The organism is Arthrobacter sp. MAHUQ-56 (genome assembly GCF_019710585.1).
Lineage (GTDB): Bacteria > Actinomycetota > Actinomycetes > Actinomycetales > Micrococcaceae > Arthrobacter.
In genome coordinates this window covers 282,882-338,754 of record NZ_JAIFZQ010000008.1, presented here as the reverse complement: position 1 = coordinate 338,754, position 55,873 = coordinate 282,882, and the positions used below count along the sequence as shown (strand labels likewise).

General features: G+C 65.7%; 56 protein-coding genes and 1 pseudogene (2 of these 57 only partly in view). 24 read left to right on the top strand and 33 right to left on the bottom strand.

From position 1 onward, the window contains the following. On the top strand, nt 1-606 hold the 3' end of the coding sequence (locus tag K4G53_RS05740; protein WP_221384526.1) for an EAL domain-containing protein. 774 nt of this gene lie to the left of the window's left edge; the window shows 606 of its 1,380 coding nt (coding positions 775-1,380); its start codon lies off the left edge, out of view; its stop codon occupies nt 604-606. A gap of 64 nt (nt 607-670) precedes the next feature. Here the strand turns inward: K4G53_RS05740 and K4G53_RS05735 are convergent, their stop codons facing one another. The 6 genes from K4G53_RS05735 to K4G53_RS05710 form a co-directional block, all read right to left on the bottom strand. Then, on the bottom strand, nt 671-1,105 hold the full coding sequence (locus tag K4G53_RS05735) for an STAS/SEC14 domain-containing protein (protein WP_221384525.1): 435 nt from the start codon (nt 1,103-1,105) through the stop codon (nt 671-673). Between the two features lie 142 nt (nt 1,106-1,247). Then, complete coding sequence (locus tag K4G53_RS05730; RefSeq protein ID WP_221384524.1) at nt 1,248-1,469, bottom strand: hypothetical protein; 222 nt, start codon at nt 1,467-1,469, stop codon at nt 1,248-1,250. Between the two features lie 786 nt (nt 1,470-2,255). Beyond that, nucleotides 2,256-2,402, bottom strand: coding sequence for a hypothetical protein (locus K4G53_RS05725; RefSeq protein WP_221384523.1), 147 nt, complete (start codon nt 2,400-2,402; stop codon nt 2,256-2,258). Nucleotides 2,403-2,615: 213 nt separating this feature from the next. After that, complete coding sequence (locus K4G53_RS05720; RefSeq protein WP_221384522.1) at nt 2,616-5,099, bottom strand: EAL domain-containing protein; 2,484 nt, start codon at nt 5,097-5,099, stop codon at nt 2,616-2,618. 365 nt (nt 5,100-5,464) lie between these two features. Next, nucleotides 5,465-6,076 (bottom strand): hypothetical protein, encoded by a 612-nt coding sequence (locus tag K4G53_RS05715; RefSeq protein ID WP_221384521.1) that lies wholly within the window; start codon nt 6,074-6,076, stop codon nt 5,465-5,467. 170 nt (nt 6,077-6,246) lie between these two features. Next, nucleotides 6,247-7,011: a TM2 domain-containing protein gene (locus K4G53_RS05710; RefSeq protein WP_221384520.1), complete on the bottom strand. Its 765-nt coding sequence runs from the start codon at nt 7,009-7,011 to the stop codon at nt 6,247-6,249. Between the two features lie 420 nt (nt 7,012-7,431). Between K4G53_RS05710 and K4G53_RS05705 the strand changes: the two genes are divergently transcribed. Further along, the gene (locus tag K4G53_RS05705; protein ID WP_221384519.1) at nt 7,432-7,671 is read left to right on the top strand and encodes a hypothetical protein; all 240 of its coding nucleotides are present in this window, start codon (nt 7,432-7,434) and stop codon (nt 7,669-7,671) included. A 171-nt stretch (nt 7,672-7,842) separates the two neighbouring features. After that, nucleotides 7,843-8,106, top strand: a complete 264-nt coding sequence (locus K4G53_RS05700; RefSeq protein ID WP_221384518.1) for a hypothetical protein — start codon at nt 7,843-7,845, stop codon at nt 8,104-8,106. A 27-nt stretch (nt 8,107-8,133) separates the two neighbouring features. Here the strand turns inward: K4G53_RS05700 and K4G53_RS05695 are convergent, their stop codons facing one another. Together K4G53_RS05695 and K4G53_RS21515 are read right to left on the bottom strand one after the other, a co-directional pair. Beyond that, a complete protein-coding gene (locus K4G53_RS05695) occupies nt 8,134-9,303 on the bottom strand; it encodes a GGDEF domain-containing protein (protein WP_221384517.1) in 1,170 nt (389 codons plus the stop codon). Between the two features lie 357 nt (nt 9,304-9,660). Continuing rightward, nucleotides 9,661-9,717 (bottom strand): annotated as a pseudogene (locus tag K4G53_RS21515) (hypothetical protein); the annotation flags it as partial. Nucleotides 9,718-10,085: 368 nt separating this feature from the next. Here K4G53_RS21515 and K4G53_RS05690 point away from each other — a divergent pair. From K4G53_RS05690 to K4G53_RS05675, 4 genes are all read left to right on the top strand, one after another. Further along, a complete protein-coding gene (locus K4G53_RS05690) occupies nt 10,086-10,517 on the top strand; it encodes a DoxX family protein (protein WP_221384516.1) in 432 nt (143 codons plus the stop codon). Between the two features lie 92 nt (nt 10,518-10,609). Next, nucleotides 10,610-11,254, top strand: coding sequence for an NADPH-dependent F420 reductase (locus tag K4G53_RS05685; protein WP_221384515.1), 645 nt, complete (start codon nt 10,610-10,612; stop codon nt 11,252-11,254). 136 nt (nt 11,255-11,390) lie between these two features. Next, nucleotides 11,391-11,915, top strand: a complete 525-nt coding sequence (locus K4G53_RS05680; RefSeq protein WP_221384514.1) for a VOC family protein — start codon at nt 11,391-11,393, stop codon at nt 11,913-11,915. Next, the gene (locus K4G53_RS05675; RefSeq protein WP_221384513.1) at nt 11,912-12,535 is read left to right on the top strand and encodes an alpha/beta hydrolase; all 624 of its coding nucleotides are present in this window, start codon (nt 11,912-11,914) and stop codon (nt 12,533-12,535) included. The genes K4G53_RS05680 and K4G53_RS05675 overlap by 4 nt, the downstream gene beginning before the upstream one ends. A 232-nt stretch (nt 12,536-12,767) precedes the next feature. On the opposite strand, the gene K4G53_RS05670 is transcribed toward K4G53_RS05675, so the two are convergent. From K4G53_RS05670 to K4G53_RS05660, 3 genes are all read right to left on the bottom strand, one after another. Then, nucleotides 12,768-13,604 carry a pyruvate, water dikinase regulatory protein gene (locus K4G53_RS05670; RefSeq protein WP_260323273.1) on the bottom strand — a complete coding sequence of 279 codons (837 nt, stop codon included), beginning with the start codon at nt 13,602-13,604 and terminating at the stop codon, nt 12,768-12,770. 15 nt (nt 13,605-13,619) lie between these two features. Continuing rightward, a complete protein-coding gene (gene ppsA, locus K4G53_RS05665) occupies nt 13,620-16,022 on the bottom strand; it encodes a phosphoenolpyruvate synthase (RefSeq protein ID WP_221384512.1) in 2,403 nt (800 codons plus the stop codon). Nucleotides 16,023-16,233: 211 nt separating this feature from the next. Next, the gene (locus K4G53_RS05660; RefSeq protein WP_221384511.1) at nt 16,234-16,641 is read right to left on the bottom strand and encodes a hypothetical protein; all 408 of its coding nucleotides are present in this window, start codon (nt 16,639-16,641) and stop codon (nt 16,234-16,236) included. A 249-nt stretch (nt 16,642-16,890) separates the two neighbouring features. Between K4G53_RS05660 and K4G53_RS05655 the strand changes: the two genes are divergently transcribed. The 4 genes from K4G53_RS05655 to K4G53_RS05640 all read left to right on the top strand — a co-directional run bounded on the left by K4G53_RS05655 (nt 16,891) and on the right by K4G53_RS05640 (nt 20,758). Continuing rightward, nucleotides 16,891-17,271: a helix-turn-helix transcriptional regulator gene (locus K4G53_RS05655; RefSeq protein WP_221384769.1), complete on the top strand. Its 381-nt coding sequence runs from the start codon at nt 16,891-16,893 to the stop codon at nt 17,269-17,271. Then, entirely contained in the window at nt 17,268-17,687 is a 420-nt protein-coding gene (locus tag K4G53_RS05650; RefSeq protein WP_221384510.1) for a VOC family protein, read from the top strand. The genes K4G53_RS05655 and K4G53_RS05650 overlap by 4 nt, the downstream gene beginning before the upstream one ends. Nucleotides 17,688-17,779: 92 nt before the next feature. Then, nucleotides 17,780-20,164, top strand: a complete 2,385-nt coding sequence (locus K4G53_RS05645) for an excinuclease ABC subunit UvrA (protein WP_221384509.1) — start codon at nt 17,780-17,782, stop codon at nt 20,162-20,164. Between the two features lie 21 nt (nt 20,165-20,185). Further along, the gene (locus K4G53_RS05640) at nt 20,186-20,758 is read left to right on the top strand and encodes an MOSC domain-containing protein (RefSeq protein ID WP_221384508.1); all 573 of its coding nucleotides are present in this window, start codon (nt 20,186-20,188) and stop codon (nt 20,756-20,758) included. 11 nt (nt 20,759-20,769) lie between these two features. On the opposite strand, the gene K4G53_RS05635 is transcribed toward K4G53_RS05640, so the two are convergent. From K4G53_RS05635 to K4G53_RS05595, 9 genes are all read right to left on the bottom strand, one after another. After that, nucleotides 20,770-21,192: a universal stress protein gene (locus tag K4G53_RS05635; protein WP_221384507.1), complete on the bottom strand. Its 423-nt coding sequence runs from the start codon at nt 21,190-21,192 to the stop codon at nt 20,770-20,772. 11 nt (nt 21,193-21,203) lie between these two features. Further along, nucleotides 21,204-22,184: a cyclase family protein gene (locus K4G53_RS05630; RefSeq protein ID WP_221384506.1), complete on the bottom strand. Its 981-nt coding sequence runs from the start codon at nt 22,182-22,184 to the stop codon at nt 21,204-21,206. After that, the gene (locus K4G53_RS05625) at nt 22,181-22,438 is read right to left on the bottom strand and encodes a hypothetical protein (protein ID WP_221384505.1); all 258 of its coding nucleotides are present in this window, start codon (nt 22,436-22,438) and stop codon (nt 22,181-22,183) included. Before K4G53_RS05625 ends, K4G53_RS05630 begins: the two co-directional genes overlap by 4 nt. 10 nt (nt 22,439-22,448) lie before the next feature. Next, the gene (locus K4G53_RS05620) at nt 22,449-23,786 is read right to left on the bottom strand and encodes a TRAP transporter large permease subunit (RefSeq protein ID WP_221384504.1); all 1,338 of its coding nucleotides are present in this window, start codon (nt 23,784-23,786) and stop codon (nt 22,449-22,451) included. A gap of 83 nt (nt 23,787-23,869) precedes the next feature. After that, nucleotides 23,870-24,652 (bottom strand): NAD(P)-dependent oxidoreductase, encoded by a 783-nt coding sequence (locus tag K4G53_RS05615; RefSeq protein ID WP_221384503.1) that lies wholly within the window; start codon nt 24,650-24,652, stop codon nt 23,870-23,872. Between the two features lie 35 nt (nt 24,653-24,687). Beyond that, nucleotides 24,688-25,317, bottom strand: a complete 630-nt coding sequence (locus K4G53_RS05610) for an RraA family protein (protein WP_221384502.1) — start codon at nt 25,315-25,317, stop codon at nt 24,688-24,690. 32 nt (nt 25,318-25,349) lie between these two features. Next, entirely contained in the window at nt 25,350-26,363 is a 1,014-nt protein-coding gene (locus K4G53_RS05605; protein WP_221384501.1) for a tripartite tricarboxylate transporter substrate binding protein, read from the bottom strand. Nucleotides 26,364-26,401: 38 nt separating this feature from the next. Next, entirely contained in the window at nt 26,402-27,904 is a 1,503-nt protein-coding gene (locus K4G53_RS05600) for a tripartite tricarboxylate transporter permease (protein ID WP_221384500.1), read from the bottom strand. 2 nt (nt 27,905-27,906) lie between these two features. Then, nucleotides 27,907-28,410, bottom strand: a complete 504-nt coding sequence (locus K4G53_RS05595; RefSeq protein WP_221384499.1) for a tripartite tricarboxylate transporter TctB family protein — start codon at nt 28,408-28,410, stop codon at nt 27,907-27,909. 120 nt (nt 28,411-28,530) lie between these two features. Between K4G53_RS05595 and K4G53_RS05590 the strand changes: the two genes are divergently transcribed. Continuing rightward, complete coding sequence (locus tag K4G53_RS05590) at nt 28,531-29,331, top strand: IclR family transcriptional regulator (RefSeq protein ID WP_221384498.1); 801 nt, start codon at nt 28,531-28,533, stop codon at nt 29,329-29,331. A gap of 36 nt (nt 29,332-29,367) precedes the next feature. Here the strand turns inward: K4G53_RS05590 and K4G53_RS05585 are convergent, their stop codons facing one another. From K4G53_RS05585 to K4G53_RS05575, 3 genes are all read right to left on the bottom strand, one after another. Then, the gene (locus tag K4G53_RS05585; protein ID WP_221384497.1) at nt 29,368-30,540 is read right to left on the bottom strand and encodes an MFS transporter; all 1,173 of its coding nucleotides are present in this window, start codon (nt 30,538-30,540) and stop codon (nt 29,368-29,370) included. Next, complete coding sequence (locus K4G53_RS05580) at nt 30,537-31,217, bottom strand: GntR family transcriptional regulator (RefSeq protein WP_221384496.1); 681 nt, start codon at nt 31,215-31,217, stop codon at nt 30,537-30,539. Before K4G53_RS05580 ends, K4G53_RS05585 begins: the two co-directional genes overlap by 4 nt. A 127-nt stretch (nt 31,218-31,344) precedes the next feature. Next, on the bottom strand, nt 31,345-32,724 hold the full coding sequence (locus K4G53_RS05575; protein WP_221384495.1) for an MFS transporter: 1,380 nt from the start codon (nt 32,722-32,724) through the stop codon (nt 31,345-31,347). A gap of 357 nt (nt 32,725-33,081) precedes the next feature. Here K4G53_RS05575 and K4G53_RS05570 point away from each other — a divergent pair, with 357 nt between their 5' ends. Beyond that, nucleotides 33,082-34,134 carry a TerC family protein gene (locus K4G53_RS05570; RefSeq protein WP_221384494.1) on the top strand — a complete coding sequence of 351 codons (1,053 nt, stop codon included), beginning with the start codon at nt 33,082-33,084 and terminating at the stop codon, nt 34,132-34,134. Between the two features lie 82 nt (nt 34,135-34,216). Further along, the gene (locus K4G53_RS05565; RefSeq protein WP_221384493.1) at nt 34,217-34,474 is read left to right on the top strand and encodes a DUF3072 domain-containing protein; all 258 of its coding nucleotides are present in this window, start codon (nt 34,217-34,219) and stop codon (nt 34,472-34,474) included. A gap of 14 nt (nt 34,475-34,488) precedes the next feature. Here K4G53_RS05565 and K4G53_RS05560 read toward each other — a convergent pair whose 3' ends face one another. After that, nucleotides 34,489-34,692: a hypothetical protein gene (locus tag K4G53_RS05560; RefSeq protein WP_221384492.1), complete on the bottom strand. Its 204-nt coding sequence runs from the start codon at nt 34,690-34,692 to the stop codon at nt 34,489-34,491. Between the two features lie 304 nt (nt 34,693-34,996). On the opposite strand from K4G53_RS05560, the gene K4G53_RS05555 reads away from it, so the two are divergent. Both K4G53_RS05555 and K4G53_RS05550 read left to right on the top strand, forming a co-directional pair. Beyond that, the gene (locus tag K4G53_RS05555) at nt 34,997-36,340 is read left to right on the top strand and encodes a glycosyltransferase family 87 protein (protein ID WP_308287828.1); all 1,344 of its coding nucleotides are present in this window, start codon (nt 34,997-34,999) and stop codon (nt 36,338-36,340) included. 28 nt (nt 36,341-36,368) lie between these two features. Then, the gene (locus K4G53_RS05550) at nt 36,369-37,625 is read left to right on the top strand and encodes a glycosyltransferase 87 family protein (RefSeq protein WP_221384491.1); all 1,257 of its coding nucleotides are present in this window, start codon (nt 36,369-36,371) and stop codon (nt 37,623-37,625) included. Here the strand turns inward: K4G53_RS05550 and mptB are convergent. Then, nucleotides 37,622-39,259, bottom strand: coding sequence for a polyprenol phosphomannose-dependent alpha 1,6 mannosyltransferase MptB (gene mptB, locus K4G53_RS05545; RefSeq protein WP_221384490.1), 1,638 nt, complete (start codon nt 39,257-39,259; stop codon nt 37,622-37,624). The genes K4G53_RS05550 and mptB overlap by 4 nt on opposite strands. 281 nt (nt 39,260-39,540) lie before the next feature. Here mptB and K4G53_RS05540 point away from each other — a divergent pair, with 281 nt between their 5' ends. Then, nucleotides 39,541-41,040 carry a SulP family inorganic anion transporter gene (locus K4G53_RS05540; protein ID WP_221384489.1) on the top strand — a complete coding sequence of 500 codons (1,500 nt, stop codon included), beginning with the start codon at nt 39,541-39,543 and terminating at the stop codon, nt 41,038-41,040. 60 nt (nt 41,041-41,100) lie between these two features. On the opposite strand, the gene K4G53_RS05535 is transcribed toward K4G53_RS05540, so the two are convergent. The 5 genes from K4G53_RS05535 to K4G53_RS05515 form a co-directional block, all read right to left on the bottom strand. Then, entirely contained in the window at nt 41,101-42,222 is a 1,122-nt protein-coding gene (locus tag K4G53_RS05535; protein ID WP_221384488.1) for an FAD-binding oxidoreductase, read from the bottom strand. Nucleotides 42,223-42,301: 79 nt separating this feature from the next. Then, nucleotides 42,302-43,345 carry a Gfo/Idh/MocA family oxidoreductase gene (locus K4G53_RS05530; RefSeq protein WP_221384487.1) on the bottom strand — a complete coding sequence of 348 codons (1,044 nt, stop codon included), beginning with the start codon at nt 43,343-43,345 and terminating at the stop codon, nt 42,302-42,304. After that, entirely contained in the window at nt 43,345-44,124 is a 780-nt protein-coding gene (locus K4G53_RS05525; RefSeq protein ID WP_308287827.1) for an amino acid ABC transporter ATP-binding protein, read from the bottom strand. The genes K4G53_RS05530 and K4G53_RS05525 overlap by 1 nt, the downstream gene beginning before the upstream one ends. Then, nucleotides 44,121-44,909 (bottom strand): amino acid ABC transporter permease, encoded by a 789-nt coding sequence (locus K4G53_RS05520; RefSeq protein ID WP_221384486.1) that lies wholly within the window; start codon nt 44,907-44,909, stop codon nt 44,121-44,123. The genes K4G53_RS05525 and K4G53_RS05520 overlap by 4 nt, the downstream gene beginning before the upstream one ends. Nucleotides 44,910-45,012: 103 nt before the next feature. Further along, on the bottom strand, nt 45,013-45,870 hold the full coding sequence (locus tag K4G53_RS05515) for an ABC transporter substrate-binding protein (RefSeq protein WP_221384485.1): 858 nt from the start codon (nt 45,868-45,870) through the stop codon (nt 45,013-45,015). A gap of 173 nt (nt 45,871-46,043) precedes the next feature. On the opposite strand from K4G53_RS05515, the gene K4G53_RS05510 reads away from it, so the two are divergent. Next, a complete protein-coding gene (locus tag K4G53_RS05510; RefSeq protein WP_221384484.1) occupies nt 46,044-47,153 on the top strand; it encodes a LacI family DNA-binding transcriptional regulator in 1,110 nt (369 codons plus the stop codon). A gap of 20 nt (nt 47,154-47,173) precedes the next feature. On the opposite strand, the gene K4G53_RS05505 is transcribed toward K4G53_RS05510, so the two are convergent. The 3 genes from K4G53_RS05505 to K4G53_RS05495 are packed head-to-tail and all read right to left on the bottom strand — an operon-like array spanning nt 47,174 to nt 50,135. After that, a complete protein-coding gene (locus K4G53_RS05505) occupies nt 47,174-47,764 on the bottom strand; it encodes a polysaccharide deacetylase family protein (protein ID WP_221384764.1) in 591 nt (196 codons plus the stop codon). 56 nt (nt 47,765-47,820) lie between these two features. Next, nucleotides 47,821-49,044, bottom strand: coding sequence for a mandelate racemase/muconate lactonizing enzyme family protein (locus K4G53_RS05500; RefSeq protein ID WP_221384483.1), 1,224 nt, complete (start codon nt 49,042-49,044; stop codon nt 47,821-47,823). A gap of 47 nt (nt 49,045-49,091) precedes the next feature. After that, a complete protein-coding gene (locus K4G53_RS05495) occupies nt 49,092-50,135 on the bottom strand; it encodes a LacI family DNA-binding transcriptional regulator (protein WP_221384482.1) in 1,044 nt (347 codons plus the stop codon). Between the two features lie 237 nt (nt 50,136-50,372). Here K4G53_RS05495 and K4G53_RS05490 point away from each other — a divergent pair, with 237 nt between their 5' ends. The 6 genes in view from K4G53_RS05490 to K4G53_RS05465 are tightly spaced (at most 50 nt apart) and all read left to right on the top strand, a layout consistent with a single transcriptional unit that may run on beyond the window. After that, complete coding sequence (locus tag K4G53_RS05490; protein WP_221384481.1) at nt 50,373-51,701, top strand: extracellular solute-binding protein; 1,329 nt, start codon at nt 50,373-50,375, stop codon at nt 51,699-51,701. Beyond that, a complete protein-coding gene (locus K4G53_RS05485; RefSeq protein WP_221384480.1) occupies nt 51,698-52,633 on the top strand; it encodes a carbohydrate ABC transporter permease in 936 nt (311 codons plus the stop codon). Before K4G53_RS05490 ends, K4G53_RS05485 begins: the two co-directional genes overlap by 4 nt. A 1-nt stretch (nt 52,634) precedes the next feature. Further along, nucleotides 52,635-53,540, top strand: coding sequence for a carbohydrate ABC transporter permease (locus K4G53_RS05480; RefSeq protein WP_221384479.1), 906 nt, complete (start codon nt 52,635-52,637; stop codon nt 53,538-53,540). Nucleotides 53,541-53,570: 30 nt separating this feature from the next. After that, entirely contained in the window at nt 53,571-54,761 is a 1,191-nt protein-coding gene (locus K4G53_RS05475) for a Gfo/Idh/MocA family protein (RefSeq protein ID WP_221384478.1), read from the top strand. Nucleotides 54,762-54,811: 50 nt separating this feature from the next. Beyond that, the gene (locus tag K4G53_RS05470; protein WP_221384477.1) at nt 54,812-55,816 is read left to right on the top strand and encodes a sugar phosphate isomerase/epimerase; all 1,005 of its coding nucleotides are present in this window, start codon (nt 54,812-54,814) and stop codon (nt 55,814-55,816) included. A 46-nt stretch (nt 55,817-55,862) separates the two neighbouring features. Then, nucleotides 55,863-55,873: the 5' end (the start) of a ThuA domain-containing protein gene (locus tag K4G53_RS05465; RefSeq protein WP_221384476.1), read on the top strand. It continues 688 nt past the right edge of the window; the window shows 11 of its 699 coding nt (coding positions 1-11); the start codon lies at nt 55,863-55,865; its stop codon lies off the right edge, out of view.

The following is a 55,873-nucleotide window of genomic DNA, read 5'->3' as shown; positions in this document are numbered from 1 at the left end:
CCCTGGTTCAGCCATGCCGCCGCCGTGGGGCTTGGCAGCGACCTCGAATTCGCTGCCCTCGAAACGGCCCTCCACAAAGCAGCCGCACTCCCGGCCCACCTGTCGGTAGCAGTAAACCTCTCCCCCAAAACGTGCCTGGATCCCCGGCTCCCGGCCCTCCTGGAACGATCCGGCTTTCCTTCCGGCCGGATCGTGATCGAAATTACCGAACGCCTCCCAGTAAGCGACTACGTGCCCCTGGAGAGAGCGCTGAGGCCCCTGCGAGCCTGTGGAATGCGACTCGCAGTCGACGACGCAGGATCGGGCTTCGCGTCAATGCGCCACATCCTCCGCCTCAAACCCGACATCATCAAGCTCGACAGAAGCCTCATCAGCGGCATCGACACCGATCCGGGCCAAATGGCGCTGGGCGCAGCACTGCTGAAGTTCGCTCAACACACCGGTGCCCGTCTCCTGGCTGAAGGAATTGAAACTCCCTCGGAACTGGCGACGCTCACCCGGCTGGGCATCACTGCCGGACAGGGCTACCTCCTAGGCCGGCCTACCATCGACCCTGCCGACTGGGCCGCCTGGAGCACACCGGCACGCGAGCACGACACACTCTGACGCCAACGCCGATCCGAGCTGCAGGGCTGTCTGAACGTTTCGACCAGGCTCGTGGCGGTACCCTTCACGAATGCGTCGTCCCGTCGTGCGGGGCCCCTTTCTGCTGCCGGGCTGTACTTTCTCCGCCCGCCAACAGCCAGGCCTGGGCCCGGCCAGGTTCTCCGGACTCGAAGTATCGGATGGGGCAGGGAAGGATGCAAAGGCCCAAAAAGTAGGTGGCAATGGCCCAGTCAACGGCTGATGCGCCGACAAGCGCAACCCGGCGGGCGGAGCCACCGCGGGTAAAGACCGCCCGCGCGGCCGGCGACAGGCCGGCTATACCGGACAGGTCAACCAGCACCAAGGCGGGCTGGCCTTCGCCCACTTCATCGATGGCAGCCAGAGCCGCCGCGGCGTCAGGTTCGAGAATGGCCACGCCGGGAAACCAGCGGACACTGATGATCCCGTCCGGCCGGGCTATAACTTCGGCTTTGTCCCGGACAATCATCTTCTCGATCATGCGCGCCTCTTATGCTGTGGAACACGAGCCGCAGGATTATCCCAAGCCCGCTCCCGCGCGAGGTAACTCAAGCACAAAACGAACAGTGCCGGCGCCAAGAACAGCTCAAGAGCCGGGAAAAATGATGCCGCTGCAGTGGTGCTCAACTCGAAATTGCTGCCGCCCAGCTCCTGATATCCCCGGCATCGAATTTAGCCGAGGGAATTACCGCTGCCAGCACACGGGCCAACTCGGTCTCCACCACGTGAAGCGGCGCTCCTTCGAACTCCGCCTTGACGTCTTCAATGGCACCATCGACGCAGCCCAGCAGCGAGGAGAGGATCCTGTCATTCTCCGACATTTCCCACTGTCCCATACCGACCATTCGCCCTCCTCGGCTTCGACACCTGTGCCGGACAAAAGCCTGGGCAACCCCGCACCTTCCGGCCTTACACACCCAGCAATCCCGGGCAATAAGTACACTTAGCATAGCGGGGCCTGGGCGAGTGCTGGGGGCGGGCCCCGCTGCCGACCAGGGGCCGCCTCCGGGAATAGCCGCAGTCACGGCCGCCGAAGAGGACCTCTTCATTGTCGAAGGCAGAGCAAATACTTCCACGACAGTGCAGATCCTGGAATGCATCAACGAGATCGGTGGCTGTTTAGGCGCCGGGACGCAGCGGCCAGTGTCTTGGTAGAGCGCCGCAACCGGAATCTTCAGACCAGTGAACGCATCCCCCTGCCGGCCGTGGTGATCTTCTTCCGGGGGCAACACCCGGAGCTTATCGCGCGTCTCCTTGGCCGTGCCCACCAGAACATGTGACCCGACCACTGGCATGTCATGAAGAAATTGTGTGCGACATATCCCTTGAACCGGCCGGTTGGGCAGAGGCGATACTGGACGCGCCGTGCAGCAGAGTGCGGCGGATTCCAGGCAGTACTTGAGGTCCCGCCGCCTGTGGCAGCCGTCCTGCGGCGGGGCCTCCCCGGCGCGTGGGCTGCCCTGCAACCTTGAGGGTCAGCATCTGAGCCATGCAGAGCTCGGCGAGGTTTCAGCCCTTACCCAGTGCGGCCACGACCACGACAGCGCAGATGATTGCGAGCACGGCCAGACCAAGATAGGCCGGCCATTTCGGTCCCTGCCGGTGCGGGTTGATATCGATGTATGGCATCTCTATTCCGCAGGTTTCGAGTTCACAAGAACGTCAGGGCCGCGGCGCCTGGTAAACGCAAAGCGGTAAAAGAAGTAGGCAGCCAGCAACAGCACGAATGTACTGCCGAGCAGGACGGCAAGGCCGACAAAATAACGGGCGAAATCCACGCGGTTTTCCCTTCAAGGATGATAAGCCTGCTGATCGTACATCAAGGAGAGTTGGTGTCTGCTGTCACATGTACCGCTGAACGGCTTCTGTTACGGCCTATGCCCGCGGCTGTTTTCCAGCCTCCGGTCCGGCCACATCAGGTGAGGGCAGAATTCTTCTACGGATGAAAAATGCCGCGGCGAAAGTGGGGAAAATCCACGGTCCTATTGGGGCTAGGGGGCCGGGTCGGAGCTTCCTGCCGGCTCGAGTTCCGCAGCCCTGACAGTGACGTGATCCTGCAGCCATGCCGGGACCTCGTCGGCGGGCAGTGGCTTGCTCCAGTAATAGCCTTGGGCCAGGCCGACGCCGAGGCGATGGAGTTCGGCCGCTTGTGCGCTGGTTTCCACGCCTTCGGCGATGACGTCGAATTTCAGACTTTGGGCCATGCCAAGGACGAGCTCGATGACGGTTGCTGCGTGCGGCTGCCGGCCAAGTTCCTGGATGAAGGTCCGGTCGATCTTAACGACCCGGGCGGTGAGCCACTTGAGGTAGCCCAGGGAGGAGTAGCCGGTACCGAAGTCATCGAGGGACAGGCCCACGCCAAATTCGTTCAGTCGCGGAAGGGTATCCCTGGGCAGGTCAGGTTCCTCCATCAGTATCGTTTCCGTTATTTCCAGGTCCACGGCTCCCGGATCGATGCCGGCAGCCGAAATCGCTGCCTTCACAACATCGGGGAAATCATCGGCAACGAGCTGGCGGCCGGAGATGTTGACCGCCACTGTCAAGTGTCCTGCTCCTGGTATCCGGGAACGCCATTGCTGTACCTGGCGGAGGGCTTCCTGGAGGACCCAGGTGCCGATCGGGACGATCAGGCCGGTTTCCTCCGCGATCGGTATGAAGGCTGCAGGCTTGATCATTCCATGTTCGGGATGGTTCCAGCGCAGCAGCGCTTCGAAGCCGGCCACACCCCCGGTGGTGAGGTCGATGATGGGCTGGTAATGCAGTGACAGTTCTGAGCGCCCCAACGCCAGCCGGAGGTCCGACTCCAGGCGCAGACGACCGCTGGCCCGTCTCCTCATGTGCGGATCGTAGATGACCGAGGCGTCACCGCCGCCGGATTTTGCCCGGTACATGGCTGCGTCCGCTCCCCCGAGCATGGACTCGGCGGTTTCGTCGGCACCGGCGAGGGAGATGCCGACGCTGACGTTGAGGAAAATTTGGCGCCCATCGACGGTGAAGGGCGCCCGCGTGCAATCCATGATCCTCTGCGCCAGCCGCTTGGCAGCCCGCATCCGCATATTTTCGCAGACAATGATGAACTCATCGCCGCCAAAGCGCCCTACGGTGTCCCCGGCCCTGACGGCCCGGACCAACCGCTCGCCCAGCAGTTTGAGGACCCTGTCGCCGCCTGCGTGCCCGACACCGTCATTGATGAGTTTGAACCGGTCGATATCGACGAACATCACTACCGGCCGGGCCCCGCGGTCCAGGAAAGCCTGCAGCGTCTGGGTGATGAGGTACCTGTTGGGCAGCCCGGTCAGTGCGTCATGGCGGGCCTGCCATTGGAGGATCTGTTCCGTGTTTTTCCGCTCGGTGATATCCAGTACCGTGTCCAGGAACCGCAGCGGTCTGCCTTCTCCATCGTTGAGGCAGCGGATCCGTGAGTGAAGCCATCGCAGTTCGCCGTCAGGCCCGACGATACGGTACTCCACATCAGCAGACCCTGCCCCGTTATCCAGATTCGCCCATGCCCGGCGCACGAGTTCCCGGTCCTCCGGGTGGGTGCGCTCCAGCATCCATTCCCGGTCCGGGGACTGCCCGGGATCGACGCCGAGGATCCGTGCGAACTCGTCCGAATGCCACGTCTCCCCGGTCTGCGGGGTGTGCTCGACGCTTCCGACCCGGGCGATCTCCTGCGCGGCCAGCAGGCGTCGTCGTTCGGCGGCGGCTTCGGCTTTCACCCTTCGTATCTCGGTCACGTCCCTGGCGATCGCTGAGGCCCCGACCCGTGCACCATCTGCCCCGTACACCGGGGAGACGGTCAGCTCCACATCGATAAGTGAGCCGTCCTTGCGCCGCCACTGCACGTCTATCCCGGTGGCGAAGCCTCCGGCGCCCACGCGGGCAGCCACCCTGGCGCTCAAATCTGCTGCGTCGGTGGTCGTCAGCAGCCGGTACGACTGTCCGATGGCCTCCGCCGCGGTCCAGCCGAACATCCTGGCGGCTCCGGCGTTCCAGCTGGTGATGGTCCTGGTCAGGTCAGCGCTGATGATCGCGTCCCCTGAGGATTCGACCATGGCGGCGAGCCGGCGCAGTACAGCCTCGCTGTGTTTCCGGTCCGTAATGTCTTTGGAGATGGCGACCACGGCGACCGGGACGTCGTACCGGCCCCGCACGGGGCTGACAGTGGCGTGGACGGGAAACTCCCGCCCGCCGCGGTGCCGCATCCACAGCTCCCCTGCCCAGTCCTGGCCCCGGGAGAGCCCGTCGAGGATTTCCCGGCCGGGCGAACCCTGCCCGGCTGGCGGCGCACCGCCGATGATTCCCAGATCGAAGGGCCGCTGACCTAGCGCCTCGGCCGCGGTGAACCCGTAGACACGCTCTGACGCCCGGTTCCACAGGACGATCCTCCACCCGCTGTCCAGACCAACCACGGATTGACCGATCTCATCCAGCAGCGACCGAGTCAGAAGGTCCTCGTTATGCTCCCCAGCCATTGATCCCCTCGCGTTCCCCGCGGTGCGATGCATATGCCGGTGAGTATAAAGCCCGCTGCTGCGATCCCACACGGCCCGTACAAGGAATTACCTACCCAAAGGACCGGCAACCGAACGCGCCCCGGGGCGCGTTTACTGGAGCCCCGCACTATGGGCGGGGAAGGAACGAGCGGGTGGAATAGATATTGACGCGCCCAGCACGAATGCCAGAGTATTGGCGGTGGCGGCTTGTTCGTACCCCTGCTGGGGGAGGCTTCTGGTCTTTATCGGGGGAAACACTGCCAGGGGGACCGGCTTCCTGTCTCAGAGCTAAGGGAGCCGGTCCCCGCCTTACCCGGCTCTCGCCCCGCCTTCCAGGGGGCACCCTAATAACCTTCGGGGCTTCCCGAGGCGGGGTGCCGTACCTGCCAATACATGGTGAATTCCGGGGTTTGTTTCCTGCTGCTGGCCGCCGTGAAATCCGCGTCGGCGGCGTCAAGAAAACGCGGTTGTTCCCACCCTTGGAGGGTTTCCGGCGGCTGCTCCCCCAGCCAACGCCGCAGTCGTTCCTTCACCGGCCGGGCTGCTTCCTCAACGGCGTCCTCCATTACAGCAACGAGGTCCGCGAAGCGCTCGGCCGTGCCGAGGGGCATCGGGTGCAGGAGGGAAAAGCCGACGACGTCGGGCGCTTTTCCGTCGCCGTCAAGGAGCGCAAGAGCCAACGGCATCACGAGATTTGATTGTGAGTGGGCGACAGTGGTGTTGCGGTACTTGCGAATGACGTCATGGACGCCCCGAAGATCCTCCGGGATCGACGGGACAGCCGGCATGTGATCGAGACGGGAGCGGACCTTTGAGCAGATAAAGGGCCGGATGTAGGCCGTTACCGCATGGGATGTCAGCGGCATCCACAGCTCGGAACCCTCACCGGCGGCAAATGCGCAGCTGAGAGCACGCGACGCCTCGGAAAGATCACTGGCGTGGCTGGTAAGTTCCACCAGGAGCCTGGTATCCGGCATATCAGGCAGCAATGCCACGGCAGGGCGGGAATGAGTCAACGCGGTTGTTCCTGTTCCACGCAGCGAAGGTGCCGTCCGTGCACGCTCCGGGGGTAGAGGGGCCGGCCCCGCAGGACCGGACCCCTCCCCCGGTTCGTCACAACGAAGTACTATTTCTTCTCTTCGATCGTGATGGTCCAGGAATCGAAGTTCGCCGACTTGACGTCCAGGTAGTACTTCCCGGCGCTCTTGTGCAGGGCCGTCTCGCTGGACTCATCCTTCTGAAGCATCTTCACCGGCAGCCCGCCGTCCTTGGTCAGGTCCTTGCCTTCCTCCACGAGGTAGATACTGGCCAAAGCCATCGAGTTACCGTTGAGCTGCTTGGCCCCGGTGAACGTGTAGACCAGCCGGGCCTCGGCGCCCGTGAGCGCGAAAGTCGGGCTCGCCGAATCGGTCGAACCGCTCAGCTCCGCAACTTTTGTCCAGGTCTTCTCGGCTGCAGGCGCTGCCGGCGCGGCAGCGGCAGGGGCGGCCGCCGCAGTGGTGGAACCACCGGCCGGGGCTACCGCGGGGGCGGTGGACGGGGCAGCCCCGCCACGGGCAGCGTTGATAATGATGCTAAGCACGATGAAGGCGGCGCTCACGATGAACGCGACCTTCTTGTGCTTGTCATAGCCCTCCAGCGGCAGGCCCTGCTTGTCCCGCGCCTTATTGGTCAGGATCAGAATGAGGTCGATCAGCGCCCAGATCCCAAAGCCGCCAAGGGTGACGAGCTTCAGGATGCCCGTTCCGACCTTGCCCAGGTAGAAGCGGTCCACGCCCAGGACTCCCAGCAGAAGCGAGAGCAGCCAGGCCGTGAGAAAGGATTTGGAACTGGTCTGCGGCCCATAGGCGTATGACGGAGGATACGGTGCGAGGTTAGGGTTGTGGCTCATGAGGGTCCTTTCATAGGACACCCGGCCGCGAAGCGGTGCGAAGCGTGCGGAGTGGGTGCGGAGATAGACGCCCGCAGGGGAGCCACGCAGCAAGCCGCCGAGACCACCAAAGCCACAGCACGCGCAAGTACCGACATGATCACTTCCCCCACCAGCGTCACGGGTTCTGGCCCGTAATCCGGATGCTACACCCGCCCCCAAACACTTGGCCCAACCCTTCCAAACATTACGGCCACTGCACACTGCGGGAGCCCACACGCCACCACTGCCGCCCGGAGAGCCGCCGCTGCCCGTGCCGCCACAACCTAATCCACCGAGCAGGATTCCCGGCAGTACTCGATGCGGGCCTGTTGTCAGAGCCCAGCGATGGTGCCACTATGATCAGCAAGCTGATCATTTGGTGGTGGTCAATGAACCAGCATGATGACCTGCCTTACCCGGGAGGGCGAGATGTGTGATTTTGAGCCCCGTCTTTTGGCCCGCTCGCTCATCGAGTCAGGCGGCTTCTCCCTTCTGGGAATCTGGATCCAGTACTGGGCGCTGGGAGGCAGTGCGGACATCATGGAACTGGAAGCGTTCATCCACGGCATTCCCCTCCTCAGAGGTGTTGAGGTTGACGTACTGGCGGCCGCTCTGGAAGAACTGCCGCACGATGCATGACTGCTGCCGGTTCCGCCCGGCGTCCTGAGAGGCGAAGTCCCGCGGACTTCCCGTCCACGGGAAAACGGGTAGCGTCAGGATCCCCTTAAAACCGCGCGTGGACCAGCGAACTGTCCGGCAGGGGTCTAAAGCCTCATGCACCGCTCTCCTGTTTCCGGCACGATACGTTCCATGCCGTTCTTCCTTGAATACGTGACCGGCCAGGGCGCTGGCCGGTTCACGGTTGAAAGCACGACCCTCAGCGACGCCGTGGCCAGGTCGGGAAGTGCCCTGGAAGGTTTGGACTGCGTACGCGCTGCCTTGCGCTACACCGTTGGAGCAGGCGCCCGGTTCGGCGAAGGGCCTGTCCTGGCCGTCTATTCGCCTGCCGAGGGCTGGAAAATAAGCCTGACCCGGGAGGCCTGTACCTCCCGTGGTCCCGCCTCCTGCACGTAGCCCGGGCGGGGACCGGGCCGGCTGCCTCTATTCCGCGCGTCGGATGCCGGGTCGGCCGTCACTGCGGACTGCGCGGTTCCTGCCCCCCGATTTGGCGGTATAGAGCGCCGTATCCGCCTTCACCATGAGTTCGGCCAGGTGGGTGGCTTCGCCGCTGTAGGTGGAGATTCCGTAACTGACGGTGGGGACATTCGCCCCTGACGGCATCGGGGCAGCCGCAAAGTGCCGGTTGATATCCCGAGTGATGGCTTCTGCGGTGTCGGCGCTGGCACCAGGGATCAGGAGGACAAACTCCTCGCCACCGTACCTGCCCACCAGATCGGTGGAACGCACAGCCGCTGTACAGGCCTGGGCGAAGAACCGCAAGGCGGCGTCGCCGGCAGCATGGCCGTGGGTGTCATTTACCGACTTGAAGTGGTCCAGATCCGCCATGATCAAGGCACCGCAAGCACCCGTCTTCGCCGACGGATCAAGCTGCCGGGCTCCCAGGTCCAGAAAGGCTGTTCGGTTCAGCAGGCCCGTCAGCCCATCACGGGACGCCGCGGTGGCCAGCGTCCGCATTTGTTGTTCCGAACTGAGGGACGCCATGCTGAATGACGACACAACGAGCATGACCGCCGTTACCAGGGTGGTTACAGCCGGGCCGAAGAATGAGACGAAATGCGGGCCGTTTTGGCCCTCCTGCAGGAACACCAACAGACGCAGGACATAAAAGCCAGCCAAAGCCCCGGAAACCGCAGCCATTGGCAGACGATGCGTCGAATAACCCGAATCAAGGCGCCACAGCTCCCACGAGGTCATGGCGAAGGTAAAGCTCATGGCCGCCAGGAAGACCGGACCGCCCGACCACACGTTGACCGCAGGGTTATCCAGTACCGACGCACTAAGAGTTGCCAGCGGAACCCCGAAAAACGCCCATCGCCGGACCCCCGCCGTCCGCAGGGAGCGTGCCCCTGCCCACACGGCCAGACCCCCGCAGACGAGCAGGACATTCCCGGAAGGGTTGGCCCACACCTGGTGGATCGTTCTGTTCAGCAAAAAGCAGGCAGAACCAGCCAGATAGGACAACAGCGCCACGCACCACCACCCGCTGTACGGCGACCTGGTGGGGCGATACGTCCAAAAATAGAACAGCAGCATCAACACAAAGGCCATCAGCGCGAAAGCAATCCGGAGGGTGACAATATCCAAAGCCATTGACTGCTCGCCCCTCCCGGCCATGCGCTGCTTCCGCCCAGTATCGCACCCGCTGCACCCGCGCCTCCTACAGCAAAAACGGCAAGTAGACGGATCAGGGCAGTGCCGAATCTCATCGTCCCCGTCGACAAGCCACCATAAGGTCGAGCCGCTGCAGGAGCGCATCGGTGATCTGCCGCAGGTGGACCAGCTGTTCCGGGGTGAGCGCTTCGATGACGTGCCGGGGGCGATTGCAACGTGGCCGGGCGCGCTTTGCCGGATCTTGAGCCAGCCACCGTCCGTCAAGCGGGCGTTGGTGGCGCGCTGGTCCTCCGGACAGGAGGACGGCTTGACCAGGCCGCAGACTTCAAGGCGCCGCACGGCGTGGGATAGGCGCGACACGGTCGCGCTGGTCTGGGCAGCGAGGGCGCTCATCCGCAAGGTACGGTCCGGAGCCTCGGAGAGCATTGCGAGCACGCAGTACTAGAAACTGGTCGGGTCCGCATCGCGGCGCAGCAGGGAGTCGAGCACGTTGGGCATCAGCTCGGTCACCGCGTACAGCCCCAGCCAGGCGGCCAGTTCGTCCTTTGACAGTCATGTTATCCACGCAGCCCCAATGACCGCGACAATCAGCGGCCGCAAACAAACAACCGTCCAGTCCTCGCTGACGCGGGAGGCGGTAAGACCAGAAACTATTTACTTGACGCTTCAACTGACGCGGAGCTATGATAGTTGAAGCTTCAAGTCATTATCCGGACAGTTGTCCGGCTCCCCACGTTGTTCATAGATGGAACGGTAAAACCATGAATCACTTCTCCCCCGCGGCGACGACAGCAGTGACCGTACTGCGGGTCCTTGCCGGCTTCATTTTCGCCGCCCATGGCTGGCAGAAGTTCAGCCAGTTCACCATCGCCGGCACCCAGGCGTCCTTCGCCCAGATGGGTGTCCCGGCAGCGAACCTGGCCGCGCCCCTCGTGGCGACCTTGGAACTTGCCGGCGGGATCGCTTTGATCCTGGGCGTGCTGACCCGGGTCTTCGCGGCGCTGCTCGCCCTGGACATGCTCGGCGCGCTGTTTCTTGTCCACGCACCGGCCGGTATTTTCGCCGCTGACGGTGGTTACGAGCTGGTACTGGTCCTTGCCGCCGCTGCCATCGCGATCGCTTTGTTCGGTCCCTCGCGGCTGTCCGGTGACTACGCCCTGTTCAGCCGCACCCGGTTCAAAGCCCTCGTCTAAACAGGCAGGCAAACGACGCCCTGCTCACGCACCACATAACGAAAAGATCATCCGTGAATTTCCTGTCCCGCCTTTTTGGAAAGAAGAAGAAAATGACTGACATCACTATCATCGGAACCGGCAACATGGCCCGCGGCCTAGCCACCCGTGCAATCGCCGCCGGCAAGAGCGTCCAGCTGCTCGCCCACGATGATAAGGCCAAGGCAGATTCCCTTGCCTCAGAGCTCGGCGGCCAGGTTTCCACGGGCGTGGTCGGTGAGGAGCTCACCGGCGATATCGTGATCCCGGCGGTGTACTTCGACGCTGCCAAGGACATTGTGGCCCGTTACGGCGAGGCCCTCGCGGGCAAGGTGTACGTTGACATCACCAACCCGGTGGACTTCGCCACCTTCGACGGCCTTGCAGTGCCCGCTGACAGTTCAGCGGCCGAAGAACTGCAGAAGCCCACTGCCGCCAAGGTCGTCAAGGCTTTCAACACCACCTTCGCCGCGACCCTGGCAGAAGGCGCCGTCGCAGGACAGACCCTTGACGTCCTGATCGCCGGCGATGACAACGCCGCAACCCGGGCCGTCGTCGACTTCGCTGCCGCAGCCGGACTGAACCCTGTCGTCGTGGGACCCCAGCGCCGCGCCCGGCAGCTCGAGCAGACCGGTTTCCTCCACATCCTGCTCTCCGCCAACGACCAGCTCCCCGATTACCAGTGGAACTCGGCGCTGAAGGTCGTACCCGCAGCCTAACCAGGCCCTGCGCAACACCCCGACCGCACCACCGCAACGCCGCGTCCCGCACCCCTGGGCGCGGCGCTGCCGTTAGACTTCCCGATACCCGCCGCCCCCTGCAGTCTTCCCACCCTCGTAGAAAGAACCAGCGCCCATGTCAGTTTCCCCGGTCCGGTTGAACCATGCCGTCCTGTTCGTGGCGGACCTTGAACGTGCGGAACAGTTCTACACCACGGTCTTCGGGATGGACGTCGTCGCCCGTGAACCGCGCGCGAACGCGGCATTCCTGCGGCTGCCGCGCTCAGGGAACCATCATGACCTTGGCCTGTTCGGAGTAGGTCCCGGGGCCAACCCCAGGGTTCCTGGCGGCATCGGCCTCTACCATCTCGCCTGGCAGCTGGACACCATCGACGAACTGGCCCAGGCCCGCACAACACTGCTCGACGCCAACGCCTACACCGGTGAATCAAGCCACGGAGCGACCAAGAGCATCTACGGGACCGACCCGGACGGCAACGAATTCGAACTGATGTGGATGCTCCCCCGCCAGGACTGGGGCGAGTACAAGAACGCCGCCCCTGTTGAACGGCTCAACCTTCAGGCCGAACTGGCCCGATGGTCAGGAGTCCGCACAGCAGGAAACATCCACCACAACGGAAACGACCAGATGAGCTCATGAGCACTTTTCCTGAACCCACCATCACCTGGCAGAGCGCCGACGACCACGAAAAGCCCCTTGTCGTACTGCTCCACGGGCGCGGCGCCGACGAAACAGGAATCATCCCCCTGGCAGACCACCTGCCCGCCGGGCCCTCCTACGCAGCCGTCCGGGCACCCATCGCCGAAGGTGGCGGCTACGCCTGGTTCGCGAACCGCGGAATCGGCCGACCCGTCGCGGAATCACTGCAACAAACAACAGACTGGTTCCGGACATGGCTCGATACGGCCGCTCCCGCAGGACGACCGGTAATCCTCGCGGGCTTCAGCGGCGGCGCCGCGTTCGCCGGAGCATTACTCCTGTCGGATCCACAGCGCTTCACCGGTGCAGCCATCCTCTACGGCACACTGCCCTTCGACGCGGGCGTGCCCGTCACCCCCGCGAGGCTGGCCGGCGTCCCGGTATTCGTTGCCCAAGGCGAGTCCGACCGAGTGATCCCCCGCGAGCTCCTGGACCGCACCTGGACATACCTCCTCAACGAATCCGGAGCCGCGACCCATGGCCGGCGCGATCCCGGGGGCCATAACCTCACCACAGACACCGTCACCGACCTAGCCGGCTGGATCACTGAACTGCTCTAGTCCATCCCCGCCCACAGGCTACTGGGCACCCCGTGGTCCTCCTGCAGGACCAAGCCGGAAGGACCGTAACGAGCATTCCCAGCCAGTTAGGGCACACCCCAACCTGACGTCAGGAAACAGCGAAGGAAGCGTCAGATTAGGATCAGATTCGCCATTCGCAGACACCAGAAGGACACGGTCTTAGAGCTCAACCTGACAGGTAGAAGCCTGTACATCTAAGAGAGGCACACCCTCAGTGGTGCAGCTGCATCCGCTGGAGAACGGTCGCGGAGATCTCCTCAACCGACATCGAGGCGGAGTTCACGTACGGGACCTTGTTCACCCGGTACATGTCTTCGGCATTCCGCAGCTCATACGTGCACTGGGAGAGGGATGCGTAGTCGCTGCCCGGGCGGCGTTCCTGGCGGATCTGGCTCAGTCTGACGGGCAGGGAAGTCAGCCCGAAACACTTGTGCACGAACGGCTGCAGGGGTTTGGGCAGGGACATGCTGGCGAAGTCTTCCTCAACCAGCGGGAAGTTGGCGGCGAGGATGCCGTGCTGCAGCGCCAGGTACATGGTGGTCGGCGTCTTGCCGCAGCGCGACGGCGCGATGAGGATCAGCTCGGCGCGTTCCAGCGCACGCAGTGACTGCCCGTCGTCGTGCTCTATGGCGTATTCGACGGCGGCCATGCGCGACTGGTAGCGCACGGCGTCGCCCACGCCGTGCGCCTGGCCGGGCACGCCGCTGGCCGAGGCATGGAGGACCTGCTCCAGCTGGCCGATGTGCGCGCCGAACAGGTCGAAGAAGTGCCCCCGGCTCCGGGACAGCACGGCCCGGATGTCCTGGCCGACCGTGGTGGAGAAGATGATCGGCCTCGGCCCCGCGGCCGCGAGCTCGTCGATCACGGCCACCACCTCTTGCGCCTGCTCCACCGTGGTGATGAACGGGATCGTCCGGCGTTCCAGCCGCCCGGCGGGGAACTGGGTCAGCAGGGTGTTGCCGAGCGTCTCGGCCGTGATGCCGGTGCTGTCGGAAAGAAAGAACACCGTGGGGGCGGGCGGGTTGCCCGCCCCCACAGCGTCACTCAAGTGGGCGTCTGCCACTTAGACGGCGGACCGGTTGCCGGCGCGGGCCAGGCGCAGCCAGGTGTCGGTGACAGCGTCGGGGTTCAGCGAAATGGAGCTGATGCCCTGCTCCAGCAGCCACTCGGCGAAGTCCGGGTGGTCGCTGGGGCCCTGCCCGCAGATCCCCACGTAGCGGCCCTTGGCGCGGCACGCGGAAATGGCCATCTCCAGGAGCTTGGTGACTGCCGGGTTCCGCTCGTCGAAGCCTTCGGCCACCAGTGCCGAGTCGCGGTCCAGGCCCAGGGTGAGCTGGGTCAGGTCGTTGGAGCCGATCGAGAAGCCGTCGAAGTATTCCAGGAACTCGTCGGCGAGCAGCGCATTGGCGGGCAGCTCGCACATCATCACGATTTCCAGCCCGTTCTCCCCCCGGCGCAGCCCGTTGTCGGCGAGCAGTTCGGTGACGCCGCGGGCCTCGTCCAGGGTGCGGACGAACGGGACCATGAGCTTGATGTTGGTCAGGCCCATCTCGTTACGCACGTACTTGAGGGCTTCGCACTCCAGCTCGAACGCCTGCCGGAACGAATCCGAAAGATACCGGGAGGCGCCCCGGTACCCGATCATAGGGTTCTCCTCGGAAGGTTCGAACGCCGGCCCGCCCAGCAGGTTGGCGTATTCGTTGGACTTGAAGTCGGACATCCGGATGATCACCGGTTCCGGGGCGAAGGCTGCGGCGATGGTGGAGATGCCCTCGGCCAGGCGCTTCACGTAATACTCCCGCGGCCCGTCGTAGGCTGCGGTCTTCTCGCGGATCTGGCGCACCGTGTAGTCCGAGAGGGACGCCGGGCGTTCGATCTCGCCGGCCACGGCCAGCAGGGCGTTGGGGTGGATGCCGATTTGGCGGTTGATGATGAACTCCAGGCGGGCCAGGCCAACACCGTGGTGCGGCAGCTTGGCGAAGCTGAAGGCCTGCTCCGGCGTCCCCACGTTCATCATGATCTTCACCGGTGCCGGCGGCATGGTGTCCAGGCTGGTCTCCTGCAGCGTGTAGTCCAGCAGGCCCTCGTAGACGAAGCCCGCCTCGCCCTCGGCGCAGGAAACCGTGACCGGGGTGCCGTCGGCCAGCACGCGGGATGCGTTGCCGGTGCCCACGACGGCCGGGATGCCAAGTTCGCGGGCAATGATCGCCGCGTGGCAGGTGCGCCCGCCACGGTCGGTCACGATCGCGGCGGCCTTCTTCATGATCGGTTCCCAGTCCGGGTCCGTCATGTTCGCCACCAGGACGTCGCCGGTCTGGAACGAGGCCATCTGGTCGATCGAGGTGAGCACCCGCACCTGGCCGGCGCCGATGCGCTGGCCAATGGCCCGGCCCTCGGCCAGGACGGCCGAACGCTCGGTCAGGGTGTAGCGCGAGATCTTGCCGGACACCTTCCGGGACTCAACGGTCTCGGGACGGGCCTGCAGGATGTAAAGCTCGCCGTCCACGCCGTCCTTGCCCCACTCGATGTCCATCGGGCGGCCGTAGTGCGCCTCGATGGCAAGCGCATGGCGGGCAAGCTGCTCGACTTCGGCGTCGGTCAGGCTGAAGCGGCGGCGCAGGTCCTGCGGGACGGGGACGAAGTCCACGGTCCTGCCCACCTCGCTGGAGTCGGTGTAGGTCATCTGCACGGCCTTCTCGCCCAGGCCGCGCTTGAGCACGGCAGGACGGCCGGCAGCCAGGGCCGGCTTGTGCACGTAGAACTCGTCAGGGTTCACGGCGCCCTGGACCACGGCCTCGCCGAGGCCGTAGGAAGAGGTGATGAAGACGGCGTCGTTGAAGCCGGATTCGGTGTCCATGGTGAACATGACACCGGAAGCGCCGACGTCGGAGCGCACCATGCGCTGGATGCCCGCCGAGAGTGCCACTTCCGAATGAGTGAAGCCGTGGTGCACCCGGTAGGCGATGGCGCGGTCATTGTAGAGCGAGGCGAAGACGTCCTTGATGGCGAGCAGGATGTTCTCCACGCCGCGGATGTTCAGGAACGTCTCCTGCTGCCCCGCGAACGAAGCGTCCGGCAGGTCCTCGGCCGTGGCGCTGGAGCGCACCGCCCAGGAAACATCGCCGCCGTGCTCGGCGGTCAGGCGGTCGTAGGCGGACCGGATCTGCTCCTCGAATTCGGGCTGGAAGGGGGTGTTGCGGATGAGGTCGCGGATCTGCTTACCGGCCACGGTCAAAGCGGCCACATCGCCGCTGTCCAGGCCTTCGAGGATTCCTTCAATCCGGCTGTCGAGGCCGGACTCGCCAAGGAACCGTCGGTAAGCGTCTGCTGTGGTGGCGAAACCGCCCGGTACTTTAACCCCTGCTGAGGCAAGATTCCGGACCATTTCTCCGAGCGATGCGTTCTTGCCGCCAACCTGGTCGAGGTCGGACAGGCCGAGGTCAGAAAACCAGAGAACGTCAGTCATAGGTGGTGCTCCTCCGTTGGGCACGCGCTGACAAGCGCTGAAAAAGATGTGATGCAAGGTTGGTCAGGAGTGCACCGCAGAAGCAAATGGATGTGACGAGCACAACACGCTCCGGAGGTAATGAAAAGTCACACCCAGAGGAAACCGGCCGGGGAAAACCAGCCGGATGCACCCAAGCCGCCGGACCGCCGTCGCACGCGTTGCCGTCCGCCTACAACGCCAAGCGGGGCCCGTCAGTGACGACGGTGACCGGGCCCGCCACGGCCGCCGGGGACACGACGGGCAGGGAACCGGTGAGGGCCTCGACGACGGCCAACTGGCCGGTGCTGTCCGGAATGCCGGGGTACTGGACCTGGCCAGCCTCGACCGGAGCCGGCGAGGTGTTTTCGGATCGCATGCGGACCAGTGCCACAGCCGAGATGAGGAACCAGGCGACATTGGTGGCCACGGACGGCCAGGCTCCGTGCAGGGTTCCGTTGATGATGAAGGCCACGGAGCCGAACAGGTTTGCCGTTTGGAAGCCCTTCCCTGCCTTCAGCCAGCCCATGGAAACAGCCAGATACGCACTGAGGATCGCAACCGCGCCTGCCCAGCCGGCGATTTCCCACAGCAGTTCCATGGCGTCCTTTCAAGGGTGACCTGCGCACAGCAATTGGGCAGGGATTTTGCAGGTGATTTAAGGGTTTGGTTTGCCGGATGCTGCGTTTACTCGAGCCCTGTTCGGGCGAGGACTGCTGTCCGGCAGGCCAATCCTATCGTGCTCTGGACATCACCTTCGCCGCGTAGCACGATCTGAGATGTGACTTCCACGACAACTCCGGACGCCTACCTCCGCGAACTCAGAGAGCTCCGCCGCGTGAAGGACCGGATGGACCGGGAGTACGCGCAACCGCTGGACGTCGAATCGCTGGCCAGGGAGGTCCACATGTCCGCCGGCCACTTCAGCCGCCGGTTCAAACTCGCCTACGGCGAATCGCCCTACAGCTACCTCATGACGCGCCGCATCGAACGCGCCATGGCACTCCTCCGCAAAGGCGACCTCAACGTCACGGAGGTGTGCTTCGCCGTCGGCTGTTCCTCGCTGGGAACCTTCAGTACGCGGTTCAGCGAGCTGGTGGGCATGCCGCCGAGCGTCTACAAACAGGAGGCAGCGGAGTCGACCGCGGGAATCCCGGCGTGCGTGGCGAAGCAGGTCACCAGACCGGTCAGGAATCGAGAAGCGCCCGCCCATGAGCCGTTACTAGCATGACTGGCATGGACATCAACATTTCCTCAACCTTCCTTCCCGCCACCGATCCAGACGCCTCGTTGGCCTTCTATCGCGACGCCCTGGGCTTCGAAGTCCGCAACGACGTGGGGCGCGGCACCATGCGCTGGATCACCGTGGGCCCCGCCGGCCAGAAGGACGTTTCCATCGTCCTGCACCCGCCGGCCGTGGACCCCGGAATCACGGATGACGAGCGGCGCACCATCACCGAAATGATGGCCAAGGGCACCTATGCCACCATCGTCCTCTCCTCCCCCGACGTTGACGCTGCCTTCGCGAAGGTGGAGGCGACCGGGGCCGACGTCGTGCAGGAACCCATCGACCAGCCCTACGGCATCCGCGACTGCGCCTTCCGCGACCCGGCCGGCAACACGGTCCGCATCAACCAGCAGCCTTAGGCATATAAACAGCAACGTATATAACGGACGACGCCGGAGGGAGGCTGCGCGCGCAGCCTGCCTCCGGTGCCGCCCACGAGAAGGGGGACACCTTGAGCACGGACGCAGACCTGGAGACCAAGCAGGTGCACATCGCCGACACCCATGACCTGATCCGGGTCCAGGGCGCACGGGAGAACAACCTCAAGGACATCAGCCTCGAGCTGCCGAAGCGCCGCCTCACCGCCTTCACGGGTGTGTCCGGCTCCGGCAAGAGCTCCCTGGTGTTCGCCACCATCGCCGCCGAATCGCAACGCCTGATCAACGAGACCTACAGCGCGTTCGTGCAGGGGTTCATGCCCAGCCTGGCCCGCCCGGACGTGGACCGGCTGGAGGGACTGACCACGGCCATCATCGTGGACCAAGAGCGGATGGGCGCCAATCCGCGCTCCACCGTGGGCACCGCCACCGACGCCAATGCCATGCTGCGGATCCTGTTCAGCCGCCTGGGCCAACCGTACGTCGGCCCGCCCACCGCCTTCTCCTTCAACGTCCCCACCCGCAAGGCCAGCGGCATCATGAGCACGGAAAAGGGCGGCCGGGTGGAGAAGAACGTGGTCCGCCAGGTGACCTACCTGGGCGGCATGTGCCCGCGATGCGAGGGGATGGGGAACGTCAGCGACATCGACCGCAGGGCGCTGTACGACGAGTCCAAGTCCCTGAATGAAGGCGCGCTCACCGTCCCCGGCTACTCGATGGACGGCTGGTACGGGCGCCTGTTCGAAGGCATGGGCCTGCCGATGGACAAACCGATCGCCAAATTCACCGCGAAGCAGCTGGACACGATGCTGTACGCCGAACCCACCAAGATCAAGGTGGAGGGCGTCAACCTCACCTTCGAGGGCATCATCCCGAAGATCCAGAAGTCCATGCTGTCCAAGGACGTGGAGGCGATGCAGCCGCACGTGAAACGCTTCGTGGAGCGCGCCGTCACCTTCGCGGTGTGCCCGGACTGCGGCGGAACCCGGCTGACGCCGGAGGTGCTCAACTCGCGGATCAACGGCAAGAACATCGCGGACCTGTGCACCATGCAGATTTCGGACCTGGCGCACTGGATCCGGGACCTCGACGAGCCCTCCGTCCGGCCGCTCCTGGCCGGGCTGCGGGACCTGCTGGATTCCTTCGCCGAGATCGGCCTCGGCTACCTCTCGCTGGACCGCCCGGCCGGCACCCTCTCCGGCGGGGAAGCGCAGCGCACCAAGATGATCCGCCACCTGGGTTCCTCCCTTACCGACGTCACCTACGTTTTCGACGAGCCCAGCATCGGCCTGCACCCGCATGACATCGAGCGGATGAACACCCTCCTGCTGCAGCTGCGGGACAAAGGCAACACCGTCCTGGTGGTGGAGCACAAACCGGAGATGATTGCCATTGCCGACCACGTCGTCGACCTCGGCCCCGGTGCCGGAACCGGCGGCGGCGAGATTGTCTTTGAGGGCGACGTCGACGGCCTGCGTTCCAGCGGCACCATCACCGGGCGGCACCTGGACGACCGGGCCCGGCTCAAGGAGTCTGTGCGGGCGGCCACCGGGGCGCTCGAGGTCCGCGGGGCATCCACGAACAACCTGCGCGACGTCGACGTCGACGTGCCGTTGGGCGTGCTGTGCGTGGTGACGGGCGTGGCCGGGTCCGGGAAGAGCTCGCTGATCCACGGATCGCTGGCCAGGCGGGAGGGCGTGATCGTGATCGACCAGGGCGCCATCAAGGGGTCGCGGCGCAGCAACCCCGCCACCTACACCGGGCTGCTGGAGCCCATCCGCAAGGCCTTCGCCAAGGCCAACGGCGTGAAGCCTGCGCTCTTCAGCTCCAACTCCGAGGGCGCCTGCCCCACCTGCAACGGCGCCGGCGTCATCTTCACCGAGCTCGGGGTGATGGCCACGGTCGAGTCCACCTGCGAGGACTGCGAGGGGCGCCGCTTCCAGGCCGCCGTCCTCGAGTACACCCTGGACGGGAAGAATATCGCCGACGTGCTGGACCTGCCGGTGGAGGCGGCGCTCACCTATTTTGCCCAGGGCGAGGCCAAAACGCCGGCTGCGCACAGGATCCTCGAACGCCTCGCGGACGTGGGCCTGGGCTACATCTCCCTGGGCCAGCCGCTGACCACCCTGTCCGGCGGCGAGCGCCAGCGGCTCAAGCTGGCCACGCAGATGGCCGAAGCCGGGGACATCTACATCCTGGACGAACCCACCGTCGGCCTGCACCTGGCGGACGTCGAGCAACTGCTGGGCCTGCTGGACCGGCTGGTTGACTCCGGGAAGTCCGTCATCGTCATCGAGCACCACCAGGCGGTCATGGCGCATGGCGACTGGATCATCGACATCGGCCCGGGAGCAGGGCACGACGGCGGCAGCATCGTTTTCGAGGGCACGCCGGCTGACCTGGTGGCAGGGCGCGCCACGCTCACCGGGCAGCACCTGGCGGCGTATGTGGGTGCCTGAACCCGCGCCTACTGTAGGGGTATGCCCGAAAACTACCGGTACGACGTCGAGATCCTGCACCTGCTGGTGTCCCCCGCGCACGCCTACTTCGGCCGGGCCCGGGACGGCGCCGCCGACGTGCCCACCACCGACGCCGGGCAGGCGGAGGTGGTCGCCGGCAAGGGCATCGTGGGCGACCGGTTCTTCGGCAAGGCCGCGCACATGGACGCCGCGGTGACCCTCTTCGCCGTCGAATCCCTTGAAGCCATCGCGGCCGAGCTCGGCGCCACGCCCTTCGACCCCCTGCTGACCCGCCGGAACGTGGTGCTCCGCGGCGCGCAGCTGGCCCCGCTGCTGGGGCAGGATTTCGCATTGGAATCGGGCGGGTCCATTGTGAGCTTCCATGGCGGCCGGCACGCCCAGCCGTGCGCGTGGATGAACGAAATGCTGGCCCCCGGGGCGCACCCGGCCATGCGGGGGCGGGGCGGCATCCGCTGCCGGGCCCTCTCCAGCGGCTTCCTGCACCGGGGGCCGGCCGTGCTGGTCAGCCCGGTGCCGCTGGATCCCGCCCGGGCGGGAGAGCCGAGCCTGCTGCGGCCGTCGAGGCTGCCGTAGCTCGGCCGCCGCTAATCAGTCTTGGCTATATAAACTTCGCACGGTGCACTGTGCGCCACGCTGTTCGCAACACTGCCCAGGACCCGGCCGATCCCGCTCATACGCCGGCTGCCCACGACGATCATATGGGCGTTGTGTTCCTCCGCGTGCTGGATCAAGGCTTTGGCTGCCGCGCCGCGGACTGCGAAGTGCTCCACCTGAAGCTGGCCCGACCTGATGCCATCTGCCGATTCCCGTGCCACCTTTTCCGCGTACCGTTCTTCCGAAAACGCCCTGTCGTCATTGCCCAGGCCGAGGACTTCGGCGCGCTCCCCTGGGAAGGCAGTCACCACATGCAGTGTGGTTCCCAGGGCCGAGGCCAGGTCCGCAGCTGTTTCCGCAGCACGCTGGGCGCTCTCGGTCCCGTCCACTCCTACGACAATTACCTTGGTCATCCTGTGATCCTTCATACGACGGCGGTGGCGTTGGCCGGGGAGCCGGTGCCTCCGGTGATGTTCAGCGGCTTGATGGTGACGAAAGAATCCCAGCTGCCGGTTGTCCGCATGTGCCGCGCAAGGGGCCCGAGTTTCCATAATTCCCCAAGGGGCAGGCCGAGTTTCGCCAGGAGTTGCTGGTGCATCATCCCGTGGTCGTTGGGAGCCGAACTCCGGTAGGGGCTTTCGGGAACGGCCGGGAGGCATTCGAAGGCGAAGTTGTCGGCCGCGACCACCGCAAACCGGTTGTCCCATGCCCACGCGACAAAATCCCGCGACTGGGCCACGCCCGATGCCTTGCGGCTCTCGCGGATGCGTCGCTTCTCCGCGGGATCAAGGGCAAGGAACCACTCGCACCACCCGGTGTGGAGCATGAGGATGTCTCCGGGGAGGGCAGTGAGGGACTCGGATTCCATGGCGGCCTGGACCAGGTCCAGGGTCAGGGGTTCCCCGGCTGCGTGGTCGATCGGCTCCCCGGAGCTGTTCCGGTACCCCTCGAGATCCACCAGCACGCCCCTGCCGGTGATGGGGTGTTCCGCCCATTCCTGGATCCCCAGGTGCGGCGTGCCCTCAGTGATCAGGTCATCGGCTGTGCCGTTGTAAAACCCGACGTCGTCCGCCCTCCGGTGCCGAAGTCCGTCAATCTGCGTGGAGCCCTGCAGGTAGTACCCGTCAAGGTAGTCATCGCGGTGGGCCGGGTGGGAGGAGTAGATGGTGTGCCGTGGGGCGCTGCGTTTGAGGGACATCCCGGGGTCGAATGCGTCCGCGGGGTAGTCGAGGCCGAAGACGGTCCCCGTCCGGATGCTGTTCCTGGCTTCCAGGATGGCAGCGGCCGTGATGAAGGACGGCATGCCGCGTTCCGGTTCCGGAAACAGCCCCCAGGATGTTCCCGCCAGGGCGCCGTCCCGCTGCAGTAGACCGGCGAAGCTCGGAAACGGTGCGTGCCCGGTCATCGCGTGGTGGCTTCCTGGTGCTGCGTCGCCTGTTTGTGTGGGCGCTTGTAGCTGAGCAGGAACCCGGCCACAGCGCAGATGGAGGCCGCGATGCAGACGGGCGGTTTGATGACTTCGTTGAAGAACTGGAGCCACTCGCCCCGACCGGCCACGAGGCCGACGGCCTGTCCGGCAACAAACAGCACGCCGCCGAGGAGAAGTGCTGCGAGGGTGATCACGAAGACGTGTTCGGTAACCCGCCGAAGTGTGTTCATGGGTGATTCCTTAGATTGGCAGGATGCCAAGAATGATCAGCACGCCGATGACCAGCAGGGGCAGGGCGTAATGCGTGAGCAGGCGGGCAAAGGTCTTGATGGGATTGACGTCCGCGATGCCGCAGGCCACATACAGCGGTGCACCGCCGGGTGGGACCGCGGCTTCGCAGGAGGAAAAGACCAGGACGGCGACAGCGGCGGTGGTGGCCGGAACGCCGGCCGCGACAAGGGCTGCCACGCCGACCGTGCCAACGGCAGCCATGGTTGCCGTGGCCGAAAGGGGGGCTGCAACGGCGATGACGATCAACCCGATGAGGATGGCGAGCAGCCAGAGGGGAAGATTCATCCCGTTCAGCAGGGCCGTCATTTGCTTGGGGAGGCCCGTGGCGGCGAGGGCGTTGGCTCCGGCGAAGGCAAAGAGCACCGTGACGCCGACGATTCCGAACCGCGGGGCCGAGCCCTGCAGCAGGTCGCCCCAGTCGCGGCCGGTGCGCGGCAGTTGCTTCCGGCCCAGCAGCGCGCCTGTGATGAGCAGGACCACGGGAATCCAGACGATCACGCTGACGGACTTGCTGACGTCGCCGCCGGTCCAGTCCGAGAGTACCGGCGTGAGGAAGCCGGAGGTGATGACCAGGGGGATGGCGACGACGACGAACAGCAGGAGTGTGGCCCAGCCTTGGCCAAGGGCGGCCCGCAAGGACAACCGGTGGGCCGGGTCGAGCGGGGCCATCCCGCTCTTGCGGATCAGCAGCCAGGTGACGATGAGGCGGTGCAGGAAGCACCAGAGGCCGCCGAACAACAGGGGGATGACGAGGTCGTTGATGTTCAGGAGGGGTCCAACAGTAGCGGAGCCGACCAGGACGAACATGGAGGCGCTGAACGGGAACGTGATGCCCATCCCGGCGTTGCCAGCCACCAGGGTGGCGGCGGCCGGCTTGTCCAGTTTGGACTTTTCCATCCACGGGATGGTCACCGAGCCCACCGTGGCCGCGATGGCGGCCTGGTTGTGCACCACGCCGCCGAGGCCCGCGGAGGCCACGGTGGAAACCCAGGCCGGACCCCCCTTGACCCCGCCGATGAGCGAGTTGAGCAGGTCGATCAGCCGGTCCAGGACGCCGCCCTTGTCCAGCAGGTAGCCCATGAACACGAATGCCATGGTGGCGTACACAATTTCGTCGGTCGCCGCCGAATAGAGCGCCGACCAGCCGACCTGCGCGGCGGCGGCACCCGTGAACGGGAGCACCACCAGGAATCCCAGGATCATGGCTTCCCCCACGCTGCGCTTGATCAGAGTGGTCCAGAGCAGGATGGCGGCCAGGTATGCCCCCAGGGCCCAGACGCCGGTCATGTCCATGCTCCTGACGTTGCGGTGCGGTTCTTTGCGCGGTTAGCCAAAAGAGTCCTCTTCATTGATTCTGTCCGACCGTGCGGTCAGCGCAACACCGGCGCGGAGTCCTGCTCGGCGATGCGCGCATGTGCGGCGGCAGACGCGGCGGTCATTTCCGAGTGCACCCCGAGCTCGGAAAGGTAGGCGGCAGTCTCCTGCATCTCCCGTGACCGGCGGAGCGCGTGCTTGGGGGTGCCGGTCAGGAACCGGTCGATGACGGCCTGGCCGTCGCCGGCGAGCTGGCTGGCGATCTGGCCGCGGATCCATTCTTCCAGTCCTGCGGCTTTTCCGGCGTTGACGGCTTCGACGACCACGGCTGCCAGGCCTTTCATCAGGACACTGCGGAGCAGTTTGTGGGCCATGGCCGCGCCCGGCCCGCCTTCGGTGATTTCGACGTCGACACCCAGCGGGCGCAGCAAATCTGCCACAGCCTGCGCTCCCGGGCCGCTGACCATCAGCGGTGTCCTTTCCCCCAGTGCCGACACCGGGCCAAGGATGGCGACGTCGGCGAAGCCGGCTTTGCTGGGAAGCTGCCCGAGCTCCTGCATGACGCCGGGCGACGACGAGGTGAAGTCGGCGTAGACGCTGCCGGCGCCGAGGACCGGCAAGCACTCCTCCGCGACGCCGCGGGCGGCGGCAGCACCGGTCATGACGAGGACGATGTCCGCGCCTTCACAGGCTTCCGCCGCGGTTGCGGCCCGGGCGACGCCGTCCGGGGTGGTGGGGGCCACCGGGTCGAAGCCGGTGACCGTGTGGCCTGCCGCGGTCAGTGCCGCGGCGTAGGTGGCTCCGGCTTCGCCGAGGCCAATGACGGTGCACGCTGTCATGGTTTGCTCTGTTCTTTCTCTGGAACTGTTCAGGTTCAATTGCGGGCGGCGACGATGGCCTGGCGGCGGTTTGCCTCGTCAGCGAAGACTGCTTCGGCAGCCTCGGCGACGGCGGCGGCCTGCTCCCGGGGGATGACCACCACGCCGTCCGAATCACCGACAATGACATCGCCCGGCAGGACGGGAACCCCGCCGAAGGCGACTGCCGTTCCCAGCCTGAACGGGCCGTCCTTGTAGGGACCGGCGGGCGAAGTAGCCCTCGCGAAGACCGGCATGCCAATCTCACCCAGCGCCTCGGCGTCGCGCGCTGCTCCGTCCAGGGCGAAGCCGGCCACGCCGAGGTTGATGGCACGCTCGCCGATCAGTTCGCCGAGGAGGGCGCGTGATTCATCGCCGCCACCGGCCACCACAATGACGTCTCCGGGACGGGCCTGCTGCAGGGCCTGGTGGATGCCCTTGTTGTCGCCGGGCCGGGTCCACACGGTGAACGCCGGCCCGGCGAGCTTCGCTCCCGGCCAGACGGCCTGGATGGCTGAGTCCGCAACGCCGAGTCGGTCCATGGCGTCGCCGATGTTGGCTGCGGGCAGCTTGGCGAGCCGGTCGATGATGTCCCGTTCGGGGCGCGCAAAGTCCGCGTCTGTGGCGTCAATGGCTGGAGTCGTCATGATGGATCTTTCCGTTCAGGTGGGGCGGGGGGTCAGTCTTTTTTCTGGACCAGCGGAAGGACCTTCTTGAAGTCCCCTTCCTGGCCTGCCCAGAACGCCTGGTAGTCGGCGCCGTTCAGGTAGCTGGTCTGCAGGCCCAGGTCCTGCATCTTCTTCACCACGGCGGGGTCCTCGATGGCCTTCTGGATGGCGGCCTCGAGCTTCTTGGCCACGTCGTCGGGCAGGCCGGCCGGGGCAGAGTAGCCGCGTGCCGTTCCCGCCGTCATGTCGTAGCCGGATTCCTTGAAGGTGGGGACATCCGGCAGGGAGGGTGCGCGCTCCCCGGACATGACGCCCAGCACCCGCGCCTTGCCCTGCTTGCTGAGGTCGTTCACGTCGCTGACGTTGGCCACCAGGACCTCCACGTGCTTGCCCAGGAAGGCGGTAGTGGCCTGTGAGGCCCCCTCCGAGAAGTGGACCGGCGCGAACTCCGAACCGGTCTCCTCCTGGATCTGGGCCAGGGCGAAGTGTTCACCCGTCTGGAGTCCGGTGGTGCTGGCAGTCATGGACTTCGGGTTGGCCTTGGCAGCGTCGAGGAGCTCCTTCAGCGTCTGGTACGGGCTGTCCGGCTGGACGGCGATGACAGTGGGGTCGATGACCTGCCGGCCCAGGGGCTGGAAGCTTTCGCGGGTGTACTTGGCGCCGCGGGACGGGTCCAGCGGTGAAACCACCACCGACGGCGAACCGGTGGCACCGATCGTGTAGCCGTCCGGCTTGGCACTGGTGAGCTGGGTGTAGCCGATTTGGCCGCCGGCGCCGGGCTTGTTGATGACCTCGACGTTGGTGCCGAGTTCCTTTTCGAGAACCGGCTGGATGAGCCGTGCCGCCGTGTCCACGGCGCCGCCGGAACCAAAGGCCACGATGAGGTCGATCGACTTGCCCTTCTTTGGGAAGTCGCTGCCGGCCGCGCCGGCTGCTCCGGTGGCTCCGGGGTTGGCACCGCAGCCGGTCAGGCCAATCAGGGATGCCGCGGCAAGGGCGGCAGCAAGGCGCATACGGGTTTTCATGGTTCTTCTCCTTTGAAGGTGGGGATGCGGGTTGGGGTTTAGGTTTCGGGGTCTTCGTTCAGGGCCTTGGGCTTGCGGAGCTTCAGCAGCGGGCTGAAGACGATCAGCAGGCCCAGGCCGATCAGGACCGCGGAGATGGGACGGCTGGTGAAAATGCTGAAGTCGCCCTGGGAAATCTCGAGGGACTCGCGCAGGGACCGTTCCATCAGCGGGCCAAGGACCAGCGTGAGCACCATGGGTGCCAGCGGGATGTCCAGGTGCCGGAGGGCCAGGCCGAGGAGGCCGAAGCCGATCATCACGAAGACATCGAAGACGCTGAAGTTGATGGTGTAGGCGCCGATGACCATAAAGAGCAGGATCAGGGCGTTGAGGATCGACGACGGGACGCGGAGGATGGAGGTCCAGAGCCCCACGAGCGGGACGTTGAGCAGGAGCAGGATCAGGTTGCCGATGAAGAGGCTGGCGATGATGGCCCAGGCGATCTCGGAGTTCTCGGTGAAGAGGGTGGGTCCCGGGGTAAGGCCCTGCTGCAGGAAGGCGCCCATCAGCACGGCGATGGTGGGTGAGGCCGGGATGCCGAGGGTGAACAGCGGGATCAGGGCCGCGTTGGCGTGGGCGTTGTTGGCCGTCTCGGGGCCGGCCACGCCTTCGATGGCGCCCTTGCCCAGTTCGTGGCGGTTGCGGGAGAACTTCTTCTCCGCACCGTAGGACAGGAGCGAAGAGACGGAGCCGGTCATGCCCGGGATGAGGCCCAGGCCGAAGCCGATGCCGGTGCCGCGGGCCATCGCCGGGGCGCTGCGGAGCCACTCCCTGCCGGTGGGCAGCAGCGAGCGCAGGTTGGGCGCGTGCACCGCTGCCGGCTGGTCACCCTTGCGGTAGGACAAAAGTTCGGAGAGGCCGAAGACGCCCACGATCACGGCCACGAAGCTGACGCCGTCCAGGAGCCGGTCCATGCCGAAGGTGAAGCGCGGGGCGCCGGCCACGGGGTCGATGCCCACCATGGAAATCAGCAGGCCCAGGGCACCGGAGATGACCGCCTTGACCATCGATTTCCCTGCCAGCGCCACGAGGAGCGAGATGCCCACCACCATCAGCGCAAAGAACTCCGGCGGCCCCACCAGCAGGCCGAGCTCACCCAGGGGCTTGGCTGCGGCCACCAGGCCCAGGGTGGCTATGGTGCCGCCAACGAAGGATCCGACGGCGGCAATCGTCAAGGCGGCGCCGGCCTTGCCGATCTTGGTCATGGCGTAGCCGTCAATGGTGGTGATCGCGGAGGCTGCTTCTCCGGGGGTGTTCAGCAGCACGCTGGTGATGGTTCCCCCGTAGGCGGTGCCGTAGAAGATCGCACACAGCATGATGATCGCCCCGGTGGCGTCCATGTTGAGGGTGAGCGGGATGAGCAGGGCAACGCCTGCAACCGGCCCGATGCCGGGCAGCACGCCGATGATGGTGCCCAGCAGGCAGCCGAGGAAGGCGAACAGCAGGTTCTGCCAGGTCATGGCAGCCGCGAAGCCGTTGAGGAGTTCGTTGAGGGTATCCACGTCTACAGTCCGATCGCGTTAAGGAAGGGCAGGGCGGACACCGGCAGCGCGACGTTCAGGCCGTAATTGAAGGCATAGAACGCTCCAAAGCTTCCGGCCACCGCGATGATCAGCGCGGACACCCAGGTCCTGCGCCCGCGAATTTTCAGGTGATACAGCAGGAACGCGAACATGCTCAGCTGGAAGCCGAGCAGGTCCATGACGGCTGCAAGGACCACGAGGCTGGCGACGACGCCGACCACCAGTCCGCGGTCGATTCCGGGTGCGGTTTCGCTGGGGTTGCGGAGTTCCTGGAGCAGCCAGAGGAGCGCCATGGCCACGAGGACGGCACCCATGGCGAAGGGGAACAGGCCGGGACCCGGGCCGAGGGAAGTCCACAGTCCAAGGCCGACTGAACTGACCAGGACATACGTGCCGACGGCTGCAAAAGCGCCGATGCCTGCCAGAACGGTGGGGGCCACCCGCACGGTACTCGGGGGTTTCGTCGCGACTGACTCCGTTGTCATAGGGATCCTTTTCACTGTGCGTCATCGCGTTTCATAGAATGAAACTATATTGCGTACTGAGAAATAGTGACAGGAGACACAGGAGCTGTCAAGCGCGGGGAACTTACATAGAATGAAAGAATGGCGACGAAGACTTCCACCACGCCCGGTCCGGCAGAAGAGGGCGCCAAGTCCTCGAATATGCGCTCCCTCTCAAGGGCCATGGAGGTCTTTGCGGAACTGCAGAGGGCCGAACGGCCGCAGCGGCTCAGCGACCTGGCGCGGAATTGCGGCATGAGCCTGCCCACCACGCTGCGGATCCTGCGGGTGCTGCAGGATTTCGGGATGGTCAGCCAGACGGACAAGTCGTACCGGATCGGTCCGGCCGTCCTGCCGGCGGCAAAGAGCTTCCTCGAAAACGATCCCTTGGCGGTTGCGGGACGACCGGTCCTGCAGCAGCTCGCGACCCAGACCGGAATGTCTGTTTCCCTGCACACCCGCCTCGGGTTTGAGCGGATCCTGGTAGCGCGGGTTCAAGGCAAAGCGCCCATGCAGTATGACCTGCCCCTGGGTAAACGCCTGCCCCTGACTCGCGGCGCGGCCGGAAAGATCCTGATCGCGGGCGCCACTGATGCCGAACTCCAGCAGGTGGTAGCGGCCGCTATCGCCTCCGGCCACGAGGAGCAGGGGTTCACGGTTGAGGAACTGAAGTCACGGCTGCCCGAGCCTGGATGTGACTACGCCTATTCTGCGAATGAGCGCGTGGTTGGCGTGCTCTCCGTAGGGGTGGCATTGACGAACAGAGCCGGCCGCGCCAACGAATCAATGGCCTTGAACTGCCCAGCGGAGGCGACGACCGAGGAAAAGATCAAAGCCAACGTTCCGGAACTGCGCCGTGCCGCGAGCCGGCTCTCCGAACTCCTCGAGGGCTCCGTCTACTGAGCCCGTCCCGCCGGCAGGACTGCGCCAACGGCGCCGTCAGTCCAGCTGCACGCCGCGGAGCAGCAGGAGCGTCCCGCCCACCACGGCCGCAGAGGCCAGGAATACACCGCCCGCACCGAGCCCTGCCGCCACGACTCCGATGGCGCTGGGCAGGACCACCTGGCCCACGCGGTTCCCGGCGAGCCGGAGGGCAAGTGCCCGTCCGCGCTGCCCGGCGGGGGCCTGCGCGGAAAGCCAGGACATGGTCAGGGGCTGGCCGATGCCAAGTCCCAGCCCGAGTACGGCCATGACCACGAACAGCAGCCACGCCGGCATGGGGATCGCTGCCGCGGCCAGTGCCGCCATGGACAGGGCAAGGCTCACCACCAGCAGCCTCATCCGGCCGGTCCTGCGGGAAACCCGGCCCAGCAGGAGCCGGGAAACCATCGAGAAGACGGCGCGGACGGTCAACATGGCGCCGACCGTTGCCGCGGTGAGCCCGCGGTCGGCTCCGAGCGCGGGGAGGTAGACCATGGTCAGGTCGACCACGGCCAGGACCGTGGCGCTGGTGGCGAGTGCCCGTGCGACGCCGGGAGCCTTCAGCAGCGACACCGCGCTGCCGTTGCTGCCGGCGGAAACTGGGTTTCGTTTCCCGCCGCTGACCTGGGCCGATACAAGGAAGGTGGTGGCGAAGAGCACCAGGCCCATGACGACGGAGAGCAGGAAGATCGCTTGCGTATCGGGACGGATAGAGGCCCCTCCCACCATCGAAATCGCCAGCGGGCCGAGGGCCTGCCCCAGGGAGGCGGCGAAGGTCAGGTATCCGAAGGCGGAGTCCATCCGGCCCGCACCCGCATTGTTGGCCACCACCGCCTGCTGCCCCACCACGCACCCCAGCTGCCCGGCGCCCAGCAGCGCCGTCCCGATGACCAGGGCGGCGATCGACGAGCCCCAGAGCAGCAGGAAGGCAGAGCAGGCAAGGACGACGGCGGACCCGGTCGCCATCAGCCTGCGCTCACCCAAGCGGTCCACCAGGCCGCCCGTGGGGACGGCGAGCAACAGGGGGAAGACGGCATAGCTGGCCGCCAGCAGGCCGAGGGCGAATCCGGGGACGTCCAGCTCGAGGGCGCGGTAGGTGGCGGCGGGCCGGACCAGGAAGGTGACGGCCTGGATCAGGGTGGAATGGACCAGGAGGGCAGTGGCCGAGGGGCGCCCGAGTTCACCGATCACGGGCTGGCCACGGTGTCACCGGCTGCGGTGTTGCCGGACATGGCACGGACCGCGGCATCGCGGGCGCCCATGACGTGGTCGAAAGCCAGCTTGGCGGCTTTGTCCGGGTCGTCGCCGGCCAGCGCTTCGACCAGGGCCCGGTGCTGGGCCAGCGCCTGGTCCCTGCGTTCCTGAGTGCTGTTGGTGAAGTGCCGGTAACGCTCCATGTGGCTGGAGATCTGGCCGTGGAAGCGCCGCGCCCAGGAGTTTCCGGCGATGGCGGCGATCTTTGCATGCAGCGCCATACCTTGGTGCATCGCATCGTCAGCGAATTTCACCGTGGCTGCGTTGCGCTCCAGAATGCCGTGCAGGGCCTCGATGTCGTCCGGCGTCGCCTTCACGCAGGCGTTGCGGGCCATGAGGGATTCCATCGCTGCGCGGACCTCGTAAAGTTCTGAGATCGCCGCCTCATCCAGCCCAGGCACCAGCACCCCGCCCGTGGGCTGCTGTTCCAGGAGGCCCTCAGAGATGAGCCGCCGGATGGCCTCGCGCAGCGGCGTGCGGCTGACCTGCAGCGCCGCCGCCATGGCAGGCTCGTAAATCCGCTCTCCCGGCTTCAGTTCCAGGTTGAGGATCTGCCGCTTCAGTTCGGCGTAGACAAAGTGGGCGCCGGTGTTCCGGGCGGGTGCGTCTGGCATGCTATACCTCCGGCAGCCATCATACTTGTATACATCTATACAAGTATTTCCGGTTCCGCGGGTGCAGCGGCACGCAAAGGGAGGGTCAGCGGTTCAAGTCTGAACTGCTGACCCTCCCTTTGTGTCTCTATTGGAGTCCGCGCTGGGCGCCGGTCCGCGCCTTCTGCAGCTCGAGGTCCTCCAGCGACTTGCCCCTGGTGTCCGGGGATGTCAGGGTGGCCACCGCGGAGACGAGGCAGATGCCGAGCGTCGCCAGGCCGATGGTCATTGGAACGTTGGTGGAGCCCGGAGGTGCGATCGCGGTAAAGATACTCGGGAAGAACGACGCGATCATCAGCCCGATGTTCTGCGACACGGCGAAGCCGGTCACCCGGATCCGCATGGGGAACTGCTCCTGGAAGAAGGTGGCGAAGGTGGCGTTCCACATCTGGAAGAAGATGCCCTGCACCACCACGACGCAGGCGAAGACGAGCGGCAGGCTTCCCTGCTCGATGGCCCACAGGTACCCGCCCACCAGCAGGCCGCCTACGACGCCACCGCCAGCCATGAGCGTGCGCCGGCCGATCCTGTCGGACAGTGCCCCAAACAGGGGGATGGTCACGACGGCCGCGATATTGGCCACCAGGGTCACCCAGAGGAACTCACTGCTGGAGAAGCCGTTGCCGTAGCCCTTCTGGGTGGCGTAGGAGACGCCGAAGATCAGGGTGGCCATGCCGATCACGTTGGTGAAGGTCATGAGGATGCACCGGACCAGGACTCCGGGGCGGGTGCGCAGGAGGTCCACGAGCGGGAAGCGGCGGGTGGTATCGGCGGTTCCGGACTGCGCCACGTAGGCAGGCGGTTCCTGCACCCGGCGCCGGATGAAATACCCGGCCAGGATCACGGCCGCGCTGAGCAGGAACGGGATGCGCCAGCCCCAGGCGCCGAACTGCTCGGCCGGGAGTACGGCAGCGAGCGGCAGCAGGACGGCAGTGGCAAGGATCGAGCCCACCTGGGTGCCCTGCAGGCTGAAGCTCGCAAAGAAGCCGCGCCGGGCGTCGGGAGAGTGCTCGACGATCATGGCGCTGGCCCCGCCGAGCTCGCCGGCAACGGCGAAGCCCTGGATCAGGCGGAGGATCACCAGGAGTGCGGGGGCGAGAATGCCCACCTGCCCGTAGGTGGGCAGGAGCCCGACTGCGAAGGTGGCAAAGCCCATGAGGAGCATGGCGAACACGAGCACCTTCTTGCGCCCGTGCCGGTCGCCGTAGGCACCCAGGACGACGGCGCCGACCGGCCGGGAGACATAGCCGACGGCGTAGGTGGCCAGGGAGGCGATGATTCCGACTGTCGGATTCTCGGACGGGAAGAAGATTGCGGGAAAGATCAGCGTCGCGGCCAGCGAATACAGCGCGAAGTCGTAGTACTCGAGGGCGCTGCCGATCCAGCCGCTCATCGCAGCCTTCCTCGGATCCCGCGAACCGGTGCCGGCTTCCTGGCTGGCCGGGACGCGGGTTGTGGTGGTGCTCATGTGCTTGTGTCCTTCGTCTTCATTGGCAAGGAACCGGAACCGCTGGATTCAGCAAGTGTTCCTGGCTGTGTCTGCGCCCCATGTGGCCCGGGAGGCCTGGAGCCTCAGCTCTTGAATCGATTCACTAAATATAGAAGGTGATGTGCGTTACGTCAACGGCAAGCGCTATCCCGCAAATTTTTGCCCCTTTCCCACTCCCCACGGCACGGAAGATTCTGTACCCTATTGATACGGAGGGGAGTATCCCCACTCCAGCCCATCGTCAGTACGGAGGCCCCTGAGCCTTCCGGTGGGCGGGCCAGTCGATGGCCGGGAGAGACCTCCAGTTGGTAGTCACTGACTGGAAGCAGGTGCCCCTTGAACGTTCCCCTTTGGATGTGGTTCGCAGTCATCGGATTCATCCTCCTGATGCTCGCCGTCGACCTTGTCGCCCACCGGCGCGCACACGTCATCACCGTCCGCGAGGCCGCAGCATGGTCCGCAGTCTGGGTGCTGTTCGGAGTCGCTTTCGGCGGCCTTGTCTGGATCCTCTATGGCGCTGAATTCGGGCAGCAGTATTTCGCCGGATACCTTATCGAGAAGTCGCTCGCCGTGGACAACGTCTTTGTCTGGGCCATCATCTTCACGTTCTTTGCCGTCCCCCGCGAGTACCAGCACAGGGTCCTCTTCTTCGGCGTGCTGGGGGCGCTGGTGTTCCGCGGCCTGTTCATCGCGGCCGGTGCGGCCATCATCGCCAGCGCCGGCTGGGTCCTGTACCTGTTCGCGGCGTTCCTGCTGTTCACCGGGTACCGGATGCTCAGGCAGCGGGACGAGCACATCGACCCGGCGAAATCACGGGCCTTGCAGCTGTTCCGGCGCCACGTTCCCATGACGGACGCTTTCCACGGCCAGCGTTTCCTCATCCGGAAGAACGGCGCACTGCTGGCCACTCCCCTGCTGGCGGTCCTGGTGCTGGTGGAGGTCACGGACATCATCTTTGCCGTCGACTCGATTCCGGCCATCTTCGCCGTCACGGACGAGGTCTTCCTGGTCTTCACCGCCAACGCGTTCGCGATCCTCGGACTGCGCGCGATGTATTTCCTGCTGGCTGACCTCATCCACCGCTTCGTGTACTTGAAAGCCGGCCTGGCGCTGGTGCTGATCTGGGTCGGCGTAAAGATGGCGCTGAAGATTGACGTCTACTACATCCCGACGCCGGTTTCCCTCGCCGTGATCACGACAATCCTGGGTATTTCCATTGGGGCGAGCCTTCTCGCCACGCGGCGCACTGGCAGCCGCCCCGAGCCGCCGGCGCCCGCAGTTCCGCCGTTCCGGAATGCCACCGCAGAGGAACTTGAGTCGCTGCAGCCCCTGTGGCGCAGGGCGGGCAGCCACGACGGGCTGCCGCCCGCAGAGAAGTCCATGAAGTGAGGCCCGGGCTGTCCGGGTGGGCGCGTCCGCGCCTGCCCGGACAGCTCTGCGGAATGTCGGAGGTCCGTCCTAGACTCGTGGGATGAGCGACAGCGACCAGGAAACACTCGGCAGCCCTACCCCTGAGCCGGACGCAGGGCTCAACCGCGACCCGGAAGACTGGGTGACCGGTGATGAACCGATGACGGCGGCACAGCGCAGCTACCTCGACACGCTGGCCCGGGAGGCAGGGGAGGAGCTTCCCGCGGACCTCAGCAAGGCTGAGGCATCAAAGCACATCGACCGGCTGCAACAGCGCAGCGGACGTGTGTCCGGGGAAGGCGACGGCTCCGGCAGTTAGGCCCGGAGCAGGGCCTACCAGGCCTGGTGTTCGCGGGTGAGGCCGAAGGGCACAGCGTCGCTGAGGTCCACCGTGAACTCGTTCGCGCCGTGGCGGGTCACCAGGATGCCGTGGCGCTTGCTGATCAGGGCGTGGGCCTTGGCGGCGGAGACGGCGGCCTCAAGCTCGCTGTCCATGCTCTGGCGGTCGGACACGGTAAGGGTCAGCGGAAAATTCATGGGTCTTGCCTTGTTTCTTTCAGGGGTTAGGTGGGCAGTACGCCGCCACGCGCTCCCCCTGGCTGCTTAGGCGGTGAGGCACCTTGGTGCCTCGGACCATGGTGCCTGAGCATTTAACGGCCAGCAACTTTAGATAAAAACCGCAGGTCAGCGCACGGGGAGACCTTTTTGTCCTGACAATTACTGGCGGGAAGGTGCCGTCAATTAGAGTTGAACGGGAGCGGAAGCCGGTTTTTCAGGGCCTCCAAAGCCCCCAAGACCCGCCTTCGCGGCATGACCCAAGCCATTTGCGCGCCCGCTGACTGTGCAACGACCTGACAAGGATTCCGCCATCTCCACCGACGCTTTCTTCGGCAATCTGACCCGGATCCGCAACGTCATCCTCCCGGCCAAGGTGCGTGCCGCACTGAACACCGGACGCGGCCTGCTGGGCGGCTTCATCGTGGTGCACCTCGTCTTCCTTATCTTTGCCGCGTCGCTCTCCCTGCGCGGGGAGGCCTTCAGCGACACCTTCATCTACCGCGACTGGGCCATGGCCGGCTTCAACGACGCCAACCTGCGGGGCGGCCCCAGTCCCTGGGTCTACCCCATCCTGGCGCTGATCCCGATGGCCATCGCCGGTCTTGGCGGTCCGGGGCCGTTCTTCTTCCTCTGGGTCCTCATGACCACCCTCCTCAACGGCTGGGCGCTGCTGAAGCTGACAGAACGCGGCCGGAATGCCAGCGCCATCCCCGCCGGCTGGTGGTGGCTTGCGTTCACCTTCCTGATGGGCTGGCTGGGATTCGCCCGCGTGGACGGCCTGACCGCCCCGCTGGTCCTGGTGGCCCTGGCCTACGGCGTGGGACGCCCCTTCATCGCCTCCGTGCTGCTGGCCATCGGCACGTGGGTGAAGGTCTGGCCTGCGGCCATCATGCTGGCCCTCTTCGCCGTCGTAAAGAACCGGCTGCTGGTGGTGCTGGCAGGAATCGCGACGACGGCGGGCGTCGTCGCGCTGGCAGCGGCACTGGGCAGCGTCCCCAAACTGCTGAACTTCCTCACCCAGCAGGGCGACCGCGGGATGCAGCTCGAAGCGACCTTCACCACCCCCTGGCTCTGGCTTTCCGTCCTGAACGTGGGCGGCTCCCGCATGTACATGAACACCGACATCAACTCCATGCAGGTGGACGGGCCCGGCACCGCCACCATGTCCGTCCTGATGCAGCCGCTGCTGGTCCTGGCCGCCCTCCTGGTGGCCGGGCTGACCTTCTGGGCCCTCCACAACGGCAAGCAGCACAAGGTGGCCGGCGGCGTGGACCGCACCGAGCTGCTCCTGGCCGGCGCCCTGACCCTGGCCACCGCCTTTGTGGTGTTCAACAAGGTCGGCTCCCCCCAGTTCATGGTGTGGCTTGGCCCCGCCGTCGCAGTGGGCCTGGCGCACAGCTGGCGCGAATGGCGCGTACCGGCGCTGATGCTGATCGCCATCGCCGTGGCCACGTACTTCATCTACCCCCTCTTCTACGACGCCCTCAGCCACAACAACCCCTGGATGGCGCTGGTGCTGACTATCCGCAACGTCCTGCTGGTGGTGTTGTTCCTGTGGAGCGTCCGGCGCCTGTACTCGCTGGGCAAGAAGACCGCCGCACCTGCCCCTGCGCTCAAGGAGTCCTAAGATTTCCACGAGGTTCTTTGACCGCCTGGTGACGGTCCGCACCAAACTCCTCCCGGCAAAAGTGGTGGACTGGTTTGCCCGCCCGTCCAGCGTGTGGTGGGGCTTCGCCGTCGTCCATCTGTACTTCCTGGGCTGGATGGCCTCCTTCTTCCTGAACGGCGACACGTTCAGCGACACCGAGCAGTACCGGCAGTGGGCCATGGCCGGCTACAACCCGGCGGACCTGACCGGCAAGATCAGCCCCTGGGTCTACCCGGTGCTGGCCCAAATCCCGATCTTCCTCGCGAATATCGCCGGACCAAGCCTGTACCTGCTGGTGTGGTTTCTGATCATTACGGCGCTCAACGCCGTCGGCCTGCTCTACCTGACCCGTGGGCCGCGGAAGGTGGCGGGCATTGCCCCGGCTTGGTGGTGGCTGTTCTTCACGGTCTTCATGGGCTACCTCAGCTTTGCCCGGGTGGAGGGCATCACCGCCCCCATCGTGCTGATCGCGCTGCTGTACGCGGCCGAGCGGCCCGTGGTGGCCGGCACCCTGCTGAGCATCGCCACTTGGATCAAGGTGTGGCCCGCCGCGGTCCTGGTGCCCATCGTCATTGCCAGCCACAGGCGGATCCAGGTGGTGCTCGCCGGCGCGGCCGTCACCGCCGTCGTGGCCCTGGGCACGTGGCTGTCCGGCGGCCTGCCGCACATCATGGACTTCCTGCTGAACCAGGGCGAGCGGGGGATGCAGCTCGAAGCCACGTTCTCCACCCCCTGGGTGTGGCTGAGCGTGTTCCACATCGCCGGCTCGAAGATGGCGGACAACACGGCCATCAACTCCACCGAGGTCTACGGGCCCGGGGCCGGCACCGCGGCGTTCCTCATGCAGCCGCTGCTGGTCCTCGCCGCCGTGGTTGCCGCCATCCTGCTGTTCCGGGCGATGCGCCGCGGTGCCGAGCGCGAGGAACTCTTCCTCGAAGGTGCGCTGATGATGGTCACCGCGTTCATCGTGTTCAACAAGGTGGGCTCGCCGCAGTTCATCATCTGGCTCGCGCCGGTGATCATTGCAGGCCTCACGCACGACTGGGAACGCTGGAAGGTCCCGGCGGCCCTGCTCATGGGCATCGCGGTGACCACGTTCGTGATCTACCCGCTGTTCTACACCCCGCTGATCCACGCCCACCCGGTCATGGCCGCCATCCTCACCACGCGCAATGTCCTGCTGGTGGTGCTGCTCTGGTGGTCGGTGAAGCGGACGGCGGAGCTGGGCCGGAAGGCGCCGGCGCAGGTGCCGGCGGGAGCCTAGCGGCTTTCGGAGCGGTCGACGGCGGACCGTGCGGCATCAGCGCGGCGCGCCGCATCTGCCCGGCGGGCTGCGGTGTGTTCCGCTGCCCAGCGCCAGCCCCGGCGGGCCAGGTCCAGCGGCTTGCCCTCGATGAGCAGCTTGCGCGTGTGCACGTCCAGGACCAGAAGGTAGAACGTGAAGGCCAGGGCGGTGAAGAACGCCAGGGAAGACGCGTCCACGGGCAGTTCCACGAAGGACCAGACGGAGAGCTGGTCCTGGGCTCCGAACACCACGAAGAACGTCACGCCCACGTACAGCGACCGGATCTGCCAGTCATCCCGGATCCCGGTCACGGCCAGGAACGGCAGGAACCACAGGATGTACCAGGGCTGGATGATGGGTGAAAGCATCACGACGGCGGTGAACGCCAACGCCATGCGGCGCACCACGCGGGAGTAGTCGCCGCGGAACATCAGCAGCAGCACCAGCCCGATGGCAGTCCACTTCATGCCGGTCCGCAGCCACGTGGCAAGGGTCCCGCCGGGCAGGCCCAGGGCGTTGGCCAGGACCTCCACCTGCTGGCCCAGGAACCCTGAGGGCGAATAGCCCGTGTAGCCGGGGGTCGGGTCCATGATCGCCCAGGTCCAGCCCATGCCCAGGTTGTACGGCACTCCGCTGAGCGCCAGGACGCCAAAGCTGATTCCCGCCGTCGCACCCCACATCAGGAACCTGCGCAGCCAGGAGGCCGAGGGGCCCGCCCACATGAGGCCGATGAACGGCAGCAGCAGCACGGTGATGGGTTTGATGCCGATGGACGCCGTGACCAGGAGGATGCCGAGCAGGTGGCGGCGCGTGGCGGCGAGGTAGACGCCGGCGACGGCGAGGCCCACCATGAGTGCGTCGTTGTGCGCGCTGGCGATGAAGCTGATGAGGAACAGCGGGTTGGCCACGGAGATCCACAGTGCCCGTGCGCCGTTGATGCCGTGCAGTTCCGCCAGCTTGGGGATATAGATGACGCAGAGGAGGACGCCGATTCCGGCCAGGAGGCGGAACAGCAGTACGGAGGCGTCGGGCTGGGCGCCGGTGATCCCGACCACCGCCCGAGCCAGCCAGAGGAAGTACGGCCCGTACGGCGTCCTCGCCTCGGCCCAGGCGGGGTCGGCGCCCAGCGAGAACCAGTTGCTGAGGGTGGAGATGCCCACGTGGTACGGGTCCTGGCCCTCCATCACCAGCCGGCCCTGGCCTGTGTAGGCATAGACATCGCGGGAGAAGACGGGGACGCAGAACACGAGCGGCAGGGACCAGGCGGAAATGGCGACCACCACGTTGCGCAGCGACGACGCTCCCCAGTCCCCCAGCCGCTGGCCAAGACGCAGCCAGGAACGGATGAGCAGCATGGCGCCTGCCGTCAGCAGGACGGTGGACACGGCCACGCCCCAGCCTTCGGTGCGGAGCGCGATCACTACCGGCTGGCGGATCATGGGCGAGCCGTTGGCGATCCAGCCGGTTCCGATGGAGCCGATGAACATCATCAGGGAGCCGATGAAACCTTCGATGACGGCAACGTAGGCGCGGCGCTTGCCGGTTCCGGAGGGTTGTCCCGGCACGCCGGCCTGGCTCTCCGAAGTCCCGAGGTGTGACCCGCCTGCCGTCATGATGTTCGTCTGGTCCCCTACGTTGATACGGCGCTGGCTGGACCAGCACCCGGCCGCCCTGCGCAACCCGGCCATTTTATCAGCCGGCTTTCCAGCTGCCGGGGTCAGCGGCCGGCACGATGCCGCGTCAGGGTAGTGTTGCCTGTGCAAGCAGGGGTCTCCGCTGCATTCTTTCTCCACCCAATTGCCTTCCATGGCAGGGCTGGACCCGTGCGCATCGTGGCGCGCAATCACCTTGCCCACCGCTCTTCCCGCCAGAGCCAAGTCCCTGGAGCCGCTCCATGGCCGTCGCCGACCGTTCCCGCCCCGTCCGGCAGCCCATCACCGTCCTGACCGCACTGCGCTCTCCCCGGCAGCTTTCCCGCGAGGTCTTCGCCGGGCTGGTGACCACCCTCGCCCTGGTCCCGGAAGTCATTTCGTTCTCGATCGTGGCCGGGGTGGATCCGATGGTGAGCCTTGTCGCCTCCATCGTGCTGGCCCTGGCGATGTCGGTCCTTGGCGGACGGCCGGGCGTGGTGACTGCCGCCGCCGGCTCCGTGGCCCTCGTCATCGCCCCGCTCGTGCACGAACACGGCGTGGAGTATGTCCTGCCTACGGTGCTCCTTGCCGGCGTGATCCAGGTGGTTTTCGGGTGTGCCGGCCTTGCCCGCCTCATGCGGTTTATCCCGCGCTCGGTGATGATCGGGTTCGTCAACGCCCTGGGCGTGCTGATCTTCGTGGCGCAGGTGCCGCACGTGCTCAACGTCCCCTGGCTCGCCTACGCCCTGTTCGCTGCCACGCTGGCGATCATCTTCATCCTGCCGCGCTTCACCAGGGTGGTTCCGTCGCCGCTGGTTGCGATCGTCGTCGTCACGGCCATCACCATCATCGCCGGGCTGTCCGTTCCCAACGTCGCGGATGAGGGCCCGCTGACGGGCAGGATGCCTGGCATCACCCCGTTCCTGGTTCCGCTTGACCCCGCCACCTTCCAGCTGATCCTGCCCACCGCGCTGAGCGTGGCGTTCGTCGGCCTCATGGAAACGCTCCTGACGGCCAAACTCGTGGACGACATCACCGACACGCCGTCCCACAAGGGCCGCGAGTCCTGGGCCCTGGGAGTCTCGAACATCTTCGCCGGCTTCTACGGCGGCATCGCCGGCTGCGCCATGATCGGCCAGACCGTCCTCAACGTGAAGACCGGCCAGGCCCGCACCCGCCTTTCGACGGTCGTGGCCGGGCTGTTCCTGCTGGTCCTGGTGACGGGGCTCAGCTCGATCATGGGCCAGATCCCCATGGTGGCCCTGGCCGCGGTCATGATGGTGGTCGCCGTGACCACCGTCGACTGGCACAGCGTGAAGCCGTCCACCCTGAAGCGGATGCCCCTGCCGGAGACGCTCGTCATGGCCGTCACGGTCGCCGTCGTGGTCCTCACGGGAAACCTCGCCTACGGAGTCCTGGTCGGCGTCGTCCTCGCGATGGTGCTGTTCGCACGCCGGGTGGCGCATGTGATCACCGTTGACCGGACCCTGGCAGCCGACGGTGAAAGCGTGCGCTACCAGGTGGTGGGGCCGCTGTTCTTCGGAAGCAGCAACGACCTCGTGGAGCATTTCGCGTACGCTGACGACCCCCGCTCGGTGACGATCGACCTCAGCCGCGCCCAGATCTGGGACGCCTCAACGGTCGCTGCCCTCGACTCCATCGAAACGAAATACGGAAGCCACGGGGCTACGGTGAGCATCGAAGGCCTCGACGAGCGCAGCACCGGCTTCCACCGCCGGCTCACCGGTCACCTGGGCGCCTAAGGGACGGGCGGCACGTTAAAGGCGGGACCGGAGTGCGCGGTCCCGCCTTTACCGTGCGGGCTAGGAGAAGCGCCCGGGCCGGAAGGTGGCCAGCATGGGGTGCTTCCTGCCGGTCAGGATCTCGCCGGCAAGGAGTTCGCCGGCGATGAGGCCCAGGGTGGCGCCGGAGTGCGTGAAGGCAACGAAGCAACCGGGCACCTGGCCCAGCTCGCCCAGGACCGGCTCGCCGTCGCCGGGGATCGGCTTGTAGCCCATCTTCCAGGAGGCCGGCTTGAGTTCCGGGTTGCCGGCCACCAGCTTGGAAGCCTCGTCCGCCAGTTCCTGCACCACCTCGTCCGGGATGCTGAAGGAGCCGTCCGCGTGCTCGGTGATGTGCTCCTCATACCAGTCGTGGTCCAGTGCGAACGTGCCGCCCGGGTTGGGCCGGAGCGCGGCGCGCGGCGTGTTCATCACCGCCGTCACGTCATGCTGCACCTGCTTGGTCACCACCAGCATGGACACGGGGGAACCATTGGGGATGCGTACACCCAGGGGCTCGACGACGGCGGGCGTCGCTGCGCCGCAGGCCACCAGGACGGCGTCGGCCGGGTAGGTTCCGCCGGACGCGGTCTCCACGCCCGCCGTGCGGCCGCCCTCCACCATGACGGAGGCCTTTCCGGCGTTGAGCACGAGTTCGCCGCCGCGGGCGTGGAACTCCTCCATCAGGAAGTCGATCAGGTCCGGCAGGCTGACCCAGCCTTCGCCCGGGTTGAAGATGGCGTTCTCCGGGACGGCGCTGGAATCAATGCCGGGGGTGGCTGAGGTGATGTCTTCAGGGGCAAGCAGCCTGGAGTCATAGCCAATCGACTTTTCAAAGGCGTGCCGTGCCTTGGTGGCTTCACTTTGGCCCGCGGCGTTCCACATGAGGCCGCCGCCGAACTGGAGCCATTCCCGGCTGGGATCGGAGGCGAAGAGCGTGCGGTAGCGGTCCACGCCTGCAACCCGGAGCTGGTGGTACGGGGCGGACCGCTCACCTGCCGAGTTGAGCCAGGACAGCGAGCGCCCGCTGGCTTCGCTGGCCAGGCCGCGCTCAGTCAGCAGGATCACGGAGGCTCCCTCGCGGAGCAGGTGCACGGCGGTGGAAACGCCCAGGATGCCGCCGCCGATGACGGCGACACGCTTGGCAGGTGCTGCAGAGGACATGGTTCGTCTCTTTCTCTGGAAGATGGGTGGGTTCGGGCGCAAACGGTGCGTCCTTGGGAAAAAGATCCCGGGCGGGGCGTCAGGCCAGGGCGTGGATGCCTTCGATGACCTTCAGCACCTCGAGCGGCCCGGCGGGGTCGACGGGCAGCGGGCCGCTCCCGCGGAGGGCGGCGGCCAGCTGCACGTAGAACTTCGGGTAGTCGCCGCGTTCGGCGGGTACGGGCGCAGTGCTGCCGTCCACTCCCAGGAGCCCCCAACGCTCCTGGGAGTCCACGCCGTACGCAGGGTCCGACGGCGGTATCCCGGCTGCGAGGGCAGGTTCCTGGCCGTCCAGTCCCCACTTGGTGTACCCGGCCTCGGAGCCGAGGACGTGGAAGCGCGGGCCCACCTGGGCGGCCATCCCGTTCATCCACAGCCGGGAGCGGACACCCGACTCGTGCAGCAGTGACACGAACGCCTCGGTGTCGGCCGCGTCCGGGTGGGGACCGCGGTTGGCCGTCTCGCCGTAGCTCCGTTCCACCGGGCCGAACAGCTGGATGGCCTGGTCGATCAGGTGGGCACCAAGGTCATTGAGGATGCCACCGCCTTCGGCGAGGGACACCGTATCCCGCCAGTTGCCGAAGCCTTCCGGCCGCCACCATTCGAACCGCGATTCGAAGCTCCGGACGTCCCCGAGGGCACCGGAGGCCAGGACTTTTTGGAGGGTCAGGAAGTCGGCATCCCACCGGCGGTTCTGGAACACCGTGAGCTGCACCCCGCCGTCGGACGCCCTGCTGACCAGCTCCTCGCCCAGGGCGGTTGTGGGCACGAAAGGCTTGTCCACCACCACGTGCAGGCCGTGGGCGATGGCAGTGGCCGCAAGCCCGTAGTGGGTGTGGGGCGGGGTGCCGAGGATGACCAGGTCGAGGTCCCCGGCGAGGGCGAAAAGTTCCTCAGGGGTCCCGACAATCCGTGCCTGCGGGTAGAGCCGTGCCGCCTCCGCGGCGCGCTCGGGCCGGGCCGTGACGATCACGTCCAGCGAGAACTCCGGGTTGGCGGCGATCAGCGGCGCGTGGAAGACCTTGCCGGAGATCCCAAAGCCGACGACGGCGGTCCGGAGGGGTGCGGCTGCGACGGTTCCCATCAGAGCACCTCGGAGAGGAAGCGCTGGAGGCGTTCGCTGCGGGGGTTGTCGAAGAGTTGGGCGGGGGTGCCGGCTTCGACGACTTCGCCTTCGTCCATGAAGACCACCTGGTCGGCGACTTTGCGGGCGAAGCCCATCTCGTGCGTGACCACCACCATGGTCATGCCGCGCGCACCGAGGCCTGCCATGAGGTTCAGGACGCCTTTGACCAACTCGGGGTCCAGGGCGCTGGTGGCCTCGTCGAAGAGCATCACTTCCGGCTCCATGGCCAGTGCCCGGGCGATGGCGACGCGTTGCTGCTGGCCGCCGGACAGGTCGCGGGGGCGGTGGTCGGCGCGTTCGGCTAGTCCTACCTCGGCCAGGCGTTGGCGCGCCTTGTCCATGGCCTGGGCCTTGGGCATTCCCTTGACGCTCCAGAGTGCCAGGGCGACGTTTTCTTCGGCGGTGTGGTCGGGGAAGAGGTTGAAATGCTGGAAGACCATGCCAATCCGGGTCCGCAGGGTGTCCGGGTTGGCGCCCAGGGTGCTTTCGCCGGCCAGAAGCACGTCGCCGCTTTGAGGTTCGTGCAGCCGGTTGATGCCGCGGAGCAGGGTGGACTTGCCGGATCCCGAGGGGCCGATGATGCAGGTGGTGGTACCCGGTGCCACGGTAAGGCTCACGTTGCGCAGTACCTTGATGTCGCCGTAGGCCATGGTGAGGTTGCGCAGTTCCAGGCTTGAGCCGTGGAACGTCTTTTGGTCCGGGCTGGTGGTGTTCGTGGTGGTGGCTGGCGTGTTCATGTGTTGCTCCCGGTGGTCAGCGGCGAGGCCGCGTCCAGTTCCTTGACTTCCTTCAGGCCGCTGGTGGGCGGTGCGGGGCGGCGGCGGCCGGTGCGGAACTTGTTGTCGAAGTGGTTCACGAGATGGGTCAGCGGGACGGTGATCACCAGGTAAAGGACGCCGGCGGCCACCAGGGGCGAGAGGTTGCCGGAGAGGACGGCGGCGTCCTGGCCAACGCGGAAAAGTTCGCGTTCCGTGACCAGCAGGCCCAGGAAGTAGACCAGCGAGGAGTCCTTGACGATGGCGATGAACTGGTTCACCAGGGCCGGAAGCACCCGGCGGACACCCTGCGGCACCACCACCAGCGCCATGGACTTGGCGTAGCTCATGCCCAGCGCACGGCAGGCTTCGCCCTGGCCCTTGTCCACGCTGAGGATGCCGGCGCGGAAGATTTCGCCGATGTAGGCGCTGGCGATCAGGCTCAGGGCGATGATCCCCAGCGGGTAGGGCGACGGGCCGAAGATTGACTGGCTGAGGCGGGCGAAGCCCTGGCCGATCAGCAGGATGGTGAGGATGGCGGGCAGGCCGCGGAAGAGGTCGGTGTAGATGCGGGCCGGTACCCGCAGCCATTTGGACGGGGAGATGCCCATGACGGCCACCACCATACCGAGCACCGTGCCAAGGACGGTGGCGGCGATGGAGATGATAAGCGTGTTCAGCAGGCCGACCGCCAGGAGTTGGGGCAGGACCTCGGCCATCGCGCCGAAGTCGAAGAAGGTACGGATGATGGTGTTGAGCCAGTCCATGGTTGCTCTCAGACGTTGTGGGTTATGGAGTGCCGGGCGGGCCCGCAGTGCAGCCCGCCCGGCTTTGCGCCCGAAGGTTTACGTGCCGGGCTTACTTGCCGGCTTACTTGCTCGGCGCGGGCGAGGCCGTCTGCTCGGCCTTGGGCAGGTAGTGCTCAGGCATCGGGGAGCCCGGGAACCACTTCTGGTAGAGCTTCTTCCACGTGCCGTCCTCCATGGCTGCGGCGAGTCCCTTGTTCAGGGCTTCCCTGAACGCGGTCTTGCCCTTGGCAACAGCGAAGCCGGCGGGTGCGTCGAAGGACGGGATGTCCGCGGCGCTGACCAGGCCGTGCTGCTCCTCATAGGCCTTGGCTGCCTCGTAGTCGAGGAAGTGGGCGTCAACTGTTCCACTGTTGACCGCCGCGATGGCGGTGTTGTTGTCCGGGAAGCGGACCAGGCTGGCGGACGTGAAGTTCTTCACCGCGTAGGCCTCCTGGAGGGTGCCCTGGACGACGCCCAGGCGCTTTCCGGCCAGCCCGTCGGCGCTCGTGATGCCCGAGGTCTTGGTGGTGATGACCGTCAGGTACCCCGCGAGGTAGCCGTCCGAGAAGTCCACGGTTTCCTTGCGCTTGTCCGTGATGCCGATCGCCGCGACGCCGGCGTCGAACTGTCCGTTGGCAACTGCCGCAAGGAGACCTGAGAAGTCCTGGCCGGTGAAGACGACATTGTCCACGCCGGCCCGGTGGGCCACGTCCTTGAAGAGTTCGACGTCGAAGCCGGTGAAGTTACCCGAGGCGTCGGCGAAGGTGTACGGCTTGGAGTCACCGAGGCTGGCCACCCGGATGGTGCCCGGCTGGATTAGGCCGTACGGGTTGTTTTCCGTGGTGAAGGCCGCGGAGGTTGAGCTGCAGCCCGAAAGCGCCAGTACGGCGGCCAGTGCTGCCGCGGCAATTCCTGCCGGGCGGAGATTCTTTTTCTTCACAGCGTTGTCCAATCGTTGGTGGGGAGGCGGTGCTGTCAGGGCCGCCGAAGAAAGTCGCCGATGTTCTTGTTGAGTCCGGTCTCACCCCGTAGGATTGAGACCGGACTCACATCGATGGATAGGAATGTAGCGGAAGTCACAGGGGCCGTCAACAACCCCTTCGAAAGGTGAAGATGAAGGCTGAAGGAGCGAGGCGGCGGGACGTAACCGTTGCCGACGTCGCAAAGGCTGCCCGGGTCTCCAAGGCGCAGGCCGCACGCGCGCTCGGCAATTACGGCGCCGTCAGCGATGACGTGCGTGAGCGCGTCCTTGCCGCGGCGGAGGAGCTTTCGTACCGGCCCAATGAGCTTGCCCGGAGCATGAATACCGGGAAGTCGCACACCATCGGCGTCGTGGTGGGCGATATCGAAAACCCGCACTTCGGGCTTGCCACACGCGGGATCACCGACACGGCAAAGAAGGCCGGCTACAACGTCATCCTGGTCAATACCGACGAGGACCGTGCTGCGGAGGTGGACGCCGTCCGGGTCCTGTTGGACAAGCGCGTGGACGGGCTCATCGTGGCCCCGGCGTCATCCGTGGACACCGGACACCTCCAGGAGGTGCACCGGTCGGGACGGCCCTTGGTCTTCATCGACCGCACCGCCGGGGACATGCCGGTGGAGACCATGGCCGTTGACATGGCAAGGATTTCGCGGGAAGCGACCCAGTACCTGCTCGACGCCGGACACCGGCGGATCGCCTTTATTTCGACGTTGCGGACGGACGCTCCGTATACGCCGGGGATGACCCTCGAGTCATCCCAGATAGCCGACCGCATTGAGGGAATGCGGCAAGCGTTCCTGGAGTCCGGGCTGCCCTTCCCGGAGGACCTTGTCAGGCTGAACGCCGGCGACGAGGACTCCATCCGCAGCATCACCCGTGAAGTGCTCCGCGGCCCGGACCAGGCCACTGCCGTGGTGGCTTCAGACGGCCTGATCGCCCTCAGCGTGGTGGAGGCAATCCAGGAGCTCGGCCTGTCCATCCCAGCGGATGTTTCATTCCTGATGTACGACGACTTCGCCTGGACCAGGCTCACCACCCCGCCCCTTACCGTCATCGCGCAGCCCGTCTACAACATGGGCGTGGCCGCGGCCAAGGCACTGATCCGGCAAATGGAAGGGCAGCCACCTGCCGCCCCCGCACAGTTCACGGCCACCTTGGTGCGGCGCGGGTCGGTGGGGCCGTGCCGGGAAGCGGCAGAGGATCCACTGAGCCGGAGGGCCGGAGCCAGGCTCAGTTGACCACCGGGCCCTGGTGGGGCCTAACCGCGGCGGGCAGGCCTGTCAAAGCGCCACCCCTCGGACTTTAGCTCCGGAATGATCTGGTCAACCGCCTCTATGGTCTGTGTCCGGTCCCCGCCGCCGTCGTGAAGCAGGACAACTCCCCCAGGGGTGATGCCTTCCCGCAGGCGGCGGACCAGCTCCGCAGTTCCCGGCGGTTCCCAGTCGCCGATCGCCGTGGCCCAGCCGAGGGGTTGCATGCCCATCGCGGCCGCTACCTCAGGCGTCCGGCCCCAGCTGCCGTATGGCGCCCGGAAGTAATTAATGTCAGCACCCGGGACGGCGTCGCGGACGACCGCGCTGGTTTCCTCAAGATCCGCCCTGATGGCCTCGGTGTTCCAGAGGCCCATGTCGTCGTGATGCATGGTGTGGTTGCAGAGCGTGTGGCCCTGGTCGGCAATCATGCGGACAATTTCCGGGTGCTGCTTTACATGGTCCCCCCAAAGGCAAAAGGTGGCTTTGACGTGGTGCTTCTGCAGAACAGCCAGGAGCTTGGGCGTGTTGACCGGGTCGGGGCCGTCATCAAAGGTCAGGCTCAAGTACTTGCCCTCATGCCTGGTGGAATCAACGATCGCGGGTGTTGCTGTCTTCCGCTACCGATGCTCGAGCGGCGAATCCGCCCGCCAAGTCAGCGCAAAGGACTTGCCGTCCCGTGACCCGCCGCCGGGTTTGCCGTCACAGGCTCAAGGTTGAAGTAGGACCGCGCATCCGGCGGCCGGATGTCGGCAACCGCGTCATTGAAGATCCGCATGGGGTGCGGAGTGTAGGGATGCTCCGCTATGGCCTCGAAGTCGAGTTCGATGCCCAGGCCGACGCCTTCGGGGATAAGAATGTCGCCCTCCTCCGTCAGCTGGAGCCGTTCGCTGGAGATCTCACTGCGCCAAGGCACGTCCGTTGCCATGATCTCCAGGTACCGGAAGTTCGGCAGCGCAGCGCCCAACTGTAGAGTTGCCGCCGTACTGAGTGGCCCACTCGGGTTGTGCGGTGCGAACGGGACGTAATGGGCCCCGGCAAGCGTGGAGATGAACGAAAGTTCCAGCAGGCCGCCGGCGTGCGTGACATCGGGTTGGATGTAGTCCACTGCCTTGCCTGCCAGGGCGGGAATGAAGGTGTTCCGTCCCATCCAGCGCTCTCCCGCGGCGATCGCAACAGGGGATTTGGAACGGACCTCAATAAGCGCATCAAGGCTGTCCGGCGGGCAGGGTTCTTCGAAAAATACCGGCTGGAACTGTTCGATCCCGCGGGCTACCCGGATGGCGGTGGGGACGTCGAACCGGCCATGCCCTTCGATGAAGAGCTCCACATCGTCTCCCACGGCCTCCCGCACAGCGGCCACGGGCTCAAGCATGCGCCGAAGGTCACCTGGCCCCAAAGTAAGGTCTGCCGCCTCGAACGGATCCCATTTCAGTCCGCGGAAGCCTTGTGCAACTGTATGTACCGCTGCCTCGGCAAATTCATCAGGCGTCTTTGCTCCGGAGAACCAGCCGTTGGCGTAGGCGCGGACCCTGTCCCGAACCTGTCCACCGAGCATCCGATGGACAGGCACGCCCAGAGCGCGGGCCGAAACATCCCACATCGCCATCTCAAGTGCACTAAGCGCTGTCGACGACACGGGCCCACCCCGCCAGTAGGCATCCCTGTTCAGTTCGTAGATCGTTTGACTGATCCTCGTGGGATCCTTGCCGCGGACGGCGTCTGCGAGCACGGCAACGGCGCCGCGCACCGCGTGTTCCTGGCCCTCGAGGGTGGCCTCAGCAACGCCGGTAAGGCCCGAGTCGGTACTCAGCCGGACGAAAACGAGGTTCGTTCTGTAGAAGTCGACGACCACGGTGTCGAGGTTCGTGATTTTCATGCGTTGACGTCTCTCTTTGATGGCACGGCCACCGCCAAACGGAAAGTTCAGCCAGCCGGCGGGGCGGTGGATTCGCGGACGATCACCTGCGTGGCCAGCTCAACGCGGTGGGAATCGAGGACTTCCCCCCGAGCCTGCCGCAGCAGTGACCTCAGGGCAGCCCGCCCCATCTCCTCCAGCGGCTGGGCGACTGAACTCAGGGAGGGGACCGACTGTTCACCCTGGCTTGTGCCGTCAAAACCAATCAGGCTGATGTCTTCGGGAATCCGGATCCCGTGGCGCCGTGCTTCGCTGAGGACACCCAAGGCAATCGTGTCGCTGCCGGCGAAGATGGCCGTGGGGAGGCGGTCAAGCTTTAGCAGCTCCCTGAACCCGTTGACCCCGCTCTCGGTCCGGAACCGGCCACCGGACACGATGTACTGCGGGTCCACCTTGATGCCCTGGGCCATAAGCGCGGCCATGTACCCGTGAAGCCGGGCCTGGTTGCATTCAGAGCCCTCGATGCCGCCGATGTAGGCGATACGGCGGTGGCCAAGCCCCAGCAGGTGTTCGGTCGCCGCCTTGCCGCCGGCCCAGTTGGTGGCGCCCACACTGACGACGTCGGCGGACGGGGGATTGAGCGGATCAATGACGACGACGGGAATCTGGCGTCGGCGGAAAGCATGCAGTTGCGCTTCGCTGAAGGCCGACGTGACCACGATCATCCCCGTCCGGCCCTCTTCCATCATCCTCTGGGCGCGGCGTTCCGGGCTGCGCCGGCCGGGGACGGACTGGCCGGTCACGCTGACAAGGATTTCGACGTCGGCAGCGGCGGCGGACTGCAGGATGCCGTTGAGGACCTCGATGGTGTAGGCGGAGTCCAGGACATCGATGACTACCTCAACCACAGTTCCGTTTTCGGCAGCGGCCCGTCGCTGAAGAGGTGACTGATAACCCGCCTGCTCCAACACCGCCAGGATCCGGGCCCGTGTTTCCGGGGCGACGTCGTCACGGCCGTTCACCACTTTCGAGACCGTCGGCGCCGAAACCCCCGCCTGCCTGGCGACACTGGCGAGCGTTGGTTTGGTTCGCTCCGGCGATTTTGTCGTCATCAGTTCGCAATCTTTCGAAGTTCGAGGAAGCTCCATTGTGCAGAACCCGGGCATGTCCGGTCAAGGAAAGCCCAGAAAGCCGCGCGAGCTGCAAAATATCCTCTACGATCCCCTTGACCGCAGGCCTTTTTGGGGTTTTAGTTTACAGCGTGACTTAAATCACTGTTCGAAATGTTTCGAACTAAGGGTCGGAGCTGTCACCCGCATCCTCGACAGCAGAATTCACATGGAGAAGCAATGAAGCAACCCCAGACCTCGCGCCGTTCGTTCCTCGCCCTTGCGGCATTGACTCCCTTTGCAGTGGCGGCCACCTCCGCCTGCGGCACTTCCGGGCCGGGCGCGGCCAGCGGCGGCGGGGGTGCCAGTATGTGGTACCTGTCCGGTGAGCCCAACCAGACCACCATGCAGAAGGCAGTGGACGCCTTCAACTCGGCGAACTCCGCCGACAAGATCACGGTCACCTATTTCCAGAACGACGCCTACAAGACCAAGATCAAGACCGCGATCGGCGCTAACCAGGCCCCCACCATCATCTATGGCTGGGGCGGCGGCGGTCTGAAGACCTACGCCGAAGCCAACCAGGTTGAAGACCTGACCGGATGGTTCGACCAGAACCCCGACCTGAAGAAAAAGTTCTTCCCCTCCGTCTTCGGTGCAGCTACCGTCAACGGCAAAATCTACGCCCTGCCCAACCAGTACGTCGCCCCGATCGTCCTGTTCTACAACAAGGAACTCTTCCAGAAGGCGGGGGTCCAGCCACCCAAGACGTGGGACGACATCATGTCGCTGGTCAAAACCTTCAACGGCATGGGCGTGGCACCCTTCTCCCTGGGCGGCCAGTCACGCTGGACCTCGATGATGTGGCTGGAGTACCTGCTGGACCGCATCGGCGGCGCTGACGTCTTCAAGGCGATCTTTGAGGGCAAGCCCAATGCGTGGATGGATCCTGCCGTGATCGAAACCGGCACCAAAATCCAGGAACTCGTCTCCGCTGATGGCTTCATCAAGGGCTTCTCCTCCATCACCGCCGACTCCCAGGCGGACCAGGCCCTGCTGTTCTCGGGCAAGGCAGCCATGATGCTCCACGGTTCGTGGACCTACGGCGCCATGAAGAAGGCCGGCCAGAACTTCGTGCAGGACGGGAAACTGGGCTTCGTCCACTTCCCCACCATCGCCGGCGGCAAGGGCGACCCGAAGAACGGCGTCGGAAACCCGGCAGCCTACATGTCCATCTCCTCCAAGGCTTCGGACAAGGAGAAGGAGTCCGCGAAGAAGTTCTTCAAGGACGGCATCATGACCGATACGGTCATCGACGCCTACATCAACTCCGGATCGGTGCCCATCGTCAACGGCATCGAAGACAAGCTGAACGGCTCGCCGGACAAGGAGTTCCTGAACTTCGTCTACGACCTGGCCAAGAATGCCCCGAACTTCCAGCAGTCCTGGGACCAGGCTCTGAGCCCCACCGCTGCGGAGGCCCTGCTGAACAACATCGACCAGCTCTTCCTCAAGTCGATCACGCCCCAGCAGTTTGCCGAGAACATGAATGCCACCCTGGGCAAATGAGCAACGCCGTCTCCACCGCGCCCAAGGCTGCCGTCAGGGGCACTGACTCCCAGCACACTGAACAGCGCAAGGCCGCCCTGGCGTGGCTGACGATTCCTGCGCTGTTCTTCTTCCTGGTGTTCGCCGTCATCCCGCTGGCCGGAGTGCTCATCCTCAGCTTCACCAGCTGGGACGGCATCGGTGCCATCGGGGCGGCGGGCCTGGACAACTGGTTCTCCGTGCTGGCCGATCCCGGGCTGTACAACGCCTTGGGCCTGACCTTCCTGATCATGATCGTCTCATGGCTCGTGCAGACTCCCATCAGCCTCCTGCTGGGCGTCTTCACGGCGGGAAGCCAGCGCTACCGGGCCGCCCTGGCCGTGCTGTACTTCCTCCCGCTGCTGCTCTCATCCGCTGCGGTGGCCATTGCCTTCAAGGCCTTGCTGGATCCCAACTTCGGCCTGGCAACCGGCCTTGGGCTTCCATTCCTGGCGCAGGACTGGCTGGGTGTCCCGCAGCTCGCCCTCGGCCTGGTCATTTTCGTCATCGCCTGGCAGTTCGTGCCGTTCCACACGCTCATCTACCAAGGTGGCGTGCGGCAGATCCCGAAGTCCCTCTACGAGGCAGCCCAGATCGACGGGGCCGGAACCATCAAGCAGTTCTTCCACATCACCCTGCCGCAGTTGAAGTACACCATTATCACTTCCTCCACGCTGATGGTGGTGGGTTCCTTGACCTACTTCGACCTGATCTTCGTCCTGACCGGCGGCGGACCGGGCAACTCCACCCGGATCCTGGCCCTGGACATGTACCTGAGGGGTTTCCGCGCCAACCTCATGGGCCCGGCCAGCGTCATCGCCGTCATTCTCGTCATCATCGGCCTTGCACTTGCCTTGTTCCTCCAGCGCCTTGGAGGCAAGGACAAGCAGGGCAGCCAATTGGAAGGTTTGTAGGGTGAGTACCGTCCTGAAAAGCAATGCGCAGGAGGCCCGGACCGCTTCGCTCGGCGGCTCCGCGGCCGCCAGCCGGGGAATGGGTCAGCGGCTGAGGCGGCTCAACATCCCCGGCGGCCTGGGCGGCTGGCTTTGGCTGGCCATCATCATCCTGCCGGTCTACTACGTGGTGATCACTAGCCTCAAAACGCAGGCCGGCTACTTCGGCCAGAATCCACTGGCCCTGCCCACGGAGCCAACGCTGGAGAACTACCAGCTGGTCCTCGAGGCGGATTTCGCCCAGTACTTCATGAACAGCGCCATCGTCACGCTCGGTTCCGTGATCCCCACCGTGCTGATTTCCTTCATGGCCTCGTTCGCCATCGTCCGGGGCGGCGGCAGGTTCCTGAAGCTGGTCAACGGCATGTTCCTCATGGGCCTGGCCATTCCGCTGCAGGCCACGATCATCCCCATCTACCTGATGATCATCCGGCTCAACCTGTATGACAGCCTGCTGGCGCTGATGCTGCCGTCCATCGCCTTTGCCATCCCGCTGACGGTGCTGATCCTGTCAAACTTCATCCGCGACGTCCCGAACGAGCTGTTCGAGTCCATGCGGCTGGACGGCTGCAGCGAGTGGCAGACCATGTGGCGGCTGGCCCTGCCCCTGACCCGCCCGGCCATCGTGACCGTTGCCATCTACAACGGCCTGCATGTCTGGAACGGGTTCCTGCTTCCGCTGGTCCTCACCCAAAGCCCCGGCCTGCGGGTCCTGCCCCTGGGCCTGTGGACCTTCCAGGGTGAGTTCAGCGTCAACATCCCGGCCGTGCTCGCCTCCGTGGTGCTCAGCACCCTGCCCATCCTGGTGCTGTACGTCATCGGCCGGCGCCAGCTGCTGGCAGGCCTGACCGCTGGCTTCAGCAAGTAACTCAGGGATTTACAGAAAGGACCTTTCGACATGACCACCGCACAACCCCTGCGGGTCGGCATGGTGGGCTACGCCTTCATGGGTGCAGCCCACTCCCACGCCTGGCGCACCGCGCCGCGGTTCTTCGACCTGCCCCTGCAGCCACAGCTGACCGCTGTGGCCGGCAGGAACGCCGACGGCGTCCGCGCCGCAGCAGACAAGCTCGGCTGGGACTCGGTTGAGACCGACTGGCGGCGCCTGATCGAACGCGACGACATCGACCTCATCGACATCTGCACGCCCGGCAACACGCACGCCGAAATTGCCATTGCCGCCCTCGAAGCGGGCAAGCACGTGCTGTGCGAGAAGCCGCTGGCCAACTCCGTGGAGGAGGCCGAAAGGATGACGCACGCCGCGGAGACCGCCGCAAAGAACGGTGTCTTCTCCATGTGCGGCTTCAGCTACCGCCGCACCCCTGCGCTGGCCCTGGCCAAGCGGTTCGTGGACCAGGGCAGGCTGGGCGAAATCCGGCACGTGCGCGCCCAGTACCTGCAGGACTGGCTCACCGATGCCAACGCCCCCATGACCTGGCGGCTGGACAAGAGCAAGTCCGGCTCCGGTTCGCTGGGTGACATCGGAGCACACAGCATCGACGCCGCGCAATGGGTCACGGGCCAGAACATCAGTGGCGTGTCTGCGCTGCTGGAGACGTTTGTTCCCGAGCGCCCCCTGGCCGGCGACCTGGTGGGCCTCGGCGGGCACGGCGACCTCAGCAGCGACGCCCCGCGCGGAAAGGTCACCGTAGATGATGCGGCCATCTTCAGCGCAAAGTTCGACGGCGGCGCTTCGGCGGGTGCGATCGGCGTCTTCGAGGCAACGCGCTACGCCCTGGGCAGGAAGAACGCCATGCGCCTGGAGGTCAACGGCACCAAAGGATCCCTGGCCTTCGACTTCGAGGACATGAACGTCCTGTCCTTTTACGATGCCGCCGAATCCCCGGACGCCGGCTTCCGCCGGATCTTCGTCACCGAACCTGAGCACCCCTACGTCGGCAACTGGTGGCCCACCGGGCACGGCCTGGGGTACGAGCACGGGTTCACCCACCAGGTGGTGGACCTCGTCACCGCCATCGGTGAAGGCCGCCAGCCGGAACCGTCCTTCGCGGACGCCCTGCAGGTGCAGCGGGTCCTCGCAGCAGTGGAATCCAGCGCAGCAAATTCCAGCCAGTGGCAAAAGGTCTGAGCAGTGCTCTGCCAAGGCAATGACCAGCTTCAAGCGACCAAGGAACAATGATGACACGACCAATCACGCTCTTCACCGGCCAATGGGCCGACCTGCCGTTCGAGGAGGTAGCGCGGCTCGCCGGCGAATGGGGCTTCGACGGCCTGGAGATCGCTTGCTGGGGCGACCACCTGGACCCGCGCCGGGCAGCGGAGGACGACAACTACCTCCAGGGCCGGCTGGACATCCTTGAAAAGAACAACCTCCAGGTGTTCGCCATCGCCAACCACCTGACCGGCCAGGCCGTGTGTGACGACCCCATCGATGAACGCCACCAGGGCATCCTGTCGGCGGAGGTCTGGGGCAACGGCGAGCCTGAGGGCGTACGCCGCCGGGCGGCCGAGGCCATGAAGGACACTGCCCGGGCGGCCGCCCGCCTCGGGGTGAAAACGGTGACGGGGTTCACCGGTTCCTCCATCTGGAAGGCGGTGGCCATGTTCCCGCCTGCCTCCCAGGAAATGATCGACGCCGGCTACCAGGACTTTGCGGACCGATGGAACCCCATCCTCGACGTCTTTGACGAAGTGGGGGTGCGGTTCGCCCTCGAAGTTCACCCGTCCGAAATCGCCTACGACTACTGGACCGCCAAGCGGACCCTGGAAACCATCGGGCACCGCGAGAGCTTCGGCCTGAACTTCGACCCCTCGCACTTCATCTGGCAGGACCTGGATCCCGTCATGTTCCTGCAGGACTTCGCGGACAAGATCTTCCATGTCCACGTCAAGGAATCGGTCCGCCAGCTGGATGGCCGCAACGGCCGCCTCGGCTCGCACCTTGCCTGGGCGGATCCCCGCCGCGGCTGGGACTTTGTCACGGCAGGGCACGGCGACGTGCAGTGGAACCGCATCTTCCGGACCCTGAACGCCATCGGCTACGAAGGACCCACCAGCATCGAATGGGAGGACGCCGGAATGGACCGGCTCGTCGGAGCCCCGCAGGCCCTGGCCATGGTGCGGGAGCTGGCCCGCATCGCGCCGCCGGCCGCAGCCTTCGACGCCGCCTTCGCCAGCCGCTGACCCACACTTCCCCGGTCAAGGCCGGGAGCCAAACAAAAGGAACCCAATGTCAGAACG

Coding starts and splice junctions, on each gene's coding strand:
- K4G53_RS05735 (WP_221384525.1), bottom strand. CDS start 1,105: ATGATCGAGAAGATGATTGTCCGGGACAAAGCCGAAGTTATAGCCCGG.
- K4G53_RS05730 (WP_221384524.1), bottom strand. CDS start 1,469: ATGGTCGGTATGGGACAGTGGGAAATGTCGGAGAATGACAGGATCCTC.
- K4G53_RS05720 (WP_221384522.1), bottom strand. CDS start 5,099: ATGGCTGGGGAGCATAACGAGGACCTTCTGACTCGGTCGCTGCTGGAT.
- K4G53_RS05710 (WP_221384520.1), bottom strand. CDS start 7,011: ATGAGCCACAACCCTAACCTCGCACCGTATCCTCCGTCATACGCCTAT.
- K4G53_RS05705 (WP_221384519.1), top strand. CDS start 7,432: ATGATGACCTGCCTTACCCGGGAGGGCGAGATGTGTGATTTTGAGCCC.
- K4G53_RS05700 (WP_221384518.1), top strand. CDS start 7,843: ATGCCGTTCTTCCTTGAATACGTGACCGGCCAGGGCGCTGGCCGGTTC.
- K4G53_RS05695 (WP_221384517.1), bottom strand. CDS start 9,303: ATGGCTTTGGATATTGTCACCCTCCGGATTGCTTTCGCGCTGATGGCC.
- K4G53_RS05690 (WP_221384516.1), top strand. CDS start 10,086: ATGAATCACTTCTCCCCCGCGGCGACGACAGCAGTGACCGTACTGCGG.
- K4G53_RS05685 (WP_221384515.1), top strand. CDS start 10,610: ATGACTGACATCACTATCATCGGAACCGGCAACATGGCCCGCGGCCTA.
- K4G53_RS05680 (WP_221384514.1), top strand. CDS start 11,391: ATGTCAGTTTCCCCGGTCCGGTTGAACCATGCCGTCCTGTTCGTGGCG.
- K4G53_RS05675 (WP_221384513.1), top strand. CDS start 11,912: ATGAGCACTTTTCCTGAACCCACCATCACCTGGCAGAGCGCCGACGAC.
- ppsA (WP_221384512.1), bottom strand. CDS start 16,022: ATGACTGACGTTCTCTGGTTTTCTGACCTCGGCCTGTCCGACCTCGAC.
- K4G53_RS05660 (WP_221384511.1), bottom strand. CDS start 16,641: ATGGAACTGCTGTGGGAAATCGCCGGCTGGGCAGGCGCGGTTGCGATC.
- K4G53_RS05655 (WP_221384769.1), top strand. CDS start 16,891: ATGGACCGGGAGTACGCGCAACCGCTGGACGTCGAATCGCTGGCCAGG.
- K4G53_RS05650 (WP_221384510.1), top strand. CDS start 17,268: ATGACTGGCATGGACATCAACATTTCCTCAACCTTCCTTCCCGCCACC.
- K4G53_RS05640 (WP_221384508.1), top strand. CDS start 20,186: ATGCCCGAAAACTACCGGTACGACGTCGAGATCCTGCACCTGCTGGTG.
- K4G53_RS05635 (WP_221384507.1), bottom strand. CDS start 21,192: ATGACCAAGGTAATTGTCGTAGGAGTGGACGGGACCGAGAGCGCCCAG.
- K4G53_RS05630 (WP_221384506.1), bottom strand. CDS start 22,184: ATGACCGGGCACGCACCGTTTCCGAGCTTCGCCGGTCTACTGCAGCGG.
- K4G53_RS05625 (WP_221384505.1), bottom strand. CDS start 22,438: ATGAACACACTTCGGCGGGTTACCGAACACGTCTTCGTGATCACCCTC.
- K4G53_RS05620 (WP_221384504.1), bottom strand. CDS start 23,786: ATGACCGGCGTCTGGGCCCTGGGGGCATACCTGGCCGCCATCCTGCTC.
- K4G53_RS05615 (WP_221384503.1), bottom strand. CDS start 24,652: ATGACAGCGTGCACCGTCATTGGCCTCGGCGAAGCCGGAGCCACCTAC.
- K4G53_RS05610 (WP_221384502.1), bottom strand. CDS start 25,317: ATGACGACTCCAGCCATTGACGCCACAGACGCGGACTTTGCGCGCCCC.
- K4G53_RS05605 (WP_221384501.1), bottom strand. CDS start 26,363: ATGAAAACCCGTATGCGCCTTGCTGCCGCCCTTGCCGCGGCATCCCTG.
- K4G53_RS05595 (WP_221384499.1), bottom strand. CDS start 28,410: ATGACAACGGAGTCAGTCGCGACGAAACCCCCGAGTACCGTGCGGGTG.
- K4G53_RS05590 (WP_221384498.1), top strand. CDS start 28,531: ATGGCGACGAAGACTTCCACCACGCCCGGTCCGGCAGAAGAGGGCGCC.
- K4G53_RS05580 (WP_221384496.1), bottom strand. CDS start 31,217: ATGCCAGACGCACCCGCCCGGAACACCGGCGCCCACTTTGTCTACGCC.
- K4G53_RS05575 (WP_221384495.1), bottom strand. CDS start 32,724: ATGAGCACCACCACAACCCGCGTCCCGGCCAGCCAGGAAGCCGGCACC.
- K4G53_RS05565 (WP_221384493.1), top strand. CDS start 34,217: ATGAGCGACAGCGACCAGGAAACACTCGGCAGCCCTACCCCTGAGCCG.
- K4G53_RS05560 (WP_221384492.1), bottom strand. CDS start 34,692: ATGAATTTTCCGCTGACCCTTACCGTGTCCGACCGCCAGAGCATGGAC.
- mptB (WP_221384490.1), bottom strand. CDS start 39,259: ATGACGGCAGGCGGGTCACACCTCGGGACTTCGGAGAGCCAGGCCGGC.
- K4G53_RS05540 (WP_221384489.1), top strand. CDS start 39,541: ATGGCCGTCGCCGACCGTTCCCGCCCCGTCCGGCAGCCCATCACCGTC.
- K4G53_RS05535 (WP_221384488.1), bottom strand. CDS start 42,222: ATGTCCTCTGCAGCACCTGCCAAGCGTGTCGCCGTCATCGGCGGCGGC.
- K4G53_RS05530 (WP_221384487.1), bottom strand. CDS start 43,345: ATGGGAACCGTCGCAGCCGCACCCCTCCGGACCGCCGTCGTCGGCTTT.
- K4G53_RS05525 (WP_308287827.1), bottom strand. CDS start 44,124: ATGAACACGCCAGCCACCACCACGAACACCACCAGCCCGGACCAAAAG.
- K4G53_RS05520 (WP_221384486.1), bottom strand. CDS start 44,909: ATGGACTGGCTCAACACCATCATCCGTACCTTCTTCGACTTCGGCGCG.
- K4G53_RS05510 (WP_221384484.1), top strand. CDS start 46,044: ATGAAGGCTGAAGGAGCGAGGCGGCGGGACGTAACCGTTGCCGACGTC.
- K4G53_RS05500 (WP_221384483.1), bottom strand. CDS start 49,044: ATGAAAATCACGAACCTCGACACCGTGGTCGTCGACTTCTACAGAACG.
- K4G53_RS05495 (WP_221384482.1), bottom strand. CDS start 50,135: ATGACGACAAAATCGCCGGAGCGAACCAAACCAACGCTCGCCAGTGTC.
- K4G53_RS05490 (WP_221384481.1), top strand. CDS start 50,373: ATGAAGCAACCCCAGACCTCGCGCCGTTCGTTCCTCGCCCTTGCGGCA.
- K4G53_RS05485 (WP_221384480.1), top strand. CDS start 51,698: ATGAGCAACGCCGTCTCCACCGCGCCCAAGGCTGCCGTCAGGGGCACT.
- K4G53_RS05475 (WP_221384478.1), top strand. CDS start 53,571: ATGACCACCGCACAACCCCTGCGGGTCGGCATGGTGGGCTACGCCTTC.
- K4G53_RS05470 (WP_221384477.1), top strand. CDS start 54,812: ATGACACGACCAATCACGCTCTTCACCGGCCAATGGGCCGACCTGCCG.